This window comes from Mycobacterium sp. P2_H7 (genome assembly GCF_056403275.1).
The window spans coordinates 230,687-287,414 of record NZ_JBFUFU010000009.1; the positions used below are offsets into that span (position 1 = coordinate 230,687).

Annotated in this window: 56 protein-coding genes, 1 tRNA gene and 2 pseudogenes (1 of these 59 only partly in view); 36 read left to right on the forward strand and 23 right to left on the reverse strand. The window is 65.3% G+C overall.

What is annotated here, in order from left to right; translation table 11 throughout:
* Positions 1–54: 54 nt before the first annotated feature.
* Together AC1DY7_RS13305 and AC1DY7_RS13310 are read left to right on the forward strand one after the other, a co-directional pair.
* Positions 55–765 (forward strand): VIT1/CCC1 transporter family protein, encoded by a 711-nt coding sequence (locus AC1DY7_RS13305; protein ID WP_477494154.1) that lies wholly within the window; start codon positions 55–57, stop codon positions 763–765.
* Positions 766–784: 19 nt separating this feature from the next.
* Positions 785–1,867: an esterase-like activity of phytase family protein gene (locus AC1DY7_RS13310; RefSeq protein WP_477494155.1), complete on the forward strand. Its 1,083-nt coding sequence runs from the start codon at positions 785–787 to the stop codon at positions 1,865–1,867.
* Between the two features lie 3 nt (positions 1,868–1,870).
* On the opposite strand, the gene AC1DY7_RS13315 is transcribed toward AC1DY7_RS13310, so the two are convergent.
* Positions 1,871–2,317 carry a MarR family winged helix-turn-helix transcriptional regulator gene (locus AC1DY7_RS13315; protein WP_477494156.1) on the reverse strand — a complete coding sequence of 149 codons (447 nt, stop codon included), beginning with the start codon at positions 2,315–2,317 and terminating at the stop codon, positions 1,871–1,873.
* Between the two features lie 106 nt (positions 2,318–2,423).
* On the opposite strand from AC1DY7_RS13315, the gene AC1DY7_RS13320 reads away from it, so the two are divergent.
* Positions 2,424–4,442, forward strand: a complete 2,019-nt coding sequence (locus AC1DY7_RS13320) for a DUF2232 domain-containing protein (RefSeq protein WP_477494157.1) — start codon at positions 2,424–2,426, stop codon at positions 4,440–4,442.
* Positions 4,439–5,263 (forward strand): CbiQ family ECF transporter T component, encoded by an 825-nt coding sequence (locus AC1DY7_RS13325; protein ID WP_477494158.1) that lies wholly within the window; start codon positions 4,439–4,441, stop codon positions 5,261–5,263. Before AC1DY7_RS13320 ends, AC1DY7_RS13325 begins: the two co-directional genes overlap by 4 nt.
* Here AC1DY7_RS13325 and AC1DY7_RS13330 read toward each other — a convergent pair whose 3' ends face one another.
* The 4 genes from AC1DY7_RS13330 to AC1DY7_RS13345 are packed head-to-tail and all read right to left on the reverse strand — an operon-like array spanning position 5,264 to position 8,887.
* The gene (locus AC1DY7_RS13330; RefSeq protein WP_477494159.1) at positions 5,264–6,574 is read right to left on the reverse strand and encodes an ABC transporter substrate-binding protein; all 1,311 of its coding nucleotides are present in this window, start codon (positions 6,572–6,574) and stop codon (positions 5,264–5,266) included.
* A gap of 10 nt (positions 6,575–6,584) precedes the next feature.
* On the reverse strand, positions 6,585–7,397 hold the full coding sequence (locus AC1DY7_RS13335) for a carbohydrate ABC transporter permease (protein ID WP_477494160.1): 813 nt from the start codon (positions 7,395–7,397) through the stop codon (positions 6,585–6,587).
* Entirely contained in the window at positions 7,384–8,250 is an 867-nt protein-coding gene (locus AC1DY7_RS13340; RefSeq protein WP_477494161.1) for a carbohydrate ABC transporter permease, read from the reverse strand. The genes AC1DY7_RS13335 and AC1DY7_RS13340 overlap by 14 nt, the downstream gene beginning before the upstream one ends.
* Positions 8,251–8,287: 37 nt before the next feature.
* Positions 8,288–8,887, reverse strand: coding sequence for a TetR/AcrR family transcriptional regulator (locus tag AC1DY7_RS13345; RefSeq protein ID WP_477494162.1), 600 nt, complete (start codon positions 8,885–8,887; stop codon positions 8,288–8,290).
* Positions 8,888–8,980: 93 nt separating this feature from the next.
* On the opposite strand from AC1DY7_RS13345, the gene AC1DY7_RS13350 reads away from it, so the two are divergent.
* The 8 genes from AC1DY7_RS13350 (at position 8,981) to AC1DY7_RS13385 (ending at position 16,920) form a co-directional block, all read left to right on the forward strand.
* Positions 8,981–9,508 carry a DUF4242 domain-containing protein gene (locus AC1DY7_RS13350; protein WP_477494163.1) on the forward strand — a complete coding sequence of 176 codons (528 nt, stop codon included), beginning with the start codon at positions 8,981–8,983 and terminating at the stop codon, positions 9,506–9,508.
* Positions 9,508–10,530, forward strand: a complete 1,023-nt coding sequence (locus tag AC1DY7_RS13355) for an acyl-CoA dehydrogenase family protein (RefSeq protein ID WP_477494164.1) — start codon at positions 9,508–9,510, stop codon at positions 10,528–10,530. The genes AC1DY7_RS13350 and AC1DY7_RS13355 overlap by 1 nt, the downstream gene beginning before the upstream one ends.
* Positions 10,506–11,219, forward strand: coding sequence for an ABC transporter ATP-binding protein (locus tag AC1DY7_RS13360; RefSeq protein ID WP_477494165.1), 714 nt, complete (start codon positions 10,506–10,508; stop codon positions 11,217–11,219). The genes AC1DY7_RS13355 and AC1DY7_RS13360 overlap by 25 nt, the downstream gene beginning before the upstream one ends.
* On the forward strand, positions 11,216–12,382 hold the full coding sequence (locus AC1DY7_RS13365; protein ID WP_477494166.1) for an ABC transporter substrate-binding protein: 1,167 nt from the start codon (positions 11,216–11,218) through the stop codon (positions 12,380–12,382). Before AC1DY7_RS13360 ends, AC1DY7_RS13365 begins: the two co-directional genes overlap by 4 nt.
* Positions 12,379–13,167, forward strand: a complete 789-nt coding sequence (locus tag AC1DY7_RS13370) for an ABC transporter permease (protein ID WP_477494167.1) — start codon at positions 12,379–12,381, stop codon at positions 13,165–13,167. The genes AC1DY7_RS13365 and AC1DY7_RS13370 overlap by 4 nt, the downstream gene beginning before the upstream one ends.
* A gap of 22 nt (positions 13,168–13,189) precedes the next feature.
* Positions 13,190–14,707, forward strand: a complete 1,518-nt coding sequence (locus AC1DY7_RS13375) for a TldD/PmbA family protein (protein ID WP_477494168.1) — start codon at positions 13,190–13,192, stop codon at positions 14,705–14,707.
* Entirely contained in the window at positions 14,704–16,074 is a 1,371-nt protein-coding gene (locus tag AC1DY7_RS13380) for a metallopeptidase TldD-related protein (RefSeq protein ID WP_477494169.1), read from the forward strand. Before AC1DY7_RS13375 ends, AC1DY7_RS13380 begins: the two co-directional genes overlap by 4 nt.
* Positions 16,075–16,524: 450 nt before the next feature.
* Positions 16,525–16,920 (forward strand): transcriptional regulator, encoded by a 396-nt coding sequence (locus tag AC1DY7_RS13385; RefSeq protein ID WP_477494511.1) that lies wholly within the window; start codon positions 16,525–16,527, stop codon positions 16,918–16,920.
* A gap of 37 nt (positions 16,921–16,957) precedes the next feature.
* Here the strand turns inward: AC1DY7_RS13385 and AC1DY7_RS13390 are convergent, their stop codons facing one another.
* On the reverse strand, positions 16,958–18,604 hold the full coding sequence (locus tag AC1DY7_RS13390) for a sensor domain-containing protein (RefSeq protein WP_477494170.1): 1,647 nt from the start codon (positions 18,602–18,604) through the stop codon (positions 16,958–16,960).
* A gap of 149 nt (positions 18,605–18,753) precedes the next feature.
* Between AC1DY7_RS13390 and AC1DY7_RS13395 the strand changes: the two genes are divergently transcribed.
* The 5 genes and pseudogenes from AC1DY7_RS13395 to AC1DY7_RS13415 form a co-directional block, all read left to right on the forward strand.
* Complete coding sequence (locus AC1DY7_RS13395; protein WP_477494171.1) at positions 18,754–19,899, forward strand: beta-ketoacyl synthase N-terminal-like domain-containing protein; 1,146 nt, start codon at positions 18,754–18,756, stop codon at positions 19,897–19,899.
* 112 nt (positions 19,900–20,011) lie between these two features.
* Entirely contained in the window at positions 20,012–20,773 is a 762-nt protein-coding gene (locus tag AC1DY7_RS13400; protein ID WP_477494512.1) for a carboxymuconolactone decarboxylase family protein, read from the forward strand.
* Between the two features lie 105 nt (positions 20,774–20,878).
* Positions 20,879–21,163, forward strand: coding sequence for a hypothetical protein (locus AC1DY7_RS13405; RefSeq protein ID WP_477494172.1), 285 nt, complete (start codon positions 20,879–20,881; stop codon positions 21,161–21,163).
* 48 nt (positions 21,164–21,211) lie between these two features.
* Positions 21,212–21,285 (forward strand) — tRNA-Ile (locus AC1DY7_RS13410).
* A 123-nt stretch (positions 21,286–21,408) separates the two neighbouring features.
* Positions 21,409–21,711, forward strand: a pseudogene (locus tag AC1DY7_RS13415) (IS481 family transposase); the annotation flags it as partial.
* 24 nt (positions 21,712–21,735) lie between these two features.
* On the opposite strand, the gene AC1DY7_RS13420 reads toward AC1DY7_RS13415, so the two are convergent.
* Positions 21,736–22,968: an IS30 family transposase gene (locus tag AC1DY7_RS13420; RefSeq protein ID WP_477494173.1), complete on the reverse strand. Its 1,233-nt coding sequence runs from the start codon at positions 22,966–22,968 to the stop codon at positions 21,736–21,738.
* Between the two features lie 327 nt (positions 22,969–23,295).
* On the opposite strand from AC1DY7_RS13420, the gene AC1DY7_RS13425 reads away from it, so the two are divergent.
* Positions 23,296–24,909: a GMC family oxidoreductase gene (locus AC1DY7_RS13425; RefSeq protein ID WP_477494513.1), complete on the forward strand. Its 1,614-nt coding sequence runs from the start codon at positions 23,296–23,298 to the stop codon at positions 24,907–24,909.
* 8 nt (positions 24,910–24,917) lie between these two features.
* Here AC1DY7_RS13425 and AC1DY7_RS13430 read toward each other — a convergent pair whose 3' ends face one another.
* From AC1DY7_RS13430 to AC1DY7_RS13440, 3 genes are read right to left on the reverse strand one after another with little or no spacing between them, the layout of a single operon-like run.
* Complete coding sequence (locus AC1DY7_RS13430; protein WP_477494174.1) at positions 24,918–25,748, reverse strand: AAA family ATPase; 831 nt, start codon at positions 25,746–25,748, stop codon at positions 24,918–24,920.
* 24 nt (positions 25,749–25,772) lie between these two features.
* A complete protein-coding gene (locus AC1DY7_RS13435; protein WP_477494175.1) occupies positions 25,773–27,428 on the reverse strand; it encodes a nitric oxide reductase activation protein NorD in 1,656 nt (551 codons plus the stop codon).
* 47 nt (positions 27,429–27,475) lie between these two features.
* Positions 27,476–28,606, reverse strand: a complete 1,131-nt coding sequence (locus tag AC1DY7_RS13440; protein ID WP_477494176.1) for a spirocyclase AveC family protein — start codon at positions 28,604–28,606, stop codon at positions 27,476–27,478.
* Between the two features lie 141 nt (positions 28,607–28,747).
* Between AC1DY7_RS13440 and AC1DY7_RS13445 the strand changes: the two genes are divergently transcribed.
* Positions 28,748–29,230 (forward strand): MarR family winged helix-turn-helix transcriptional regulator, encoded by a 483-nt coding sequence (locus AC1DY7_RS13445; protein ID WP_477494177.1) that lies wholly within the window; start codon positions 28,748–28,750, stop codon positions 29,228–29,230.
* 220 nt (positions 29,231–29,450) lie between these two features.
* On the opposite strand, the gene AC1DY7_RS13450 is transcribed toward AC1DY7_RS13445, so the two are convergent.
* Positions 29,451–30,443 carry a hypothetical protein gene (locus tag AC1DY7_RS13450; RefSeq protein WP_477494178.1) on the reverse strand — a complete coding sequence of 331 codons (993 nt, stop codon included), beginning with the start codon at positions 30,441–30,443 and terminating at the stop codon, positions 29,451–29,453.
* A gap of 530 nt (positions 30,444–30,973) precedes the next feature.
* On the opposite strand from AC1DY7_RS13450, the gene AC1DY7_RS13455 reads away from it, so the two are divergent.
* The 9 genes from AC1DY7_RS13455 (at position 30,974) to AC1DY7_RS13495 (ending at position 41,535) form a co-directional block, all read left to right on the forward strand.
* Positions 30,974–31,717: a FadR/GntR family transcriptional regulator gene (locus AC1DY7_RS13455; RefSeq protein WP_477494179.1), complete on the forward strand. Its 744-nt coding sequence runs from the start codon at positions 30,974–30,976 to the stop codon at positions 31,715–31,717.
* Between the two features lie 159 nt (positions 31,718–31,876).
* Positions 31,877–33,049, forward strand: coding sequence for an ABC transporter substrate-binding protein (locus AC1DY7_RS13460; RefSeq protein ID WP_477494180.1), 1,173 nt, complete (start codon positions 31,877–31,879; stop codon positions 33,047–33,049).
* A 346-nt stretch (positions 33,050–33,395) separates the two neighbouring features.
* Positions 33,396–34,631 carry an MCE family protein gene (locus AC1DY7_RS13465; RefSeq protein WP_477494181.1) on the forward strand — a complete coding sequence of 412 codons (1,236 nt, stop codon included), beginning with the start codon at positions 33,396–33,398 and terminating at the stop codon, positions 34,629–34,631.
* Positions 34,628–35,656 carry an MCE family protein gene (locus AC1DY7_RS13470; RefSeq protein ID WP_477494182.1) on the forward strand — a complete coding sequence of 343 codons (1,029 nt, stop codon included), beginning with the start codon at positions 34,628–34,630 and terminating at the stop codon, positions 35,654–35,656. The genes AC1DY7_RS13465 and AC1DY7_RS13470 overlap by 4 nt, the downstream gene beginning before the upstream one ends.
* Complete coding sequence (locus AC1DY7_RS13475) at positions 35,656–36,753, forward strand: MCE family protein (protein WP_477494183.1); 1,098 nt, start codon at positions 35,656–35,658, stop codon at positions 36,751–36,753. The genes AC1DY7_RS13470 and AC1DY7_RS13475 overlap by 1 nt, the downstream gene beginning before the upstream one ends.
* On the forward strand, positions 36,750–38,129 hold the full coding sequence (locus tag AC1DY7_RS13480) for an MCE family protein (RefSeq protein WP_477494184.1): 1,380 nt from the start codon (positions 36,750–36,752) through the stop codon (positions 38,127–38,129). The genes AC1DY7_RS13475 and AC1DY7_RS13480 overlap by 4 nt, the downstream gene beginning before the upstream one ends.
* Positions 38,126–39,412 (forward strand): MCE family protein, encoded by a 1,287-nt coding sequence (locus AC1DY7_RS13485; protein WP_477494185.1) that lies wholly within the window; start codon positions 38,126–38,128, stop codon positions 39,410–39,412. The genes AC1DY7_RS13480 and AC1DY7_RS13485 overlap by 4 nt, the downstream gene beginning before the upstream one ends.
* Positions 39,413–41,002 (forward strand): MCE family protein, encoded by a 1,590-nt coding sequence (locus tag AC1DY7_RS13490; RefSeq protein WP_477494186.1) that lies wholly within the window; start codon positions 39,413–39,415, stop codon positions 41,000–41,002.
* Positions 40,999–41,535 (forward strand): Rv2253/PknI dimerization domain-containing protein, encoded by a 537-nt coding sequence (locus AC1DY7_RS13495; protein WP_477494187.1) that lies wholly within the window; start codon positions 40,999–41,001, stop codon positions 41,533–41,535. Before AC1DY7_RS13490 ends, AC1DY7_RS13495 begins: the two co-directional genes overlap by 4 nt.
* A gap of 91 nt (positions 41,536–41,626) precedes the next feature.
* Here the strand turns inward: AC1DY7_RS13495 and AC1DY7_RS13500 are convergent, their stop codons facing one another.
* From AC1DY7_RS13500 to AC1DY7_RS13545, 10 genes and pseudogenes are all read right to left on the reverse strand, one after another.
* Positions 41,627–42,811, reverse strand: coding sequence for an SNIPE associated domain-containing protein (locus tag AC1DY7_RS13500; RefSeq protein WP_477494188.1), 1,185 nt, complete (start codon positions 42,809–42,811; stop codon positions 41,627–41,629).
* Positions 42,808–44,076 (reverse strand): hypothetical protein, encoded by a 1,269-nt coding sequence (locus tag AC1DY7_RS13505; RefSeq protein WP_477494189.1) that lies wholly within the window; start codon positions 44,074–44,076, stop codon positions 42,808–42,810. Before AC1DY7_RS13505 ends, AC1DY7_RS13500 begins: the two co-directional genes overlap by 4 nt.
* Before the next feature lie 812 nt (positions 44,077–44,888).
* Positions 44,889–45,636, reverse strand: a pseudogene (locus AC1DY7_RS13510) (RsiV family protein).
* A 46-nt stretch (positions 45,637–45,682) separates the two neighbouring features.
* A complete protein-coding gene (locus AC1DY7_RS13515; RefSeq protein ID WP_477494190.1) occupies positions 45,683–46,108 on the reverse strand; it encodes a cupin domain-containing protein in 426 nt (141 codons plus the stop codon).
* A 180-nt stretch (positions 46,109–46,288) separates the two neighbouring features.
* Positions 46,289–46,795 carry a LysR substrate-binding domain-containing protein gene (locus tag AC1DY7_RS13520; RefSeq protein ID WP_477494191.1) on the reverse strand — a complete coding sequence of 169 codons (507 nt, stop codon included), beginning with the start codon at positions 46,793–46,795 and terminating at the stop codon, positions 46,289–46,291.
* Complete coding sequence (locus AC1DY7_RS13525; protein ID WP_477494192.1) at positions 46,796–47,167, reverse strand: LysR family transcriptional regulator; 372 nt, start codon at positions 47,165–47,167, stop codon at positions 46,796–46,798.
* Between the two features lie 4 nt (positions 47,168–47,171).
* Entirely contained in the window at positions 47,172–47,489 is a 318-nt protein-coding gene (locus AC1DY7_RS13530) for a hypothetical protein (protein ID WP_477494193.1), read from the reverse strand.
* 48 nt (positions 47,490–47,537) lie between these two features.
* Positions 47,538–48,386, reverse strand: coding sequence for an adenylate/guanylate cyclase domain-containing protein (locus tag AC1DY7_RS13535; protein WP_477494194.1), 849 nt, complete (start codon positions 48,384–48,386; stop codon positions 47,538–47,540).
* Positions 48,387–48,669: 283 nt separating this feature from the next.
* Complete coding sequence (locus AC1DY7_RS13540) at positions 48,670–49,866, reverse strand: EAL domain-containing protein (protein WP_477494195.1); 1,197 nt, start codon at positions 49,864–49,866, stop codon at positions 48,670–48,672.
* Positions 49,867–50,034: 168 nt separating this feature from the next.
* Positions 50,035–50,619: a TetR/AcrR family transcriptional regulator gene (locus AC1DY7_RS13545; protein ID WP_477494196.1), complete on the reverse strand. Its 585-nt coding sequence runs from the start codon at positions 50,617–50,619 to the stop codon at positions 50,035–50,037.
* A gap of 110 nt (positions 50,620–50,729) precedes the next feature.
* Between AC1DY7_RS13545 and AC1DY7_RS13550 the strand changes: the two genes are divergently transcribed.
* Positions 50,730–51,569 (forward strand): alpha/beta hydrolase, encoded by an 840-nt coding sequence (locus AC1DY7_RS13550; RefSeq protein WP_477494197.1) that lies wholly within the window; start codon positions 50,730–50,732, stop codon positions 51,567–51,569.
* 108 nt (positions 51,570–51,677) lie between these two features.
* Positions 51,678–52,484, forward strand: coding sequence for a hypothetical protein (locus tag AC1DY7_RS13555; RefSeq protein ID WP_477494198.1), 807 nt, complete (start codon positions 51,678–51,680; stop codon positions 52,482–52,484).
* On the opposite strand, the gene AC1DY7_RS13560 is transcribed toward AC1DY7_RS13555, so the two are convergent.
* Both AC1DY7_RS13560 and AC1DY7_RS13565 read right to left on the reverse strand, forming a co-directional pair.
* Positions 52,459–52,731, reverse strand: coding sequence for a hypothetical protein (locus AC1DY7_RS13560; protein WP_477494199.1), 273 nt, complete (start codon positions 52,729–52,731; stop codon positions 52,459–52,461). The genes AC1DY7_RS13555 and AC1DY7_RS13560 overlap by 26 nt on opposite strands.
* 99 nt (positions 52,732–52,830) lie before the next feature.
* Positions 52,831–53,427 (reverse strand): TetR family transcriptional regulator, encoded by a 597-nt coding sequence (locus AC1DY7_RS13565; protein ID WP_477494200.1) that lies wholly within the window; start codon positions 53,425–53,427, stop codon positions 52,831–52,833.
* Between the two features lie 130 nt (positions 53,428–53,557).
* Here AC1DY7_RS13565 and AC1DY7_RS13570 point away from each other — a divergent pair, with 130 nt between their 5' ends.
* From AC1DY7_RS13570 to AC1DY7_RS13595, 6 genes are all read left to right on the forward strand, one after another.
* Positions 53,558–54,304 carry a hypothetical protein gene (locus AC1DY7_RS13570; protein WP_477494201.1) on the forward strand — a complete coding sequence of 249 codons (747 nt, stop codon included), beginning with the start codon at positions 53,558–53,560 and terminating at the stop codon, positions 54,302–54,304.
* 53 nt (positions 54,305–54,357) lie between these two features.
* Positions 54,358–55,017: a hypothetical protein gene (locus tag AC1DY7_RS13575; protein WP_477494514.1), complete on the forward strand. Its 660-nt coding sequence runs from the start codon at positions 54,358–54,360 to the stop codon at positions 55,015–55,017.
* A gap of 53 nt (positions 55,018–55,070) precedes the next feature.
* Entirely contained in the window at positions 55,071–55,589 is a 519-nt protein-coding gene (locus tag AC1DY7_RS13580; protein ID WP_477494515.1) for a cytochrome c oxidase subunit 3, read from the forward strand.
* A 2-nt stretch (positions 55,590–55,591) separates the two neighbouring features.
* The gene (locus AC1DY7_RS13585; RefSeq protein ID WP_477494202.1) at positions 55,592–55,861 is read left to right on the forward strand and encodes a cytochrome C oxidase subunit IV family protein; all 270 of its coding nucleotides are present in this window, start codon (positions 55,592–55,594) and stop codon (positions 55,859–55,861) included.
* Between the two features lie 213 nt (positions 55,862–56,074).
* Positions 56,075–56,527, forward strand: coding sequence for a cupin domain-containing protein (locus AC1DY7_RS13590; protein ID WP_477494203.1), 453 nt, complete (start codon positions 56,075–56,077; stop codon positions 56,525–56,527).
* A gap of 5 nt (positions 56,528–56,532) precedes the next feature.
* Positions 56,533–56,728, forward strand: partial view of an SRPBCC family protein gene (locus AC1DY7_RS13595; RefSeq protein ID WP_477494204.1) — the beginning only. The gene runs 260 nt beyond the window's last position; the window shows 196 of its 456 coding nt (coding positions 1–196); the start codon lies at positions 56,533–56,535; the stop codon falls past the right edge of the window.

A 56,728-nucleotide genomic window follows, 5' to 3' on the forward strand; every position in this document is an offset into this window, starting at 1 on the left:
ACGCAGGTAAACCTGACTTCTCGCGGGTCACATCCGCAGCGTTCAATATCAGCCATGGCCGAGGTCGAACTGCCGCACAACAACGATCACACCCACTCCGACGTCAGTGGCGGCTGGCTACGCGCAGCAACATTCGGTGCCATGGACGGCCTGGTGAGTAACACCGCGCTGATCGCCGGTGTCGCCGCCGGCGCCAGCGCGCAGGCCGTGGTGCTCTCCGGTGTGGCCGGGCTGCTGGCCGGAGCATTCTCGATGGCGCTGGGCGAGTACACCTCGGTGACGACGGCCAACGAGCAGATCGATTCCGAGGTCAAGGTCGAGCGACGCTCCTTCCGGGCGGACCCTGGCGCGGAGAAGGCCGAACTGGTCGCGATGTTCGAGAACATGGGTCTGACCTCCGAGACGGCCACGCGCGCCACCGACGAACTGCACGGCGACGAGTCCAAGGCCATCAATTTCCACCTGGTGCAGGAGCTCGGTGTCGACCCATCGGAGAAGCCGTCACCTCGGGTGGCGGCGGTGTCGTCGTTCGTCATGTTCGCGATCGGCGCGATCGTCCCGCTCATCCCGTACCTGCTGGGATTCGAATCGCTGGCGTTGGGGCTGGCCTGTGGCGGTGTGGGACTGCTGATCGCGGGCGGGATGGCCGCCTTCGTCACCAAGCAGCCGGTGTGGTTCGGGTCGTTGCGGCAGTTGACGTTTGGGGCCATCGCCATCGGCGCCACGTATGTCGTGGGTTCGGCGATCGGCGTCGCTATCAGTTAGCTGTGGTTACCTGTGTGGCGTGAAGGTATCGGCCGTGCTGTTGACCGTGGTTTCGGTGCTGGCGGGATGCTCCGCCGCGCCGGCACCGACGTCCCAGCTGGAGTTCCTCGGCAAGGTCGAATTGGCGCACGGACTGCTGTTCGCCGACACGACGGTGGGTGGGCTGTCCGGCATCACGTACGACGCCGGCCGGGATCAGTACTACGTGATCAGCGACGACCGTTCCGAGAAGAACCCGGCCCGGTTCTACACGATGAGCATCAGCCTGTCCGACGGCAATCTGGCGCGCGTCGACCTGCGCGGGGCGACCTCGCTGCTGAACACCGACGGCAAGAAGTTCGCGCCGCTGTCGGGTACCTCCGCGCCCCCGGATCCGGAGGGCATCGCCTTCGACAGTCTGCGTCAGCAGTTGTACTGGTCCAGCGAGGGGGAGCGGATCGTCAAACCGGGCGCTGCGCCGGTGCTGCTCGATCCGTGGGTGCGCACGGCCGCCCTCGACGGCACGTTCCGGGGTCAGTTCACCTTGCCGCTGGAATTGCACATGTCCGCCGGCGACGCCGGGCCGCGCAAGAACCAGGCGCTGGAGGGACTGGCGCTGGCGCCCGACGGGACCGCGCTGTGGGCCGGTATGGAGGCACCCGGCTTCGAGGACGGACCACCGCCCACCGCCGAGGCGGGCGCGCTGACCCGGATCACCCGGCTCGACCCGGTGACGCGCCAGCCCGGCGCGCAGTACGCCTACCCGCTGGATGCGGTGAGTTCGGGTGAGGGCGGTGGTAACGGACTGTCCGACCTGGTGGCGCTGAACGCCGAGGACTTCCTGGTCATCGAGCGCGGGCACGGCACCAGGACGTCGGTACGCATCTACCGGGCGAGCATCGTCGGTGCTGACGACATCTTGGGCCGGCGGTCCTCGGCGGGCGCTGTGCCCATGCGCAAGGCGTTGGTGGCGGACCTTTCTGCGATGGTTCCCTCCGTCGACAACGTCGAGGGAATCACCTTGGGGCCCAAGCTTTCCGATGGTCGCCAGTCGGTGATCATGGTGACCGACGACAACTTCTCGTCAGATCAGGTGACGCAGGTGCTGGCGTTCGCGTGGTGAGCGTCAGCCCTCGGACCCTGCGCGGGATTGCGCGACCTCCAGCAGATCGCGTAGCACCGCGACAGCTCCGCTGAGCGTCTCGCGCTGGGTGTCGTCGAGACGCTCCAGATAGGGATCGATGGCCGCGGCCCGGTCGGCGCGGACCCCCGCCAGGGCCGTCCTGCCCTCGTCGGTGATGCTGATCAGCACGGCCCGCGCGTCGCCGGGATCGGCCACGCGGGACACCATGCCGGCGTCTTCGAGCCGGCGCACCTGAGTGGTCATCGTGGGCTGCGAGCAGTGATCCAGGGCGGCCAGGTCGGAGATGCGGGCGGTGCCCTGATCCTCGATCGTCGACAGCAGTCGGGCCTGGGCGAAGGGCAGCGGGATGCGGACCCGCTGATTGGCCAGCCGGTTCAAGCGCGCCACGACCGACAGCAGGTCGGCGCCCAGCGCGGTCGTCGTCGTCATCCCTCCATGGTTACATAGAATCACTATGTAGATGGCATCGACGGGTCGTGCGGACTGTCACAGTGCGACGACGCAGCGCATTCGTTGCGCCTGGCAGAATCGAGAAATGCCCGCTACCCACACCCGTCGGCGGGCCGGATCGTTGCAACCGAACGAGCTCGCCCAGGCCGCCGTGATGGCGGCGTTGGCCGCGGCCATCGCGATCATCGCCGTGGTCGTGCCGTTCGCCGCCGGCCTGTCCGTTCTGGGCACGGTGCCGATGGGTCTGCTCGCCTACCGGTACCGGATGAAGGTGCTCATCGCCGCGGCCATCGCCGGGGCCACCATTGCCTTCCTCATCGCCGGGATGGGCGGCATGATGACCGTGCTGAACTGCGCGTACATCGGCGGTCTGACGGGTGCGGTGAAACGCCGCGGGCGCGGCCTGCCCACCGCGCTGCTGGTGTCGGTCCTGGCCGGCGCGGTGTTCGGCGCATTCATCGTGGGTGCCCTGGCCGTCGCGTCACGGCTGCGTCAGCTGGTGTTCGACGCCATGACCGCGAACGTCGAGGGCACCGCCAAAATCCTCAGCCGTATCCCCGGGATGGAAGACATCGCGGCGCGGGTCACCGAACTCTTCGCGACGGCGCTGCGCTACTGGCCACTGCTGATCGGCTCCTACGGGGTGCTCACCATCGTCACCGTCAGCCTCATCGGTTGGTGGGCCATGTCGCGGGTGCTCGCCCGCCTCGGTGGCGTCCCCGATGTGCACAAGCTCGATGTCCCGGCCGAGAGCGGTGCCGTCGCCCCGGTGCCGCTGCAACTGCGCGATGTGGTGTTCCGCTATCCGGGCACCGACCGCGACGCCCTGGGCCCGGTGTCGCTGACCGTGCACCTGGGTGAGCATGTCGCCATCACCGGCGCCAACGGATCCGGCAAGACCACCCTCATGCTTCTGCTGGCGGGCCGAGAGCCCAGCAGCGGCACGGTCGAGCGGCCGGGTGGGGTCGGCCTCGGTGCGCCGGGCGGCACCGCGGTGATCATGCAGCACCCCGAGAGTCAGGTCCTGGGCACCCGCGTCGCCGACGACGTGGTGTGGGGCCTGCCGGTCGGCACCGAGGTCGACGTGCCGCGGCTGCTCGCCGAAGTGGGTCTGGACGGCCTGGCCGAACGCGACACCGGTGGCCTGTCCGGCGGCGAACTGCAGCGCCTCGCGGTGGCCGCCGCCCTGGCCCGCGAACCCGCCCTGATGATCGCCGACGAGATCACCAGCATGGTGGACCAGGTCGGCCGCGACGGACTGATGTCGGTGCTGGCCGGGCTGACCGGCCACCACCGGATGTCGCTGGTGCACATCACCCACTACAACGAGGAAGCCGAAGCCGCCGACCGTGCCATCAACCTGGCCGGCGGATCGGAGATGGTGCAAGCGGCGACGGTGCCCACCGGTGGTGCGGCGCCGGCCGGCAGCGACAAGCCGGTGCTCGAACTTCACGGGGTGGGGCATCGCTACGCCGCCGGAACCCCGTGGGAGAACGACGCACTGCACGACATCGACCTCGTCGTGAATGAGGGTGACGGTGTTCTGATCCACGGCCTCAACGGCTCCGGCAAGTCGACCCTGGCGTGGATCATGGCCGGGTTGACGCTGCCCACCGTCGGCAGCTGCCTGCTCGACGGGCGCCCGGTGTCCGATCAGGTCGGCGCGGTGGCCCTGTCCTTCCAGGCGGCCCGGCTGCAGCTGATCCGCGGCCGGGTCGATCGTGAGATCGCGGCCGCCGCCGGGTTCTCCCCCCGCGATCACGCCAGGGTGCTGGCGGCGCTGGCCACCGTCGGGCTGGAACCCGCACTGGCGTCCCGGCCCATCGATCAGCTCTCCGGCGGCCAGATGCGTCGTGTCGTGTTGGCCGGGCTGCTGGCCCGGTCGCCCCGCGCGATCATCCTCGACGAGCCGCTGGCCGGATTGGATGCCGCCAGTGCCCGCGGCCTGCTGCGCCTGCTGGAGCAGTTGCGCCGCGACGGCCTCACCGTCGTGGTGATCTCGCACGACTTCGACGGTCTCGAAGAGCTCTGCCCCAGAACGCTGCATCTACGCGACGGCCAACTGGTACCGGCCATCTCGAGTGCGTCGGGAGGTGTGGCATGAGCGCGCCACGCAGGCCGGTTGTGCTGCTGCGGCCGGTACCCGGGGACTCGGTCATCCATCGCCTCTGGGCCGGAACCAAACTCATCGCCGTCGCCGCACTGGGCGTCCTGTTGACCTTCTATCCGGGGTGGCTGCCGATCGGCTTCGTCGCCGTGGTGGTGCTGGTGACCGCCGCCCTGGCCAAGATTCCGCGTGGCGCGCTGCCGTCGATCCCCAGCTGGCTGTGGCTGATCCTGCTGCTGGGCGGGGTGACGGCGTCGTTCGCCGCGGGCTCGCCGTATCTGCACATCGCGGGCGCCGAGATCGGCCTCGGCGGTGCGCTGAACTTCCTGCGGATCACCGCGGTGTCGATCGTGTTGTTGGGCCTCGGTGCGCTGGTGTCGTGGACCACCAACGTCGCCGAAGTCGCCCCGGCCATCTCGGCCTTGGGCCGGCCGCTGCGGTGGCTGCGCCTGCCGATCGACGACTGGGCGGTCGCCATCGCGCTGGCGCTGCGGGCGTTCCCCATGCTGATCGACGAATTCAGCGTGCTCTACGCCGCCCGCCGGCTGCGGCCCCGCGCCCAGCGGGAGGGGCGCCGCGACCGGCGCAAGCAGTGGGCCGCCGAAGTGGTGGACCTGATGGCCGCCGCGGTGACCGTGTCATTGCGCCGGGCCGACGAGATGGGCGACGCGATCGTCGCGCGCGGTGGGGTGGGCCAGATCTCGGCGCATCCGTCGCGCCCGCACGGCGCCGACTATGTGGCGTTGGGGACCATCGCGTTGGTGTGCGGACTCGCCTGGTATCTGGAGGCTTTCACCTTCCTGGCCACCAGCCTGTAGTCAGCGCGCGGCGGCCGTGTTGGCGGCCTGCTGCGCCTGTGCCAACGCGTCCGGCACGGCCAGGCGTCCCAGGAACATCTCGTCGAAATACGGCTGCAACGCCTGGTATCCGGCCGCGAAACCGGCGCCGCCGGGGGCCGGGATCTGCGGGCCGCGCAGCACCGAGAAGAACGGGGTGACGTCCACACCCTGACGCTGCCAGTGCTCGAAGTACACCGGCTGGGCGCTGAGCACGGCCGGGATGGCCGAGCCGTCGGCACCCAGGTATTCGTTGCCGTCACGGCTGCCCATCCAGGCCAGCACCTGGCGTACCGCCTCGGGGTGGGTGGTGGCGGAGTTCGCGGCCGCCGCAATCCCATTCGTGACGCTGACCCGCCCGGCCTGGCCGATCGGCAGCAGCGCCACGCCCCACCGGAACGTCGCCTGCGTGGCGATGGCCGCCAGGTTGTAGGTGCCGGACTGGAACAACGCCATCCGCCCGGCGAGGAACTGATTGCGCGAGAAGTCACCGTTGCCGTTGGTGTCCGCGGCCGACGGCGCGACATGATCGGTGTTGATCAGGCGCACCAGGTACTCGAAGGCCTGCGCGGCCTGGTCGTTGGCGAAGGTGAACCGGTCGCCGTCGGTGAAGGTGCCCCCGGCTGATCCGATGTAGTTGAGGTAGATGCCCTGCAGATCGTTGGCGGCGTTGTAGCCCCACTGCCGGATCCGCTGAGGGTCGAAAGCCGGTGTGCCGGGGCGGTTGCCGTTCTGATCGATGGTGAGCCGGGCGAGCAGCGGCCGCAGTGTGTCGTCATCGCCGGGGGACCAACGCGCGTCGACCAACTCGGCAAGATCTACCCCCGCGGCGTGCAGCAGATCGGCGTTGAAGTAGACGGCGATCCCGGCGTCGGTGAGTTGCGGTACGGCCCAGAGTGTTCCGTTGCGGGTGAACTGCGCGACGGTCGACGGGTCCCAGTCGGCCGACGGCTCCATCGACAGCAGTCTGCCGTTGTCGGCGTAGCCCGACAGGTAGGCGTTCGACATCCAGAAGATGTCGTCGGCGCCGCCGCCGGCGATGTCGGTGCGCAGCGAGTTGAAGTAGTTCGCGTACGCGACGACGTTGACGTGCACCTCGATATCGGGATGGGTGCGACTGAACTCGGCGAACGACTGCCGGTAGGCGGCGGCCACCTGCTCGTCCCACAGTCGCAACGTGACGACAGTTCTGCCGGAATCAGTTGTGCGGCCCAGCAGCATGCCCGCGATGAGCAGCAGCACGCCGGCGACGGCGATGCCGGTGGCCAGCAGGGTGGAGAACTTGGGTCTCATCGGGCCGGCCTCATTTGAGCCCCGTCACCACGATGGAGCGGATCAGGTGCCTGCCGAGCAGGACGAAAAGTATCAACAGCGGCACGATCGCGACCGTCGTCGCGGCCATCACCACCGTCCACTGCGCGTCGAAGCGGGACTGCAGACCCGCGGTGGCCACGGTCAGCACCTGCCAGCGCGGGCCGCTGGTGATGACCAACGGCCACATGAAGTTGTTCCACTGCGACACCACGGTGATCATCGCCAGCGTCGCGAGGATGGGCCGGCTCGCCGGGAGCACCACATGCACCAGCACGTCCAGGGTGTTCGCACCGTCCAGGCGCGCGGCGTCCATCAGGTCGGCGGGGATACCCCGGAAGTGCTCGCGCAACAGGAAGATCGCATACGGGGAACCGAACAGGAACGGCAGCACCAGCGCCCAGAAGGTGTTGCGCAGTCCGGCCTCGGCCATCATCAGATACAGCGGCACCACCGTCACCGTGGCGGGCACCATGAGCGTGGCCAGATACACCCAGAACACGGCGTCCCGGCCGGGGAAGTTCAACCGGGCGAACGCATATGCCGCCAGCACCGACAACGTCAGCTGTCCCAGCAGGACGGTCGCGGTCACCAACGCGGTGACCACCAGCGCGCGGCCGAAGCCGGCATCACCCAGGGCGGCATAGTTGGACAGGGTCGGCGGGGCCGGAATGGACAGTGGGGAACCGGTATTGAACTGCTGCGGGGAAGTGAATGAGGTCATCAGACCGAGCAGGAACGGCACCAGCGTGATCAGCGCAGCCGTCAGCAGGCCCGCGTAGATGAGGGCGTTACGTGACGTCATAGCTGACCCGCTGCCGGAAGTACACGTGCTGCACCAGCGTGACGCCCACTAGCAGCACGAAGAGAATGGCGGCCATCACCGCGGCCCGACCGACGCTGGCGGCGCCGAAGGCCTCGGCGTAGATCCGGTGCGCGACAAGGTCGGTGCGACCCTGTGGACCACCGTCGGTGAGGGCGTACACGGTGTCGAACACCTGCGCGGCGCTCACCACCCCGGTCACCGAGACGAAATACATGGTGGGCCGCAGCATCGGCACGGTGATGTAGCGAAAGCGTTGCCAACTGGTGGCGCCGTCGGTGCGCGCCGCGTCGTGCACACTCCGCGGGATGGCGAGGATGCCGGCCAGGAAGAACAGCGAGACATAGCCGACGTTTGTCCACACCGTCACCGCCGAGACCACGGGCAGGGCCAGCCCGGGATCGGTCAACCATTCGATGTGCCGGCCGGTGACGGTGCTCAGGGCGCCGTCGGTGGGGGACAGGATCCAGCGCCACAGCACGCCGATCGCCAGCGGGGAGCAGATCCACGGCAGCACGTAGAGCGTGCGCAGAAATCCGGTGCCCGGTAAGCCCTGGGCGAGCATCGCGCCCGCGGCCAGGCCCAGCAGTGTCTGCGCGGGCACCACCATCGCGATGAACGCCACCGTCACCAACAACGACATCGCGAACGTCGGATCGGTCAGCACCGACTGCCAATTGTCCAGCCCGACAAACCGAATGGGGCCCAGCAGATCCCAGCGGTACAGGCTCAGCCAGGCCACCACCAGCATGGGCAGCAGCAGGAAGGTGACGACGCCGAAGAGGCTGGGCGCCACCAGCGCGTAACCCAACACGGTCGATCGGCGGCCGGACATGCTCCTCATTAAAGCCGCACTCAACCGAACCAGACGGTCAACCCACCGCTGCCAGGATCAGTTCTTGGACCAGCTCACGTGCCGCCGCGATCGGATCGATCGAACGCTCCAGCTTCGATCCCAGGAGTGCGCCGTCGTAGAGAAGCTGGATTCGGCGCGCCAGGGATTCCGATCGGTCGGCCCCGGACTGCTTCAGCAGGGCGGCGAGGGTCGCGCGTAGCCATTCGCGGTGTGCCCGCACCGGTTCGAGTTCGACGCCAGGGTATTCGGTCGCGGCGTTCGCGTAGAGGCATCCGCGGAAGTCGCGCCGGGTGGCCGCGCCTGCGGCGAGGTCGAAGAAGCTGAGGATCCGGTGAACCGGGTCGGCGACCGTGGCAGTGGCCTGGCTCCAGCGGTTGCGATCAGCGTGATCCAAATCGGCGAGATAGGCGATGACCAACGCGTCTTTGGAGCCATAGGTGCTGTAGAGGCTGGCCTTCGCAACGCCGGCCTCACGGAGGATCTGGTCGATGCCGACCGCACGTATGCCCTGGTCGGCGAACAGCGCAGCGGCGGTCGCGAGCAGCCGTTGCGCCGGCCGGACGGAGCCGGCGGTCGAGGTGCCGCGCTCGGTGAAGGCGGCCGGGGGCGTGCTCATGGGCTCAGCGTAACCCGGAAAGTGTCATAGACAGACCTGTCTGTCTATGACAGCGTCGGCGGTGTTCCCTTCCAGCGATCCGAGGACCGTGCCGTGACTCTGTACCTGTACGAAATCACCACCGAAGCAACCGACGCGATCGCAGTAGAGCAATTGATCAAGGCACTCGACGCCGAGATCGCGCGTGGCGGTGGCGAGTTGATCGAAGCTCAGGTCACCGCGCAGAGTCGCCGGGTGTTCACGATCGCGGAATTCACCGCCGAGGCGGCGGCGCTGGGGCCGGCCGAACTCGGTGCGGCAGGTGTCGACGGTCCGCACGAGGTGCGATTGGTCGGCGCGGAACTGGCCGAGCTCAAGGCGGTACGGCCGAGCGCGGGCTACCTGGTCGAGTGGGACCTTCCCGCCGAGTTGGACATGGATTCCTATCTGGCCCGCAAGAAGGCCAACGCACCGAAGTACGCCGACGTGCCGGAGGTCCACTTCCTGCGCACCTATGTGCGCGAGGACATGGACAAGTGCCTGTGCTTCTATGACGCTCCCGACGAAGCCGCCGTGCGCCGGGCCCGCGACGCGGTCAGCACCCCGGTCGACCGCCTACACGGCTTGGACGGCCGGCTCTGATGACTGCCGCGCTCACGGAATCCGCCCTGGACCGGGCGACACAAGCCGTTGCCGCCCGCGCTGCCGATCTCGACGAACAGCGCACTGACGTCCGGGTCGATCTGGCCGCACTGGGACGCGCCGGTCTGCTCGACCTCGATCTGGCCGACACGGTCCGGGTCATCGAAGAGATTGCGGCGCACAGCCTCGCCGTCGGGTTTTCGACGTGGGCGCACCACATGACCATCCGGTACCTGCGAGCCGCCCCGCAGCCGGGGTTCGACAGTGAGTTGGCGGCACTGGTGCGAGCCGATCGCATCGGTGTCACCGCGATGGCCTCCGGACTCAAACAGGTCGCCGGCCTCGGAAAGGTGCCGATCACCGCCGAAGCCGACGGCACCGACTTGCTGGTAACCGGCCCAATTCGCTGGGCCTCCAACGTGTTTCCTGGAGCCGTGATCGTGTTGCCGGTCCGGACGGGGGAGCGCACGTCCATCGTCGCCGTGGATGCCGACGCAGACGGAGTCGTGGTCGACCCTGCGCCGACACTCACGGCGCTCGGTGCGACTGCCTCCACGTCGCTGAGCCTGCACCGAGTACGTGTCGATCGACAGCACGTGCTCTCCACCGACCTCGGTACGTTTGTCAGTTCCATCCGGCCCGGATTTCTGTTGCTACAGACGGCTTTCTGCGCCGGAGTCACCGGTGCGGCACTGTCCGCGGCAACATCGCAGCACACCGGTCAGCTGGCCCGATTCGGTGCCGAACTCGCCGAGTCGGAGGCCCGCGCGGCCGATATCCGGACGCGACTACATGGTTGGGCCGCCCTCCCGGACACTGCGACCGCCGCCGAACTGATCCGGCTGCGGCTGGACGCCGCGAGCCTCGCCGTCGACGTCACCCGCCTCGAGCTTTCGCTCACCGGCGGAGCCGCTTACACCCTGGGCAGCGCCGCCAACCGGCGGTTCCGCGAGGCTGCCTTCCTGCCTGTGCAATCACCCTCGGAAGGACAACTGCGGTGGGAACTCACGCGCTACGAATAGCGAACGGTACCAAGTCGTTCGGCAGTGCCCACGCACTGAACCAGATCGATCTGCAGATCCGCACCGGTGAATTCGTCGCCGTACTGGGTCGCAGCGGAAGCGGCAAGTCCACCTTGCTGCGTATCTGTGCGGGCCTGGACACCTTGAATTCCGGCACCCTGACCTGGTCTGGGGACGGGTCCCGGCCCCGCACCGGGGTGGTGTTCCAACAACCGCTGTTGATGCCGTGGTTGACCGTCGCGGGGAATGTGGCTTTCGCCCGCCGGTTCAGTGCGCAACGTGAGGGGTTCGACGTCGGCCACGCGGCGGAGCTCCTCACCAGGTTCGGGCTCGATCACCTCGCAGCGCGCTACCCCGACGAGCTGTCAGGCGGGCAGGCGCAGCGGGTCGCGATCCTGCGCGCGGTGGCCACCCGGCCGCAGTTGCTGCTGCTCGATGAACCCTTCAGTGCACTGGATCCGGCTACCCGTACCGATCTGGTGGGTTGGCTGCGAGATCTTGGCCGAGCGTTGGACATCACCGTCGTGCTGGTCACCCACGACGTCGATGAGGCGCTCTCCCTCGCGCAACGCATCGTGCTGCTCGACGACGGGCGGATCCGCGCCGACTGGACTGTCGGCAGCGACGGAAGCCCCACGCGCGGTGAGGTTCTCGAACAGTACTCCGATACCGCGGTGGAAGTACCGTGACAGCGCTGTCGCGGCGCTCGTTGCTGGCGGGCGCTGCCGGATTGACCGCTGCTGGTGGAATTTTCGGGATCGGCGGCCTCGCCCGTAGTGCGGTGAGCGGCCCGCCCGGCACCGAGGGAGGGCTGAAAGTGGGCTATCTACCCATCACCGATGCCGCACCGCTGCTGATCGCGCACAGCGCCGGGTTGTACCCAGCGGGAGTGGTGAGCACGGCACGGCCCGTACTGTTCCGAAGTTGGGCGGCACTGGCGGAGGCCTTCATCACTCGCCAGGTCGACGTCGTGCACCTCCTGATGCCGATGGCTGTCCAATTGCGCTACACGCTGGGCGCCGGGGTTCGTGTGCTCGGCTGGAATCACACCAACGGTTCGGCGCTGACGGTTGCCCCGCACGTTCGTGAGCTGAGCGATCTGGCCGGCACTCAAGTCGCGATCCCATTCTGGTGGTCGATCCACAACATCGTGCTTCAGCAACTTCTCCGGGCACACGGACTGCGACCGGTTGTGCGGCGCAGCGCCTCCCGTGCTGATCGCACGGTCGAACTGATCGTGATGAGCCCGTCGGATATGGTGCCCGCGTTGGCCAATGGCACGTTGGGTGGATACGTGGTGGCCGATCCGTTCAACGCGGTGGCGCAGATCAAGAAAATCGGCCATATCCACACCTTCCTCGGCGATGTTTGGCGCGACCACGCTTGCTGCGCCCTGGTCACGCGGGAGGATGTCATCACGAGCCGACCAGGTGCCGTGCAGGCCGTCGCCGACGCGGTGGTGGGCGCCCAACTTCGTATCGACGCCGACCGCGCCGCCGCAGCGGCTGCGCTGACCAATGGAAAGTATCTGCCGCAACCCACACCCGCGATCACGCTGGCATTGACCTACCCGAAACCGCCCTACCCGTTGGCACATCCGGATTGGCAACCACAACGCCTGGGCTTTCAGCCGTACCCCTACCCGAGTTTCACCCACCGCCTCGCGGAAGCCATGCACGACACGATTGTCGACGGTGACCGCAGGTTTCTGGACCGTCTGGACCCGGCTTCGGTCCACACTGATCTGGTCGAGGACCGATTCATCCGGCAGTCCCTGATCTCCCACGGCGGGCCAGCAGCATTCGGTATCGCCGCCGATCTCACCCGAACCGAACAGGTGCAACCTCGATGACGCTTACGACTTCAATTCCGGCGCAACGTGTCTCGGGCTGGGGGGCGCGCCTGGTTCCGCCGGCGGTAGCCATTGCCGTCACTGTGGTGCTGTGGTGGTTCGCGACGACTGTCCTCAGTGGCCCCGAGTCGTTGCTCCGTCAGACTGCACCGCAACGGGTACTGCCTGCGCTGGCCGGGCTGGTCGAGCGCGGAGTGCTGCTCAGCGATCTCGGTGTCAGCCTGTGGCGCCTGGTCATCGGTCTGGCCGTCGCCGCGGTGATCGGGATACCGCTTGGGCTTGTGATCGGCCTGTCCCGTGTCGCCGACCGTGCCGGCGGCCCGATCATCGCCTTCCTGCGGATGATCTCGCCGCTGTCCTGGACCCCGATTGCATTGGCGCTGTTCGGTATAGGCAATCAGCCGGTCATCTTCCTCATCGCCGTCGCCGCGGTCTGGCCTGTGTTGCTGAACACCGCAGTCGGCGTCCGCGCCGTGGACGCCGGTCTGCTCAACGTGGCGCGGTCATTTCACGCCACTCGATGGGAATTGCTCACCGCGGTGATCCTGCCGGCCATCCGTACCCAGGTGCAGACCGGCATCCGGCTCGCGCTCGGCGTCGCATGGATCGTGCTGGTGCCCGCCGAAATGCTCGGCGTGCGCTCGGGGCTGGGTTATCAGATCCTCAACGCACGGGACCAGCTGGCCTATGACCAGGTGGTGGCGGTTATCGTTGTCATCGGGCTGCTCGGCTATGCGCTGGATGCGGCGGCGCGCTGGTTACTGGGGTCAGGGCGCCGCGCCTGAGCGGACGTTACGGTAGGAAACCGTGATAGCCCGAAGCGTCGACCCCGACTTCCTCGCGTTGCCCCGGCACACGCTGGCCGATGCCGCCCTGTCGGCCGCCCGTGCTGCCGGTGCCGACTACGCCGACCTGCGCATACACCGCATCACCACCGAAGAGATCGGGCTGCGCGACGGTGAGCTCGAGTCGTCGGTGGTCACCCGTGAGATCGGGCTGGCCGTGCGGGTGATCGTGGACGGCACGTGGGGTTTCGCCTCGCACGCGGAACTGGACGCGGCCATCGCGGCCGACACGGCGCGCCGAGCGGTTCGGGTCGCCACCACCCTGGCGCCGCTGAACGCCGAGCGCATCGAGCTGGCCGCCGAACCGGTGTACACGGATCTGCATTGGGTGTCCGACTACGAGGTCGACCCGTTCTCGGTCTCGGCGGCCGACAAGATCGCGCGACTGGCCGACTACTCGCAACGCCTGCTGGCCGCCGACGGGGTGGATCATGCATCGGCGCACCTGATGGCCGTCAAGGAGCAGAGCTTCTACGCCGACACTTTCGGTACCTCGACGACCCAGCAGCGGGTGCGGGTGCAGACGCAGTTGGAGGCCGTCACCGTGGACCCCGCGGCAGGCACCTTCGAGACGATGCGCACGTTGGCGCCGCCGATGGGGCGAGGCTGGGAAGCTGTCAGCGACGACCACGTCTGGGATTGGAGCGCCGAACTGGCCGAGCTGCCGGCACTTCTCGCCGAGAAGGTGAAGGCGCCCAGCGTCACCGCGGGCCTGACGGATCTGGTGATCGACCCCTCCAACTTGTGGCTGACCATCCATGAGTCCATCGGGCACGCCACCGAATATGACCGGGCCATCGGCTACGAGGCCGCCTACGCCGGCACGTCGTTCGCCACTCCTGACAAGCTGGGCGCCATGACGTACGGCTCGCCGGTGATGAACGTGACCGCCGACCGTACCGTCGAACACGGCTTGGCCAGCATCGGTTTCGACGACGAGGGGGTGCGGTCGCAGAGCTGGGATCTGGTGCGCGACGGCCTGTTCGTCGGCTACCAGCTGGACCGGGTGTTCGCGCCGCGGCTCGGGGAGGCGCGGTCCAACGGGTGCTCCTACGCCGATTCGCCACACCATGTGCCCATCCAGCGGATGGCCAATGTGTCGCTGCAGCCGGGCGCCGATGACCTGAGCACCGCGGATCTGATCGCCCGGGTTCAGAACGGCATCTACATCGTCGGCGACAAATCGTGGTCGATCGACATGCAGCGCTACAACTTCCAGTTCACCGGGCAACGGTTCTTCAAGATCACCGACGGCCGGCTGGACGGCCAGCTGCGCGACGTGGCCTACCAGGCCACCACCACCGACTTCTGGGGTTCGATGGAAGCCGTGGGCGGCGCGTCGACCTGGCGTCTGGGCGGAGCCTTCAACTGTGGCAAGGCGCAGCCCGGCCAGGTGGCCGCCGTCAGCCATGGGTGTCCGTCGGCGTTGTTCCGCGGGGTGAATGTGCTGAACACACAAGCGGAATCGGGGCGGTCATGATCAGCACGCAACACGTCGTCGACGCGGTGCTGGCCGAGGCGGCCCAGCGCGGCAAGGCCGACGAAACCACCGTCATCGTCACCGACCGGTCGGATGCGTCCCTGCGATGGGCCGGCAATTCCATGACCACCAACGGCGAAACCCGCGGCCGCACCACGACGGTCATCTCGGTGGTGCGACGCGGTGGCGACGCCCAGGTCGGGTCCGTGACGTCATCGGAGGTCGACCCGTCCGCGATCGCCGGACTGGTCGCGGCCTCCCAGGATGCCGCCGCCTCGGCGCCCTCGGCCAGCGATGCCGCGCCCGCATTGGCCGCCGACGGTGGGCCAGCGGACTGGGATGCCCCGGTGCCGGTCACCGGGGCTGACGTGTTCGCCGATGTGGCAACGAGTCTGGTGCGCGGGTTCCGTGGTGCCGACACCCTGTACGGGTACGCGCGGCACGAGTTGGAGACGACGTTCGTCGCCACCTCGGGCGGCCTGCGCCGGCGTTACACCCAGCCGACGGGCTCGGTGGAGATCAATGCCAAGCGCAACGGTGCCAGCGCGTGGGCGGGGGTCGGCACTCCCGACTACGCGGATGTGCCCACCGATGGACTGCTGGAAGAACTTTCGACCCGACTGGGTTGGGCGTCGCGTTCGGTGGAGCTGCCCGCCGGCCGGTATGAGACGGTGATGCCGCCCTCCACGGTGGCCGACATGCTGATCTATCTCGGCTGGAGCATGGACGGTCGCGGGGCGCAGGAGGGCCGCACCGCCCTGTCGGGGCCCGGCGGGACGCGGGTGGGGGAGAAGCTCACCGAGTTGCCGCTGACCTTGTACTCCGACCCGCGGGCTTCCGGCCAGGAATGTCAACCGTTCGTCGCGGTGCCGAGCTCCTCGGAGCGGGTGTCGATCTTCGACAACGGCCTGGACATCAGGCGGGTGGACTGGCTGCGTGACGGGGTGATCAACGAACTGGCCTATCCCCGTTCGGCCGCCGCGGAATTCGATGTGCCGGTGGCGGTTCCGGCGGACAACCTGCTGATGACCGGCGGGACGGCGTCACTGGCCGACATGATCGCAACCACCGAGCGCGGGTTGCTGCTGACGACGCTGTGGTACATCCGCACCGTCGATCCGGCGGTGCTGCTGCTGACCGGCCTGACCCGCGACGGTGTGTACCTCATCGAAAACGGTGAGGTGACCGGCGCGGTCAACAACTTCCGGTTCAACGAGAGCCCACTGGACCTGTTGCGCCGCGCCACCGAGGCCGGCGTCGCCGAGCCGACCCTGCCGCGGGAGTGGGGCGACTGGGCCACCCGGGCCACCATGCCGTCGCTGAGGATCCCGGACTTTCACATGTCGTCGGTCAGCCAGGCGCAGTAACGGTCGCGGGCCCATCGGGCGGCGTAAGAGGGCGCAGTTGACCATCCGCGATCAACTCTGGCAAAGACTGCGCGGAGTTGTCCGCGCCGACGCCGAGTGAGTCTGACTTCGGGGCCGGCTCCGCCGCTTCTGTATCTCAAATCCCCAGTAACTATCGCTTATGTGTGATCTGCCCCTCGGTGCGTGCGCCGTAGTCTGTTTGTAGACTGACACATCAGTCAGTTAATAATCGACCACCGGGGCAAACGCCGGGCGGTGGCGACGGCGCGTCCTCGTAGTGAATTTGCTGTGGGCCGGGTGGGTGCCGGCCGCGGTCCGCGGGTTTCGGGCAGTCGGCGCGATATGAACCGGGCGACCGCCCAGGTGTGCAAAAATGACGCGTCCGTAAATCAAAGCGGAGGGACGCCTGTGCGCACGCACTCTGCTCGTGAATTGAGCGAGGGTGGCCTTCTGAGCAGAACGTTCGCCAACAGACTCAACCGCTTGTTCGACGCAATCTATCCGCCCGGTCGGGGGCCCTACTCGGCTTCCGAGGTGGTCGCGGCCCTCAGCGCCCGCGGCATCCGGATGTCGTCGGCGTACCTTTCGCAGTTGCGGACGGGCGCTCGCACCAACCCCTCGGTGTCCACGATGGCGGCCTTTGCCGAGTTCTTCGGGGTTGAGACGGCCTATTTCACCGATGAGCGCTACTTCGAGCAGATGGACGGCGAGTTGTCATGGCTCATCACTGCCCGTGACGACAGGATCCGGCAGGTCGCCGGGCGGCTGGTCGGCTTGTCCCCGGAGGCGATCGAGGAAGTGCTGACCAAGATCGGTGAGCTACATCGTCGAGACGACGTTTCTTAGATCCAAAAATGTTGGCAGAGAAGAGGTTACGCCACATCTAGGCGTAGAAGCCCCGGCTCTGGGACTTTGCTTTGTACATCGCCGCGTCGGCGTCGCGGATGATATCGGCCGGTGACCGCGGATCATTGTCGGTGACGATGGTGACGCCGATGCTGGCAGTGATCGGCCGGTGCGTGCCGGCGATGGCCACCGGTTCGGCGAGGTGCTCGTGCATACGCGCCATGATGTGTTGCAGGGTCGCGTATTCCGTTGCCCCACAGACCAGCACGATGAACTCGTCGCCGCTGTAACGTGCGATGAATTCGTCGGGTCCCAGTGCGCTGCGCAGTCGCTGGGCGGCGGTCTTGATGATCGCGTCACCGGCATGATGGCCGAGTTCGTCGTTGACCAGTTTCAGATTGTCCAGGTCGATGAACAGCACCGCCGTCAGCGGTTGTTGGCTCGAGTCCATCGCCGCTGCGACGCGCGGTTCGATCTGGGCTCGGTTCGGCAGCCCGGTGAGCGGGTCGTGGTTGGCCTGGTAGGTGAGGTCGGCGTACGCGTCGCGTTCGGCGGTGATGTCGGTGAAAGTGACCAGGACAGCGGAGTGTTGCGGATCGGCCGGGTCGAGCAGGCACGAACTGACCGACAACCACACGCGGGCACCGTCGACGAGGTCGAGCCCGACGACCTGGTTCTCCAACGGGGCGTGGGTCAGCAACGTCTTCGCGGCGGGCTGCTGGTCGGCGCTGAGCGCGTCCCCGTTGCCGTCGAAGAACGGGAACGCCGTCGCCCAGGTTTGGTAGTCCTGTTCGAGGTCGTTGAGGTCGACCCGCAGGATGCGAAGTGCAGCCGGGTTGACGAATTTGAGCGCGCCGTGATGGTCGAGGATGACCACTCCGTCGGGCAGCGACGTCACGATCGACTCGAAGTGTTTCTCCGCGCGGCGGCGCGCGGTGTGGTCGGTGCACAGCAACACGTAGCCGTTCTCCATCGTGGCCACCGACATCCGCACGTAGACCCGGGAGCCGTCGACCGCCCGGTGTGTGGCGTGGGTGGTGCCGCCCTGCGCCACGACTGCGGCCAGATCGATCTCGGCGTCGACGGCTTCGGTCAGGGGCAGTCCGACGGCGCGCGCCGACGACCGGCGATAGATCGCTTCGGCCGCCGGGTTCCAGCTGGTCACGATGCCGTCGGTGGTGGTCGCGATGATCGCGTCGGAGACGTGACTCACCAGGGCCGCTTGGTAGCGAACCGCCGCTTCCGCGTCCTTCTGTGCCGTCAGGTCCCGGAAGATCACCTGGTTGGCGGGTTTGCCGTTCCACGTCGTCAACACCGCCACGGCCTCGACGTCGATGGGTCTGCCATCCAGGCGCAGCATCACCGCTTCGGAGGGCTCCGTGCTGTCGCCCTCGTCGCGCAGGGTGGCCACGCGCTCCAGCATCGGGAGTATCGAGTCGGGATGGAGGAAGTCGGTGATCATCCGGCCGACCAATTGCTCGGCGTTCTCGGCGCCGATGCCACGAACCCCGGCGGGGTTGACGTAGACGACCAGTCCGTCGGCGTGCACGCACATGGGGTCGGGACTGTGGTCGACCATCCGTCTAAAGCGCAGCTCCGCGGGATCCGCCGGGCGCGAGGAGTCGTCCCAGTCAGGCGACCCCTCGGTGCTGTCCAAACCGTTCCCCAACCCCCAAATTGCCACGTGACCCGCCTCCGCGCGGGGTGGCCCGGCGGCTCCAGTATGCCCGCGCAACTGGCCAAATGCTGAGCCGAGGGCGTTAATCGAGGAACGATGCCTCCCCCGGGCATCACCACATCGAAGGGAATTACACAATGCTGCAGAAACAGCAAATGGCGATCACCGGCATCGGAGCGGTCACCGGGTATGGCTGGGGCAAGGATGCGCTGTGGAACGGACTCGCCAGCGGCAAACCTGCCGCCATCTTGCACAGCGGCTTCGGCGCCGATGGCGAACAGCACGCCTGGCTGGCCCGCGTTGCCGATCACGGCGATCCCCGGGACGGGCTGAGCAGGTTCGCCCGCGCGATGCGTGCAGCCGCCCGTGAGGCGATCACCGACGCCACCGCACGCGGGTGGACACCGGGACCGCGCGTCGGGCTGCTGCATGCCGTGGTGATCTCAGAGGTGGAGGGTTGGCGCCAGTTCTACCTCGAAGACCGCGCCAACCGGCGAGTCCGTGACTACCTGACCCTGATGCCGTCGACTCCCGTCTCGATGCTGATGAAGGAGTACGGTTTTCACGGGCCGGCCATGAACGTCTCGGCGATGTGCGCCTCCGGGAGCGCGGCGTTGATCACCGCAAAGATGTGGCTGGACACCGGATTCGTCGACGACGTCGTCTTCGTGTCCACCGACCTGTCGTTGACGCCGGAGAATGTCGAGCACTTCGTCCGGCTGGGGGTCGGGGTGGTGGACACCGATCCGCTCGATGCGTGCCGCCCGTTCCAGGAAGGCAGCAGGGGGTTTCCGGCCGGCGAGGCCGCCATCGCCTTCGTGCTCTCGGCACGCGGCGACGACGCGTACGTGCGGATGCTGGGGGGAGCGATGAGCCACGATGCCTACCACCTGACATCGGTCGATCCGGCGCATCCTCAGGTCGACCAGTGCGTGCGCGACGCGTTGGCGGCCTCGGAGGTCGACGCCGCGGACATCGCGTACATCAACGCGCACGGGCCGGGTACCCAACAATGCGATGCGGTGGAAGCGGCGATCCTGGACGACCTTTTTGCCGCCGCGCCCCAGATCTATTCGATCAAGCCACTCGCCGGTCACTGCCAGGGAGCAGCCGCCGCGGTCGAAATTGCCGCGGCTGCAATGAGTTACGAGCATGGGATGATCCCGGCGCCGCCGATTGTCGCGACGGGACACCCACGGCTGCTGGACGGCCTCACCGCGATGCGTGACGGGCTGACGGTGAAGACCTCGCTGGGTATGGGCGGCCACAACGCGACGGTGGTCCTCGCGCCCGCGGCGTGACGGACCGGTCGCCGCGGATTCGGCGGTTCCCCATGCCCTCGGTGGGGCAGGCGCGATACTCGGGGGTGTGCAGGATCTACTGACACCCCTGATCGCGCTGTCTCCGCAGCCGATGTTGCGCGTCAACGCCGTGCTGCGCGATACCTGCGCGAAGCCGATGGGACTGACCCCGCTGCCGTACGAGGTGGCGGGGGAGTCGGAGTCCGATGACGAAACGCTGCTCGTCGAGTTCGCCGAGCAGTTCAGCGCCGACGTCGCCGCCATCACCGCAGACCAACGGTCCGCGTTGATGGCGGCGTTCGGGGCCGAGGTGCTGGGCGTCGTCGCGCTGATGTTCATCGCGGACTTCGGGCCCCGGGTGGCGGCCGCGTTGGCCGCGTTGGGCGTTCCGGGGGCCGACCCCGGCGGCTGGGATCACCAGACCCACCCTGCGGACGCGTTGCTCAACCGTTTCACCTCCACGGTCGGCGCGCTGCGTGGGCTGGACCCGTTGACCACCGAGATCATCCGGCTGCGCGGGGCGACGCAGCACAACTGCCGGTTGTGCAGGTCGCTGCGCGAGACCGCCGCCCTGGAGGCGGGCGGGTCCGAACCGCTGTACGCCGAGATCGCCGATTACGAACGGTCCGCGGAGTTGTCCGACGCGCACAAGGCGGCGGTGCGGCACGTCGATGCCCTCATCTGGACGCCGTCAACACTCGATGACGCGGTGCTGGCCCACTACTCGCTGGAGCAGGCCATCGAGATCACGCTCGATGCCATGCGCAACGCCACCAACAAGATCGCGGTGGCACTCGGCGGGGATGCGCCGCGGGTGAGCGACGGGGTCGAGCGGTACCGGCTCGGAGTCGACGGGATGCCGGTCTTCGGCTGACAATCTCCACCTGATCTCCACACTTCCTCCAAGTTCGGGCGGCCTTTGCCCGGCAGGCTGTGCACAACAGATCCACCGGGATCGACCAGCCAAAGGGAGAACATCATGAAGAAGATCGCCATCACCGCCGCCCTGTTCGGGGCCATCGCCGCCGGCAGCATCGGGCTGGCCGCGTCGGCCAACGCCGTCCCGATCGGTGGCTCGGCCGCCGATGACGCGGTGCGCACGCTGGAAGGCCAGGGCTTCACCGTGCGGATCAATCAGAGCGTCGACGTGCCGCTCTCGGAGTGCACCGTGACCAACGTCAGCGGCCTGCGCGGGGACGGAGCGCAGGACCCGGGCACGCTCAACGTGGCGTTCCTCGACGTCAACTGCACACCCCGCTCCTGACGCCGCGAAGCGGCGCATGGGAAGATGCCTGTCGCGCGATGCGCGGCAGGGGCGGTAGCTCAGTTGGTTAGAGCCGGGGACTCATAATCCCTTGGTCGCGGGTTCGAGCCCCGCCCGCCCCACTCAGAGCTGTATCACCTCGGTTGATGCGTGACATTTCTACGTCGGTTGATGCCTGACAGTGCCTGCCTGGCGGGTCGGCTGATGCTTTACACCTGCTTCGGTTGATCCTTGACATTCCCCAGATGAGGGCGTTCAGCGTGGCCGAGCAGAGGCATCAGGCCGTGTTGGCGGTGATCAGCGATGGGTTGTCGATCGCGCAGGTCGCATCTGTTGGAGCCGCGTTGCTCTCGCCCGTACTGGGGGCCGCGCCGGGTAGTGTTTGAACTCGATAAACGGGGTGTGCGGCCAGTGCCGTCGGAGTTGGCGGTGTATCGGGTGTTGGTGCGGGCGCAGATGATTGATCCGCATCGTGGGATCGCCGCTCGCGCAAGTGGAAGCGCTGGGAACGCGGGGCACCGATGGAGCTGTGGCAGATGGGTGTCGTGAGTTGACGACGGGGTGGGTTCTAGTCAACGTCGCAACACCAACCGACTTTCGGAGGTTAGCAGCGTCGCGAATAGGTCAGCCGGACAACGGTCTTGCAGCACTATTCGAGGCCGGTTGTTGAGCTCCTCCTCGACTGCCTTGAGGTGCTGCGGCGAATGGGTGGCCAGGGTGACTCCCTTCGGGAAATAGTCCCGAAGCAGCCCGTTGGTGTTCTCATTGGTGCCGCGTTGCCACGGTGATCGGGAGTCGCAGAAGTAGATGGGCGCGCGGAGCTTGTCGGCGGTGGCGAGGTGACGCGCCATCTCGGTGCCCTGGTCCCAGGTGATCGACCGCATCAGCGCCGGCGGCAGATCTTGCATGCGAGCCACCAGGGCGGCATGCAGCGAGTCGGAGTCAGCGCGGGGCAGATGGACCAGTCGCAGCATTCGGGTCTGACGCTCAACCAACGCGCCGATCGCCGAGTGGTGGTTGTCACCGATGAGGTCACCCTCCCAGTGCCCTGGCTCTGATCGATCGACTGGCAGGAACGGGCGGTCGTGGATGGAGAGCATCGGCTGTTGAAAGCGGCCTCGTCGGCGCTGCTGTCGCTGGTGCGCGCGACGGTGATCTCGACCAGTGCGCAGCGGTGAGCGGCGGTGCGGCGCCAACCGTGATGGTCGTAGGAATCGCGAATTCGCTTGGTAGACAGCGGCATAGATGCTCTCATGGCATAACCACATCGACCGGTCCTCGGGGAAGCGCAGACGCAGGTGCCGACTAATCTGCTGTGGGCTCCACCGCCGACCGAGCAGCTCGGCGACCACGCGGCCCAGCTGAACGTTGACATCGACACGGCGTCGATGGTGACGGCCTCGACGCGCAGCCGCGTGCCGATGAGCATCGAAGGGCCTGTACCCGCGACCGGCCGGCGCGTTGCGCCGCAGTTCCCGGGAGATGGTCGACGGCGCTCGGCCGAGTCGGCCGGCGATCGCACGCATGCTCAGCCCGCAACGATGGAGATCGGCGATCTCGATGCGCTCGTCCTGGGACAAGAATCGCGGGCTGATCTCGCGTACCTCGAGCCGATCCAACGGCGGGACGAACTTGACTTCGACACCGTTGCGGAAGACCTTGTAGCCGCGGGTCCAGTTCGTCGCCGCAGACCGGGACACACCGACTTCACGGGCCGCAGCCCGCACGCTCCACCCCCTGGCGCGCAACTCCATGAACCGCTGACGCTTGGCCGACAGCGGACGACGCCCCGGCCCCTTCTTCACCCGACGCGACGATGCCAACACAACCTCCAGAATCTAGAGAAGTGTTGCGACCGCCCCTAGAAACCACCCCGTCGCGACTGGACGGATTTTCAACCGTCGGCAACAGTCGTGAGTGGATTCCCACTGGCTGACGGCGATTCGGTCATCGGTCAGTCGTTCGGATCGTTCTGTCTGGCAAAAGCTGTAGATGTATGTCGCCTCATGCTGCGAACGTGACGGTCTGGTCTGTGTTAGCGTCTCGATAATAGTTCAGAATATGAAATTGATTGCGCGGTCGTACCGGAGGGGATGGACATGAGGCACGCACAGGTGGCGAGGAAGTCGGTGATGCCGGCTCCATCGGATTACGTGGTAGTGGGCTCGGGCAGTGCGGGCGCGATTGTGGCTCGGCGTTTGGCCGATACCGGTGCGTCAGTGACGTTGATTGAGTCCGGGCGGCAGTGGGGTGGGCCGCTGGTCACGGTTCCGGGGATGTGCGGAGCTATACATGCCGCCTCGGTTCTGCAGCGATTGGTCACATGGCCTGCCTACAGTGTTCCGCAGCCTAATATGAAGGGCCGCAGGCTTCCTCAGTCGCATGGCCGGGTCCTCGGCGGTGGCAGCGTGATCAATGGGATGGCGTTCGTGCGGGGCAATCGGCAGAATTTTGACGACTGGGCTGCGGATGGGGCCAAGGGCTGGGGGTTCTCGGAGGTGCTGCCCTCATTTCGTCGGCTGGAGAGCTTCGAGGACGGATTCAGCGATCTGCGCGGCGGCGACGGGCCGATCGCCGTGCAACGGGCGACGGGCCTGGCGCCGGTCACCAAGCGCTACATGGGAGCGCTGGCAGCCACTACCGGGGTAGGGATGAATGCAGACTACAACGGCGCAATGCAGGTCGGGGTGGCTCCGCTGCAGCAGAGTGTTGCGGCGGGCCGCAGGGTAGGTACCGATCGTGGTTACCTGTGGGATGCGCCGCCGAGCTTGCGCATCATCACCGGTGTCACCGCGACGCGGGTGATCATGGAGGGCAGCCGTGCTGTGGGCGTCGAGTTGGCCGCAGGCCGCAATCGTCGCAGGATCGGTGCTGCGCTGGCCGGCCGTGAGGTGATCGTCAGCGCCGGTGCGCTCGGGTCACCGCGTCTGCTGATGCTTTCCGGTATCGGGCACGCGAAACACTTACGGGAGCAAGGGATTCCCGTCCTCGCTGATCTTCCCGTCGGTGACAATCTGCACGATCATCTATTCGTGCCGATGTCTTACCAAGCAACGGGTGGGCGCAGCGCTTCGCCGGTGAGCTTCGCCGGAGCTGCGGTGCGTGAATGCGTACGTCCGCGGTCGACACATCTGGATCACACGTTGTTTGAGGCCGTCGGTTTCGTCGGCAGTGGAGTGCGCTCCGGCACTGCAGTGCCCGACCTGCAGATGTTCATTCTTCCGATGAGCTATCCAGAGAACCAGGACGAGCCGGGGCTACACCTGGCTGCTGAATCCGCGTCGTCTTTGACGTTGATGCCCACCATGATTTATCCCGAAAGTCGAGGAACGGTGCGTTTGGCGTCGACAGATCCGTTCACCGCGCCACTCATCGATCCGAACTATCTAGCCGAGCCGCGTGACGTGGCGACATTGGTGGCTGGGATGGAGTTGGTCCGACAGACCGTGGCCCACCCTGAAGTCGCCACGGCGATCGGTCGAGAGGTGCTGCCAGGCACTGGCAACCGTGGTGATAACCTCGCGGAGTTTGTGCGCCGCAACGCGTCTGGGGTGTACCACCCTGTCGGGACCTGCCGGATGGGTACCGACGACCGCGCAGTGGTCGATCCGTCTCTGCGAGTCCGGGGCATTGACGGTCTGCGCGTAGCTGACGCCTCGATCATGCCCAGTATCGTGGGCGGCAACACCAACGCTGCAGCGATGATGATCGGAGAGCGTGCCGCCGAGTTGATCACCGCCGGCTGAGTGCCCAGTCAGAGCTGCTGGTCAGACAGATAAACCTCGAGTAGCTGTCGCAATCCCACGGCGACGGTGTGATCGTCGGTCAGTGGGGTGACAATGGCGGCATCGGCCGCTTCCCGCAGCGGTAGCCCCGCGTGCGCGAGGCGGGCGGCGGCGACCAGTACACGTGTAGAGGCGACTTCGCGTAGGCCGGGTGTATCGAGGCGGCGAATGGCTTGCGCGAGACGAACAAGGTCCTGGGCGGTCTGTGAGGCGGCGCCGGTTTCGCGTTGCACGATGCCGATCTCGATATCCGGATGAGGATAGTCGAATTCGATAGCTACCATGCGTTGGCGTGTGGAGTCCTTGAGGTCTTTGAGCACGCTCTGATAGCCCGGGTTGTAGGACAGGACGAGGCAAAACTCCGCGGCCGCGGTGAGTGCCTCGCCGAGGCGTTCGATCGGCAGCGTTCGCCGGTGGTCGGCAAGGGGATGCAGTACCACGGTGGTGTCCTGGCGAGCCTCGACGATCTCATCCAGATAGCAGATCGCGCCGAGTCGAACCGCGCGGGTCAGGGGGCCGTCCACCCATTCGGTGTGCCCGTCGCGCAACAGGAATCGACCGACCAGATCGGCTGTGGTGAGGTCATCGTGGCACGCCACGGTGACCAGCGGCCGACCCAGGTCATGGGCCATGGCTTCGACGAATCTCGTCTTCCCGCATCCCGTCGGGCCTTTGAGCAGTACGGATAGCTGTTGGTGATAGGCGGCGTGAAAGACCCGCACTTCGTTGCCGACGGACTGATAGAACGGGCGCACCGTCGGCACCTCAGAAGTGCAAGAGTCAGTATGCGTGGTCGGCATCGGGATAGCGGTCCTCTCGGGTGACTAGTGGTGTCGGCGGACTTCGGCGGCGCGCAGCGCTGCTCGGCAGAGTTGGTTGATAACGAGAGCGAGGTTCTCGGGGCGTGCGATCGTGGCGTGTGCGGCGGTGCCGAAGACCCGTCCCAGGTCGCCAGGAGGACTGGTGGCACCGACAGACAGGCAGAGACAACCCACGCCCCGGTTGCGTGCTTCGGCCAGGGCGCGTCGAGCGTCGTGAGTGCCACGCTCTTGGTCGTAACCGTGATCGAAGGCGAGGCCGTCGGTGATCACGATCAGTAGTCGTCGGGTGGTGCCACCCTCGTTGTCGAGTAGGTGGGTGCCGTGGCGGATAGCCGCGCCCAGCCGGGAGTACCCGCGAGGTTCTAGCTGCTGCAGGCGGGTCCGCAGTGTGCGATCGGTCCTTTCGGCGAAGGTCTTGAGAGCGGTCATCTGTACGTGATGGCGACCATGGGAGGTGAAGGCGTAGACAGCGACACGATCGCCCAGCCGCTGCATGGCGCCGGTCAATCCGGCGACTGCGCTGCGTTGGTGATCGTGGATCCGAACGCCCCCGACGCCGGGTTCGGCGGCCGAGCCGGACGCATCAAGCAGGATCAGTGCCGAGAGGTCGCGCTGATCACGGACGGCGGCGAGATAGCACGCCACCCCGTCGGCGTCTTCTGAGCTGCCGGCGGTGATCTGGTGATCGATCACAGCGTCGATGTCGATATCGTCTCCCTGAGACTGACGGCGCCGGATCTGGGCGCGCGTGCCCAGGCGGGCCAGGGGGCGGCGCAGATCCGGGACGGCAACAGGATTCGAATCCGGTGTCGATCGTCCAGCGTCGGGTTCCGCGACGCGTACCGTGCACCATTCCGCGCGATATGCCCCGATGTGCGCGTGCCACTCGGGATAACGAAATCCTTTGCCTGAAGGGGAATTTGCCAATTCGTTGGCGGTTGATCGGTAAATTCTGGTGTTGGGCCCGCCACGCCCGACCGCGCCTGCGCGCGACGTCGCAGGCCCGCCAATTGGCCCGTCCGCGCTGGGGGCCGCTGTCCCGCCCAGTAAGGCGCGCAGCAGCCGCGCCGCCAAAGCCGTCGGGGTCCCTGACGAGAACAGCGGGGATTCGGCCCCGTCGCGCGCGCGCTGTGTGTCCGCAGGGCTATCGCGCGCGCGGGGCGTCTCTGCTTGCTCGGCGTTGGCGTCGGGACGGTGGGTCAATCCGGACGATGATTCGGCGGTGTGTCGATGGCGTTGGACAGCCAGGATCGTCCGAGGTCGCAGAACCCCCAACGGGAAACCGGATTCGGGCACAGCCAGATGAGTACGCGCCAAACAGAGGGAAGAGGCCGGCGAGTTGCTCAGCATCGCAATGTCGTCACGAACCATGTAGGTCAGTGACTGCGGAAGCAGATCACGCAGGTGCGCGACGGCTCGCGGACCTTCGATGCTCAGGAAGCGGCGCCGCCACCGCGCCCGTCGTATCAGTGGGCGCATGAGTTCCGCTGACAGGCTTCCGGCGCCGATCAGCGCGGCCTGAACCACGACCGCCTCCACAGCATTGCGCCGATCCAGGCTGGGATCGACATTGATGGAATACCCGTCAGACCACGTGTGTCCGCCGCGCCGGCCGGCGATGACTTGGACGGGCCGACCGGCCAGTACGCAGGCCAGCATGCCGTAAACCTGCGGTACTGCGGCCGGGAATGGTGTGCTGGGCGACTCTACGGGGTTGCGCAGCGGTCAGACTCCACGATGACGTTTGTCGGACGTCCGTGAGGTTGCCCGATTTGCCAGGTGCTGGCCGCACCGGCGGTGAAAGGCCCAGGCGCGCCTTGGGATTGGTAGTGGCCGCGCGGGTCCCAGGTCTTGGCCTGGGGATAGGGCCACGGGCATGCGACGGTGGAGGCTGCATCGGTAGTGCGCACCAGCCAGAAGGCTGAGCTGAAACTCATCATCGCGATGTTCAGGATGATCGTCATCACCACGAAAGCGGCCAACTTGGGATGTCGTGCATGTAGGGTCAGGCGTTGAGACAGTTTCTCTGCCTGCGATTTTCCCGTGTCGTCGCGGTAGAGCAGTATCGAGGCCGGGATCATGATGACCGTAATGAGGACGCTGGCCATCAGCAGTGGGAACTGGCTGTTCTTACCGGTATCCAGGGAACCGAAGTCGATGACGTGGCTGTAGGTGAGGAACTGGGTGCGGGTGAGCAGGATCTCTTGGACGGCATCCCACATCACTCCGATGACGAATGTCAGGGCACCGATGCAGACCAGCGGGTGCCGCCACACGAGGGCTTTCGGTCCGCTCCGTCGTTGCATCACTCGCAGGATGGGCATCGCCAGAAAATAGGGTAGAAGAACGTAGGGTGCGTAGATGATCGACGTCAGGGGTTCGATGATCGGAGAAATGTTGAGCCACGGCCAATCCCGTGGAAAGTGCCACATCCTGGGGTTGTAGACCAGTCCGATCATCCAGTTGTTGATTGGGTCCCACCAGAACAGTGTGCTGGAGGCGAGGACCATGAGGATCACGGGATGGCCGGGTTGACGACGCCAGACGACAAGCGACGCCGCAATGATCAGTGCCAGCAGAACAGCGCCCAGAATCTGTCCCCAGAAGACGAAGTCGATACTGGGCCACAGTGGTTGCACGGGGGGGAGCGCGCCGGAGCCGCCGGGAGCGGCGTTCTCCGGTGAAACCGGCCCGTGCTTCTGAGCGGTCACCAGGATGAACACCGCTAGAGCGGCAACGGCGATCCAACACAGGATAGCCACCCACGCTCGTGTCGTGGGTGCGTGTTCGGTGCGGCCAGCGGCGGTAGATTCCTGTTTTTCGAGGGTGGGTTTCATGGTGCTCCGTGCCTGTTGCCCGGCCGCACTGCAGTGCCGGGGGAGGTGACCCTCACTTGTGATCGGAAGGAAAGCTGTCGTTCACACGTGAAAGATCGCGAACCGGTCGACGGCTCTGCTGTTCTAGTAGGGTGTGGCGTCGTGGACACCATCGGTGCAGCCGACGATGCGGATGTCGTGGACTTCCTCGGTGCTGTGATGGATGTGCAGCGCCTGCTGTCCACGCTTACGGTGCCGGTGGCCAGCGAGTATGGGATTTCCGAACGTGCACTGGGGATCATCTTTTTGGTCCATGCCGGACTTGACCGGCCCGGACTGCTACACGAATACCTCAACGTGTTGCCCAGCACCATCACCTCCGATATCGACAAGCTGATCACTGCGGGACTTTTGCGGCGCACTCCGTCCGAAACCGACGGCAGGGTGACCCGCATCGTGGCGACGCGGCGAGGTGCTGCCGTACAACAGAAGTCGTTACGCGCACTGCATGGATTCTTCCGCGCGAAGGTGGCCGGTGTGGCGCTTGAAGAGCTGCAGGCTTGCATCACGACATTGCGTAAACTCAGTGGCGTACCGCAGTCCCCAATCCCGAATCCGCTGCGTAGCCACGCCAAGCCCGAATGAACACCACCGCTCGCCGACCTGCTCCGTGTGGGCGTATTGAACGCCGTGGTGCCGCGATCGTGTTGCCTGTCCGTGAGGATCGATCGCCGCAACCCCGGGCGTAGCCACGACGCGCGGAGCTCTAGGCGCGGCGCCGGGCTGGGTTGGTTCGGCGCCCCCGAGCTGTCTTCTCGATTGACTCGGTCAGGCAGTAACGTGCGGGAGCACATCGGACGGCCGTTCACCGTGCGCGCGCCAGATCGAACTTGGTCATCAACATGTCCAGTGTCTCTGCGGTGAGCATCGAACCGGCGTGCTCCACCCAGCACCAGCTACGGGTCGGCACCCGCCCCGACGGGTGTGCGCTGACCCGGCCGAAGACGTGGATGTAGCTGCCTGCGGTGTCGAAGGTGAATTCGTAAGTGTCCGTGCCGATCATCGCCCGCAGGGCGACAATCTGACCTGTTTCGTTGAACTGCGCTGTAGCTATGACATCGTCGTGGGCGGTCGTGACGCCATTGCTGACGTGGTAGCCGGGACCGAACGCAAGGCCGTCTCGGCCTTGCCAGAAACACCCGCCGCCCCATTGTCCGTCGCCGAATTGGTGCACCCAGGACACCCACATTCCCTGCAACTGTCTGCCGATGGGCAATTGCGGGTACACCATGCCGGGTGGGCCGTAGGCGAAGTCTTGGTGTAGATATCCTGAGACTGCGACGCCGTTGACCGTTCCGCTTGCCGCCATGAGCTCATGGCGGTAGTACGTTTGATGGGCGATATCGTCCTGTGCCGGCACGTGGACGGTGAATACATCGCTGATCTGTTGGCCGTGCAACTCCCAGCGGCCGGCCGCATCAAACCAGTGCAATCCCTCGTTGTCCCGTTCAATGCGGCCACTGTCGTAGCCCAATCTCGCCGCCGAAGAGCTGTCGCTGTAGATCAGGGGCTCGAACCAGTCGATGGTCGAGTACTCCGAAAACAGGTGTGGAGGGTCAGGATTGAGTGACCGGGGTAGCCGCTTGAATCCCGTGATTGGCGCAACCACGTGCGTCATCCCCACCAGGAAGTCATCGGTACCCCGTAGTCCGAAGTACGTCTGGCCGGCGCTGTCCTGCACCACAGCACCAATCCACATCCCGGCAAGCCCGATGTCTGGCATGGGAGTCCAGTCCCGACGGTAGTGGGCAGTGGTTGCCGGGCCAGACGAGACCGTGAAGCGAACGCTATCAGGCACGAAACACACCTACTTGCAACGGTATTGAACTACTCTGACCACTACCGAGACGTGGCCGTTCAGATGATGTTGTTCGCTTCCGTCTTTCGTGTCCTGCATGCTCGACATCGGTGACGCGCCGACGATCCCAAACCCCGCGAGTGGTCGAACCTGACGCCGTGCGGAAACGATCCGCCCCGGAACTCATCGTGGCCCACTTCGTGTGCGACCTCAGCACTTCTGGCCACCTCGGATCATCGAGCAGCTGACCGCTGCGGGATTGGTGTTGCGGACTGCGACTAGTTAAACCTCTAGAGGTATCCCTTGTAAAGGGGCTGGGATCGAACGCGTCCGCCAGGCATTTGCCCGTCGCGTTCAACGGTTGGCCCGGGCATGCCGATGTGCGGCGACCCGACCGCGTCGGCGACAATCACCGGGTTGAATGCAACGATCGTCGCCACCTACGCGGACGATGTCGGATACTTGCCTGGATACGGTGCTCGTGCGGGGCGGTAGGGAGCGAAGTGGCCAAGACCAAATCGGTGCGAGGCGTGGCGCCGACCGGCGCCCCGGGAAAACCCAAGCGGATAGCCGACGAACTGCGTGGTCTGATCATCGCCGGTGATCTTGATGAGGGCGACCTGCTCGGCACCGAGAGTGAACTGTTGGAACGGTTCGAGGTCTCCCGTCCCTCGCTGCGCGAAGCGTTACGCATCCTGGAGGCCGAGGGGCTGGTGTCGGTCGCGCGCGGAACCTTGGGTGGGGTCATCGTGCACCGTCCTGATCAGCGCACCACAGCGCGAGCTGCTGCGCTTGTGCTGCAGTCGCGCAGCGTGTCACTCACCGACGTGTTCGAAGCCAGTGCGGTCATCGAGCCGGCGGCCACGCGGATGGTGGCCATGTCGCGTGGTCACAAACGCGCCGCTGAGCAATTGCACGCGGTCGTTGTGGAGATGAAGCGCCACGTCGGGGATCCGGTCCTGTGTATCACCGCCATGGTGCGCTTCCACAGTGACATCGTGCAGCTGGCCGGCAACCAGACATTGATTCTGATCTGCGAAATGATCAACGAGGTCATTGTCCGTGCGGTGGCCGACGTGTTGACGCGCAGTCAGTCCGAGCCGATCGCGTCCCGGCGGCGGACGATTCGTTCCTTCGAGCGGCTCGTGGAGTTGATCGCTGCAGGCGACGGCGACGGCGCGCAGGCGCATTGCGCCGCCCATATGGCCCGGGTACGCCGATCGATGCTCGGAGACCACGCCGGTGCCATCGTCGATCTCAACCATCATCGTTAAGCTCTGCTGAAAGCTTTAGAGCTTTTGCTGGACGCGGAGTCCGCAGTGGGATAGTTTGATGCGGCGCAGATTGCCGGGTCTTTGCTTAACATGCACGCCAGCGTGATGACAGGTTTCCAGGAGGTGCGGTGGTGGAGACCGTTGACATCATCGTGGTGAATGTCGGTGAAGGCGTGGTCGAGCGACGACGAGTTTCCTGACAGGAGAACACCCGTGAGTGCGCATCTGACACCCGCGCGGATTGGCATCCTCATCGACTATCTCGATGGCGAGGGCGGCTTCGATCAGACTGTGATCCCGACACTGCAGCTCGTGGCAGATGACTACCGGCAGCGTGGAATCCTGGAACGCCCTGTGGAATTCGTGATCCGTGCCGTTCAGGGGCTACCCAACGGATCCTTCCGCCCGGTGTGCGACGCGTTCTGGGAGCTGGTAGACGAAGATGCCCTGGTCATCTTCGGCCCGTGGGTCTCGGAGAACGGTGTCGCGCTGCGCCCCTTTGTTGAGCAGTTGGCGCAGGTACCGATCATCACCATGGCGGCCTCGGAAACCATGCTGGGGGAGTGGGTCTTTGGACTTCCGGCAGGATCGATGGAGGAAGAACCGATCATCATGGCCACCGTCGCGGCACTGGACGGGTGCCGCACGATAGGCCTCGCCTACGAAGACAGTCTGATCGGGCGCGAGTATCTACGCACCACCCGGGCGGCCTGTCGCGCCGCCGGGCTCACGATCACCGCCGAAGTGCCCATCGCGCAGATTGAAGCCGAACAGTTCGCGGCTATGTCGCAACTCGCGGCCGGCAAGCCCGATGCGATCATGCATGTCGGGTTCGGCCTGGGCGTCATCGGGATGAACGAAGCATTAGAGGCCATCGGCTGGATGCCGCTGCGCTACACCACCACCGCCTTCGAGTTCGCGGCCACCAGCACGTGGTGGCGGGAGCAGTTCGCCGGCTGGATCGGGCTCGACCAGTACGACGAACGCAACCGCACCGGCCAAGAATTCCTCGACCGGTTCGAGCGCAGATATGGGCACAGGCCCGAGTATTTCTTCCCCCTCTACGCCTACGACGTGGGACGGCTGATGATGACGGCGCTGGCCACTGCGCGGCCGCTGACCGGGCCCGCGGTCAAGGAGGCACTCGAACGGATCAAAATGCTGCCTGCCGCCAGTGGGGCACCGGGCACCCGACTGCGCTTCGGCAAGTACATCCGGCACGGCTGGATGGGCAGTGAATTCTTGGTGGCACGCAAAGTCGTTCCCGACGCCAGCGAGATCGTCCTGCACGCCACCATCGAAGGCCACGTTCGCCCCTCCGCCGAACGGTGACCGTAGCCGTAGCCGTAGCCGGCGCCTCCGGCGAAACCTTGCCGGTTCGCTTCGCGGCAGGCGTCCGACCTGCCCGCCGAAGTCATAGGTACCAGCCCTAACTCCTTATAGCTATATAGCTATATGTCCAGATTCCTGTATCGAACCGGGTGTCGATCGTGCGTCAACCCGAGATTCTTGGACGATGAAATAATGTAATTGACTTGCGGGAAGGACTTTTAGCCAAGTCATAGCAACCTTCCCCACGCCCCTAAGCGTGGTGTATACATCTATAGGTATTGAGTTACGGTGACGGCGCAACCGGAAGGGTGACGGTGGGGGACACCGAAAGGCAACGGCGGACGCAATGGGACACCGAGGGCGCGGTGCCGCAGTGACACAGCGCATCGGATCGAAGTCACGATGGCGCTCGCCTGCAGCCGGCGCGGCTACCATCGCTGCGCTCGGGCTGATCGTTGCTCTGGTCGTGGTGTTGTTCCGCGGTGATCTGCGACCGTCGGTACCGGTGACGGTCCTCTCGGCGCGCGCCGGGTTGGTGATGAACCCGGACGCAAAGGTCAAGTTACGCGGAGTGCAGGTCGGGACGGTCACATCGTTGGAGGTGTTGCCCAACGGATCGGCCGTGCTGCACCTGTCGATGGACCCCGCCAAGCTGCACTACATCCCGGCCAACGTCCGTGCCGACATCGCGTCGACCACCGTGTTCGGCGCGAAGTTCGTGCAGTTGAGCGCGCCTGACAATCCGTCAGAACGGCGAATGTATGCCGGTCAAGTGCTCGACGGACAGCAGGTGACCGTCGAGATCAACACCATCTTTGAGCAACTCACCGCTGTTCTGGCCAAGATTGACCCCGTCAAACTCAACGCCACCCTGAGCGCCATCGCGCACGCAGTCAGCGGGCGGGGCCATCAACTCGGCCGCATGCTCACCGACCTTGACTCCTACCTGGCCACCTTGGAGCCCGCGCTACCGGCGCTGAGCCATGAATTGGCCATCGCACCAACAGTTCTCAACGGCTACTCCGATGCCGCGCCAGACCTGCTGACCGTGACAGCCAATGCGGGCAAGATCAGTCAGACGCTGGTAGAGGAACAGCACAATCTCGACGCGTTCCTGGTCAGCGTGATTGGGCTGGCGGACGCCGGCCAAGACGTGCTGTCTGTCAACCGTCAGCCACTGGCTGACGTCGTGCACCTTCTCGTGCCCACCACCGATTTGACCAACAAGTACAACGAGGCCCTGTACTGCTTGATGGGCGGCCTGGTTCGCGGCGCCTACGTCAAGCAACCTCAAGTGCCCGGTGCCACCGTCAACGCCGGATTCGTCCTAGGTAAAGAGCGTTATCGCTATCCCACCGATCTGCCCAAAGTTGCCGCGACCGGCGGCCCGCAATGTGTGGCGGGCCTGCCCAACGTGCCGTATCAAGCCCGGCCGCCGTTCGTCGTCGCCGACACCGGCGTCAATCCCACTCGCTACGGCAATGAGGGCATCCTGCTCAACTCCGACGGGCTCAAACAATTCCTGTTTGGGCCCATCGCCGGCCCGCCGCGCAACTCCGCACAGATCGGTCAACCGGGGTGAGGGATACACCACGCGGCAACCTGATCAAGTTCGGGGTATTTGGCCTGGTGATGGTCACTCTGACCGGGTTCCTGTTCCTCATCTTCGGGCAATACCGGATGGGCCCTACCAGCAGCTACACCGCGATTTTCGCCGACGCCTCTCAGCTGAAGGCAGGTGACTCCGTCCGTGTGGCGGGAATCCGGGTGGGCACGATCGCCGCAGTCTCCCTGCTCGCTGACAAGTCTGTCCGCGTCAGCTTCGACGCCGACCGCGGTACACGATTCAGCACCGCGACGCGGGCATCGGTGCGTTATCTGAACCTGGTCGGCGACCGCTACCTTCAACTCGCCGACCCCCCAGGCGGGTCCGTACCGCTGCCCGCGGGCAGCCAGATCCCGATCGAACAAACATCGCCTGCACTGGATCTCGACCTTCTGCTCGGTGGTCTACGTCCGGTCACCCAGGGTCTCAACCCGCGTGACGTCAACGCCTTGACCCAGGCACTGCTGCACATGCTGCAAGGGCAAGGCGGCACGCTGCAGTCCCTGTTCTCCGAAACTTCCTCGTTCAGTGCGGATCTGGCAGGCAACGACGAACTAGTGACTCAACTCATCGACAATCTGAACGCTGCGGTGGCAGCATTAGCCGACAACGGCGACCGGTTCGCCACCACGGTCGATAAATTGCAGCAGTTCGTCGGCCGGCTCGCCGATGACCGTGACTCGATCGGCGCCGCGGTCACCGCACTGGACAAGGGCACTGCATCACTGGCCGATCTCTTGACCCAGGCCCGTCCAGCTCTGGCAGGCACGGTCAACCAACTGAGCCGACTGGCACCCAATCTCGAAGCTCTCAAAGACCACCTCGACGTCGGTCTGCAGAAAGCGCCGGAGAACTACCGAAAACTTGCGCGCCTGGGTGCCTACGGCAGCTTTTTCAACTACTACCTGTGCGGGGTGACAGTCCGGGTCAGCGACCTTCAAGGCCGCACCGCGGTGTTCCCGTGGTTCAAGCAGGAGACCGGAAGGTGCTCGGATAACTGATGCTCAAATATCTTGGACCACAACTGATCCGGCGAGGATTCATCGGAGTTGCGCTCGTCGTCCTCGTCATCGCCATCGGCCTGCAGCCCCAACAGCTGACGTCATGGGCCACCGAGATCCGCTACCAGGCGCTCTTCACCCAAGCCGGCGGGCTGGCGCCAGGCAACGATGTCACGGTCTCGGGCATCAGGATAGGGTCGGTATCGGCGGTCGACCTGCGCGATGGACGTGCCGCGGTGACCTTCACGGTGCCCGGAGCAGTCCTGCTGGGAAGTCAAACCACTGCCCACATCCGCACCGGATCCCTTCTGGGACAACGGATTCTCACCCTGGACTCGCAAGGAGCGGGACGACTGCGCTCCGCTGACATCATCCCGGTCACGCGAACCTCGTCCCCGTACTCACTGACCGAGGCCGTGGGAGACCTCACCACCGACATCGCCGGCACCGACACCGGCACCCTCAACCAGTCCTTGGAAGCACTCTCGACTGCCATCGATTCCGTTGCACCAGAGCTGGGAAGCACCTTCGACGGTCTCACCCGTCTGTCGCGGGCTCTGAACACGCGCAACCAGACTCTGGGGGAGCTGTTCAAAAACGTCGCTGTCACCAGCGACATCCTCGCAACACACAGTCAACAAGTGAACACCCTCATACTCAACGCCAATGATCTGCTCGACGTGCTTGTCCAGGTGCGTCATGCGATCGCCGACCTGCTGGCGAACACAGCCGCTGTAGCCCAACAACTGTCAGCGATGGTGCACGAGAACCAGGCGAAACTGGCGCCTACCCTCGACAAACTCAATGCGGTCACCGCAGTGCTGCAAAAGAACCGCGACAACATCGCCAAAGCGCTACCCGGACTGGCCAAATACGAACTCACGACCGGCGAACTCGTGGCCAGCGGTCCCTACTACCAAGCCATGATCGTCAATCTCAGTATGCCCAAACTGCTTCAGCCCTTCCTGGACTACGCCTTCGGATTCCGGCGGGGCGACAACAACGGGCAGCCACTCGACAACGCCGGTCCCCGAGCAGAATTCCCGATACCGCGCAACGGCATTCCCCAGAACCCCGGCCCAGGAGGACCACGATGACTCGCCGGCGCCTCAGAACGTCAGCGACGATCGTGCTCTGTATCTTCGCTCTCGCCGCAACCGCCGTAGTCCTGAGTGATCGATTCTTCGCACCGAAGACGATCACGGCATACTTCGTTTCGGCCACCGCTGTGTATCCCAACGATGAGGTACGCGTTGCCGGAGTCAAAGTCGGCAGCATCACCGCCATCGATCCCGCCGGTGAATACGTCAAGGTGACACTCAGCGTGGACCACCGGGTACCGCTACCCGCGGACGCGAAGGCCGTCATCGTCGCCGCCAACCTGCTCGCGGCCCGCTACGTCGAACTCACTCCCGCCTACGAATCGCACACCGGTGGCCCCCAGATGACTGATCACGCTGTCATCCCGATAGACCGTACGGCGGTTCCCGTGGAGTGGGATGAAGTAAAAACCCAACTGATGCGCATGGCCACCGAACTGGGACCCAACAGCCAAGTGTCAGAACCGGCCATCGCCCGTTTCATCGACAGCACCTCCAACGCCCTCAACGGCAACGGTGACAAATTGCGCCAGACGCTGACCCAACTCGCCGGAGTCGGCAGAATCCTCGCCGACGGAAGCGGAAACATCGCCGGCACCATTAAAAGTCTCCAGACACTGGTGAGCACCCTGCGTGACACCAACCCTCAAATCGTGCAATTCCAAGGGCGATTCGCCACTCTGACCAGCGTTCTCGACGACAACAGATCCGACCTGGACGCGGCCCTGAAGAATCTGTCCTCTGCGATCGGTGACGTCCGCGGGTTTCTCACCGACACGCGCGACAAGACCAGCGAACAGGTGCAACGGCTGGCCGATGTCACGTCGAATCTCGTTGCCCACCGCGACGACCTCGAGCAACTTCTGCACGTGACACCCAACGCAATCGCCAACGGATACGCGGACTACAACGCCGACACCGGCACCATCTTGGGCTCAGTGTCGTTCAACAACTTCTCCAACCCCATGCAGTTCGTGTGCGCGGCCATAGGGGCGGTGAAAAACACGACCTCGGCCGAGACCGCCAAACTGTGCGCCGACTATCTAGGACCGGCCCTCAATACCCTGAACTTCAACAACCTCCCATTCCCCATCAACCCTGTGCTGGTGCCTACCACCCGCAACGTGATCTACACCGACCCCGCGCTCGCTCCCGGCGCCGCCGGATCATCACCAGCAGTGACCGAACAGCCACCCTCCATCTCGGCCTATACCGGGCTGGGCGGGGACTCAGCACCGGCCGGCGGGCAACAGATCCCCGGTGCAGTCGGCCCCACCACCGTGGACGGCATGTTGCTCCCTGAGCAGTCCACGGCCCCGTTGCCTGTACCCCCGGGCCCGCCCACCGACCAGGACGGGACACCGCCGGCATGAAGACCACAGCCAACCTGGTCAGGCGCACCGCCGTCACCGCGATCGTGGCCTCAACTCTGACCGGATGCGCCTTCGGCGGCATCAACTCGCTGCCCTTACCCGGCACCCTGGGACACAGCCGCGATGCCATCCACTATCACATCGAACTGGCCAATGTGGCAACGCTGGAATCGAATTCGCCGGTCATGGTCAACGACGTCGTCGTCGGCAGCGTGGGCGCGATGACCCTGCGTGGCCAGCACGCCGATGTCGAGATCCGGGTCGAGCCTGGCACGGTCCTGCCCGCCAACGCCATAGCCCGCGTAGGCCAAACCAGCCTGCTGGGATCGATGCATCTGGCGCTTGATCCACCACCGGGCCAACCTCCCACCGGTCACATCCCACCAGGGGCAACCGTCCCCATCAACCAGTCATCGACCTACCCCTCAACCGAAGCGACGCTGTCGTCATTGGCGGCCGTCGTGAGCGCCGGAGGACTGGGCCAGATCAGCGACATCGTGCACAATTTCACCGCCGCCCTATCAGAAAATCATGACGCTGCCCGCGACCTCATCAGCCGGCTGAACACCTTTGTCGGCGTGCTCGACCACCAACGCGGCGACATGATCGCCTCCATGCGGGCGCTGGACCGACTAGCCAGCACCCTGGCGGGCCGACGCGCGGTCATCGACGAAACCTTACGCAGACTCCCAGCCGCACTTGATGTCCTGCTCGCGCAGAAGCCGCAGATCATGACCGCTCTGAACAAACTGAGAGTCTTCGCCCAGACCGCCACCGCCGTCGTCGACGATACCCAGGCAGATCTCGTCAGGAATCTGAAGAATCTCGAACCCACCGTCGGTGCGTTGGCCGACGTCGGACCCGGTCTCATTGATGGCCTCATATTCGCCACCGTCTTTCCCTACGGCCAAAACATCATCGACCGAGGGCTCAAAGGCGACTACATGAACCTGTTCGCCGTCGCCGACCTCACCGTTCCCCGCCTCAAACGCGGCATGTTCCTCGGCACCCGCTGGGGACTGGACGGCGCGGAACTCGTCCCGGCACCCGGAGACCCCGGATACGACTGGTACTACACAAAAAACCCACTCGGAGCCATCACCGGCATCCCGCCCAGCGGCAGCGAAGTTCCTTCGCCCCCGCCACCGATCGGACCGGCGACGATTCTGCCCGGCGTATCCAACACGCGTGCACCGTCAGCTCCTCAACCCCCCGCGCCACCGCCACCACCATCAACGGGAGCCACGCCGGCCCCACTTCCCGCCGAGCAGGGAGACCGGTAAATGCTGACCCGGTTCGTTCGCGCCCAACTGGTGATCTTCGCGATTGCCTCCGTCGTCGGGCTCACGGTCATGGTGGTGGTATACCTGCAGGCACCTACGCTTCTCGGCATCGGCCGCATCACCGTCACCGCGAACTTGCCCGCAACCGGCGGACTCTACCGATTCTCCAACGTCACCTATCGTGGCGTGCAGATCGGCAAGGTCACCGCAATCGACCTCACCGACGACGGCGCCAAAGCCACACTGTCACTCGATGATTCACCCCGCATACCCGCTAACGTCAAGGCCGAAGTACGCAGCATCTCCGCAGTCGGAGAACAGTACGTCGATCTGCAACCGCACGACGATGACCCACCGTACCTTCGCGACGGGGCATCGATCACGCTGGCCGCCAACGCACTTCCCCAACAAGTGGGCCCACTGCTCGACCAAACAAGCGCACTGCTGAACAGCATTCCCAAGGATCAACTCGGAAGTCTGCTCGATGAATCGTTCAAAGCCTTCAACGGAGCTGGCTACGACCTGCAATCACTTGTCGACTCCTCGGCCAAACTCACCAGCGACCTGGGTCCCGTCAGAGATCAGATAAAAACCCTCGTCGACGACAGCGCACCACTCCTAGACGGACAGGCCGCTTCAGCAGATGACCTTCGATCCTGGGCACGTCACCTCGCCGGCCTCACGGACCAAGCCGTCACCGACGACCAGCAATTCCGCACCATCCTCAACGAGGGACCCAGCGCCGCAACGGAGGCGACGAAACTCCTCGACCAGATAAAGCCCACGCTGCCCGTCCTGCTGGCGAACATGACCTCAATCGGACAAATACTGGTCACCTACAACCCCGGGCTAGAACAACTGCTCGTGCTCTTTCCACCCTTCATCGCCAACATCCTCTCCGAAGCCCCCGACCACAACCCCACAGGACTCGGACAAGGAGACTTCGCACTCACCGAAGGAGACCCACCGTCCTGCACCGTCGGATTCCTCCCACCCAACATGTGGCGCTCACCGGAGGACACCAGCCTGGTCGACACCCCTGATGGCCTCTACTGCAAACTGCCCCAGGATTCACCACTCGCCGTACGCGGTGCGCGCAACTACCCCTGCCTCAACCAACCCGGCAAGCGGGCACCCACGGCGGAAATCTGCAAGAGCACTCAGCCTTTCCAACCGCTGGCCATGCGTGAACACATGCTGGGGCCCTACCCCTTCGACCCGAACTTGGTAGCTCAGGGCATTCCCCTCGACGGAAGAGTCACCGCGCCCGAGAACCTCTACGCTCCGACCGAGGGCACCCCCATGCCGCCGCCCGACGGACTCCCTTCAGCACCGCCGGCAGGAAATCCGCCGCCCGCCGGTGCGCCACCCTCACCACCGGAGAACAGCGAACCTGAGGGGGTGCCCGCCGCGCCCAGCGGCTACACCAGCAATACGGGATCCGGCCGGCACGCGATGGTATTCGCCAAATACGACCCGAACACCGGACGATACGTGACCTCCGATGGACGCACCCACCAACAGAGCGACCTGCGAGTCGGGGGAGCGCCACACACCTGGAAAGACCTGATCTTGGCGGAACCACAGTGACATTCACACGACACCAAGCGGTCCGCGCAGCAACCGCAACCATCTTCCTCGCCAGCGCAGCAGCGGTCGCCGCGATCGGTGGTGCGCCCGTCGCCACCGCCGGTTTCTGCGACCCGCTGCTCAACGGAAATTTCTCCGCCACCTCCGACGGGGTATGGGCCAAGACCAACGACATCTATCACGATGAGAAGACCGTGACAGATACCTGGGCAATCGAGACAGCATGCACTCCCGCAGGCGACTGCGCCGGAACGATCGCGAGCAGTCAGGGTTGGAAGGCGCCGATTGTCTGTGAGTCCGCCGGGCTCTGGCACATCCGACGTCACCTCGACCAGTGGGAACCTTGCAGCGGTGGCACTCCCGCGCCGGGAGATCAGCTCCTGTACTTCTCTCCAGATCTCTCGGGGTCTCCGAGTTTCGATGCAGTGAAGACTTTTTCGGGATGGAACCGAACCGTCGGCACGAGCGGCAACTGCGGAATCAACGAGCCGCTCGTCATCGAAATGCCGCTGCAGGTCACTCTGATTCAATAGATGCGTGACTGTAGCGTTCACATCTCAGGGACGTTGAGGTAGTCGGGAGTTATCGGCGCCTTGGATGTTGGTGGTACTTGCGGGCCGGTCATCAGTCGGCATATGCATTCTCGACGTCAGACGCTGTGGTTTGCCCCAGGTGATCATGTTCGTGTTCCTGAGAGCGAATGACCTCGCTGGCGTGGAACTGCTCGGCGTCGGGGTTCTCAGTGAATTCCAAAAGGTTTCCAGCGATTTCGGTGAGTGCGGTCCGGACCTGCTGGGGTGTGGCGTAGAAGAACTCTCGGCGTAGGTTGACTCGGTTGACGCGGGTAGGGGCGAAGTGTCGATGGAGGTGGGCTTCGACGCCGACGGCGTCGTCGGAGAAGAACAGAGCGTGGACGTCGAAGGCGAAAGGGACTGAGGCGTCGCCGAGTTCGCGGACCCGATCGAGAGGTTCGAGGCGCCGGGTCATCCCGATCTTGACGATGCCCCGTCCGAAGGATCCGATATTGCTGATGACGTAGACGTATCCAGCGCGGATGTTGGCGATTCGGTAGTCGTTCCGCGCGATGCTTTGGTCGATGTCGGCAAGTCTGGCGGCGAGCTCTTCGCGCTCGTCATCCCGACCAGAGCCACCAAGGGCATCGAGCACGGACGCGTAGTGCGAGCGTTCCTTCTCCAGTCTGGCGCGTTCGGCCTGGAGTTCGCGTTCGGCTTGCTGTTCCTCCCGCAGCCGTGCGCGTTCCTCTCTGGCGGCCTCGCGTTCTTCTTGGACTTTCATCTGGTAGTCCGCGGTGAGTTCGAGTTCGCGTACCCGCAGGGCGTGGTAATCGGGGTTGATATGCATCTCCATCATGGAGGCGTATCGGGCGATCGATGTCGCCGCACCGGACAGGCGCTTCTCGGCGGCGGGAAGGTTGCCCGCCTTTACATAGCGCACGCAGTTCTCGGCCTCGGCGTTGTAGGCGCGCAGCATCAGCTTGGCCAGATCGCCAGTCATTTTACGACCCTTGGCTAGAGAGTTGTCGAAGGTGAAGCGGGTCGATGCTTCGATGGCTCGGCCTTGGGAGATGAAGGCTTTGATGTCGTCGCGGATGGCTGACAGGGCATCCTGGTAGGCGACTGCATCGTCGAGGGGATGGCGGTAGGTATAGATCCCGACGTCGTGCAGGGCCTCGGCGTCGCGCCGCCACCGGTCGACTTCGTCTAGGGCATCTTCGTACTGCTGTTGCAGCCGTTGATTCTCGCGGCGTAGATCGTCGACAGTCGAGGCCGCCGGCTGCGGTGCGCTCACGATCGGACGCCGCGAGCGGAGCTAATGGGTTTGAGAGCGAAGGGATTCTTGGACACGAGAGCATGCATGTAGGCGAGCGTCTGGGTGGGGTCGACATTGTGCAGGTCGTACTGGCCGAAGTCGTGGCGGTCGGCGGCTGCCGCGACGAAAGGGAATGCCTCCGGCAGGCCGGTTGCCGGATGGATCGTCTCGGTTTGAACTGTGAGAGAGATGGTTTGGATACGGCCATCGCGGTCGCTTTCGAAGACCTCGTGAAATGTTCGGACCGCTACCGCAGCGACGGCACTGTTGTAGCGCTCGCGCTGCTCTTTCTGCGTGCAGGGCGTTTCACGGGTTTCGCCGGTTTTCTGGATGTATTTGTACAGCCTGACCGCCGGCAGTTCCGAGGGTGGCGGGATGATCACCGTTACGGTGAGTTCGCCGAGCTCTGGGTCGAATTGGAACTCGTGGTCGACGGGGAAGGCCTCGGGATACACGGAGTTGCCGAGCACAATGCCCACGTACTCGTGGATGGCGTCGAGTTCGCCGGCTTCGAGGGCGCGGGCGAACGCGTCCAGCTTGGTGTTGGCTTCAGCGACGGCGCGTTCCCGATCGGCACAGGCTTGGTCGTAAGCCGCTTGCGCAGCGGCGAGACGTTCGGCGCGCTGCCGTTCCGCGGCAGCGTGCGCTTCGAGAAGCGATGCGTTCTTGGACGGCAGTATTCGCTCAACGTTGTCTTTCCATGCCTGATGCTGCTGAGCCCACGCGGCGTGGGCCTGTTCGGTGGCCTCGGCATGCTTCTGTTTGCCGAACAGTTTGGATAATCCAGTCGGCGCTGGAGGTTGGGTGAACTGTGGTTCTGGCGGGGGATTGTGCAGTTTCGGCTTGGACGTGGGTCTATCAAGGCCGGCGGGATCGAACGGCGGATGGTCGGCCGCTTGTTTCAACGCGGCAATGTCGACGTAGTCATCGACGTCGAGGGTGGCTGCGAGGATGGTGTCGATCTGCTTGAACGCGCTGATGGCGCGCTGGGTGTTCGCTTCGGCAGCAGCGAGTAGTGCTCGTTCATGCGCTCTGCGGGCCTCGGCTTCGGCCTCCCAACGTCGCCGCTCCGCCGCGTGCGCGGCTGCGGTCACCGCGCGTTCGTACTCGCGTTGCGCGCGTTCGGCCTCTAGGGTCGCGGCGGTGTGTGCCGCGTACGCTGCCACGTACGCGGCGCGTTGGCGCTGTTCTGCCAGCCGCTGCTGGTGCTGTAGTTCTGCCCAGAATCCCCGCTTCCTGCCCATATCGCGGATGATACGAGGCGGGGCCGATAAGGAATGTGCGAATTCGTCAATACCCGGTATTTGATTGTGCACGAATCAATGTCGCGGTGTTTCCGGGCTGCGCGTTGATGACGATAATGAATTGGGTGGACAGTCCTTCGCGCGTTACCCCCTCCGCTAATGTCCTGTACCTGCATGCCCCGATCCGGCCGCCCCTTACGGGCAGGGGATGGGGGATTGTGACAGGCGTTCCCCACCGGATTCGTTCCTCCGGTGTCGGCATGGGACTGCGGGCCGTGACATGGTCGACATCGTCGGTCTCGCACAGAGATGTCTCGCCGATCGGCTGGCCGAGGTGTCGCCGACTACGTTGACCGCACGGGAGCACTGGGAGGTCGAGGCGCCGCCCGGCTGCTGGGCCCACGACTAGCCGCGGGCCGTCGAGGTGGCCCACGCGTTGCTTAGTTCAGCTGGACACTGGTCGGCGGTTTACAAGCTACACGGGGTAGTTGGGCTGCGGAACTGCCATGCTCACACGCCAGTTCTGGAGGCTAGGTCGCGGGGATGTCCGGGTACATTTCGTCATCGAATATTCACCGACAATGATCGAGATTCGACCGGAATCGATGAAAACAGCAGGGATCTCAGAAGTAGTCAAACCCGTTGTTCCGCTGAGACTTAACCGGTATTCGAAGTAAGAGCCGAGAATCGCCAAAACCAAATCCCTTGGTCGCGGGTTCGAGCCCCGCCCGCCCCACTTCACTTGTGCCCGCCGATTGCAGAACGTCTGGCCAGAGCGCATCACCGATCGTCCTGACTGCGAACCCGTTGCGCTACGCGATCATCGGGTCGATCGCCGACCGGGGCACCAGCACGTGCAGCGCGCCGGCGGAGGCGGGCAGCATTACGCCCTGGTCGAAGAAGAAGATGACCCCGTCGTTGACGATCGCGAAATTCTGGTAATTGGCGGGGTTGTAGAGAGCGGCCTGCGCGAACGGCAACGGCGCCGGCGCCGGGGGGGGCGGGGGGGGGGGGGGGGGGGGGGGGGGGGTGGGGGGGGGGGGGGAGTTCAGATTGGACGATCGGTGCGACGGTCTTCAGCGGATCGTCGACCCGCCACAAGGGCGCATGTTCCTTATCGTCCGGCGTCGCCGTGTAGGTGATCGCCTTGCGGTAACTCTGGTCCCAGTTGAACGCCTTGTACGTGGTCTGTGCCTGCGACCCACCGACGTTCTGAGACACCGTGAACACGACAGCCTGGGTACCGCGCGGGGGAACCGACGAGCTGTAGTTCGATGGCTTGATGCTCAACTCGGAGGGGGCGGTGCCGGACTTGGCTGAGGCGACGAATGCGTCGCGCGTCTGGGTGATGTAGTCGGAGACCGATTTCAGGTCGGGGTAGTCCAGCGGGATGCTGATGTCGACGCTGTATGAGGGGTCGGACAGCTGGATCTCGCACGAGCTGCCGGTGTTGCCGCCTTTGAGGTCAGCGCAGTAATCCTTCGGGGCCGCCACCGCCACACCGGTGGAGCCGAACAGGGCGGCAACCGTGGCGACCAGTGCCACGCTCAGGGAACGCATGGGGCAATACCTCCAACCAAATGCGGCAACGTGCCGAGACTACAGATTAACGGGCACGCCGCCAGCAAAGCTGGCAGGGCGCAATTACCGCTTTTCTCGGTGGTCGCGGGCGCTCACAGGTCCAGCGCGCGGCCGCGTGCGGGCGGCGGACCGGCGATGACGACGTCGAGGTCGAGGTCGGGGCGCTGGCGATCAACCGTTCGCGGAACCGCTCGGGCTGGATCAGACCTTCGGTGTAGATGACGTCGTCGGTGGGTTCACCGGTGACGTCGAAGAAGGGCTCGAAGATATCGGAGGTGAGGATGCCCAGCAGTTTGGTGTCATGCCGTTCGATGGCGAACGTGTGGATGGTGCCCGCCGGTGCGTGTACGAAATCTCCCGGCGTGAGCAGCACCTCGGAGCCGTTGGCGTACAACCAGACCCGTCCCGACAGGCAGAAGAAGTTCTCGGTGTGGTGCCAGCGTGCGGTCACCGGTGAACGATCCGCCCCCGTGCAACCAGAGCACCACGGGCATGGGACCGGTGACCGCGTCGGGCAGATGAAGATCGCACAGAAGCGGTTCGCCGGCGCGCTGCGCGTAGGTGATCGTGTGGTGTCGCATAGATCGATCCTCGGCCTTGCGCGGGCCGCACACCAGCAGGAAGTCGCGAACTATTGTTCGGTGAATCCGGATGATGCGGACACTGCGAGTTTGGCGAAGCGGCGCAGCGCCACGCTTGACCTGCCTTTGGCCACGCACAGATAGGTGGGTCGTTCGTCGAGGTCGGAGATCGGGACGAACCGCACGCCGGGGCGTCGATAGATGTGCGAGCCTGCGGCGCCCGCCACGTTGACGCCGATCCCCGCCGCGCACAGTTCGAGGATTTCGTCGAAGCTGCGAGCGATCGGCAGGGTCCGGGGCGCGTCGCGCAGGGCTTCGCCCAGCCAATAGTCGGAGGTGGACGCATCGCCGACGGTCACGAAGGTCTGGTCGGTCAGATCGGCCACGGACACGGAGTCGCGGTCGGCCAGTGGATGGCTGTCGGCGGCGATCAGCACGCAGGAATCTGACCACAGGGCGGTCGCGTGCACCCGGCGTGGTGGCGACGCCAGCATCGGGATCAACGCGCAGTCGACGTCCCCGTCGAACAGTGCCCGAAAGGGATCACCGAAGCCCAACTAGACGACATGCCAATCGATTTCGGGCATCGTCTGCTGCGCCGCGGCGTAGATGGTGCGGAACTGTGGGCTGAACACCTCCAGCCCGATCCGGATGGTCGTCCGTTCGGTGGTCTTCGACGCCCAGCGCACCACGTCGTCCATCGACCGCACGGCCCGCTCGGCCAGAGGGAGCAGACGCCGACCGTCGTCGGTGAGGGCGACGCTGCGGGAGGTTCGGTTGAACAGCGTCCGGCCCATCCGCTGTTCCAGCGTGGCGACGTGCTCACTGAGCGCGGACGGGCTGACGTGCAGTGCGTCGGCCGCACGCCCGAAGTGCAGTTCGTGCGCGACCGCGAGAAAGCTCCGCAGGTGCGCGGCGGTCACGTCCATTGAGTCAGGATAGGTCTCGCGCGGCGGGCCGGACGGCGTGCCGCGGGCACCACAGCGTCATCGTCACGGCGGACTGCCCGTCGTGGGAGCGACCCTCCACGTTCACCACCGCCAGCCACGTCCCGGACGTGCGCCGCACCCAGGCGACCAGGGTTCCGTGAGCGATGGATGGAACCGCCAACCCGTGAGCACGGACCGGCGCGGGGGACAGGTACATGGGGCGGTCGGCCTCCGGCCAGAGCAGGTGCGTCAGCACCTCGACCGGTTGATCCCGGACGACGAGAATTTTGACCCCGGGCGGGTCCCGCCATCTGTCGAACATGTGTTCGAATAGTAGTCGACGCCGAGCCCTGCGGACGGGCTTCGAGGGTTACTCTTGCTCGGTCTGATCCCCGACAGCCTCCAGCGCCGGAGTATCGGCCCCGGCCACCGCATACACCGTGTGCTTGCCCTGTAAGCCTTTCAATTCGACATCGCGGGGTAGCCCGAACTCGGCGCCCGGCAACTTACCGACCGCTTGGCGTACCGGTTCGCTGATCAGCACCTCACCACCCTCGGCCAGGCCGGCCACCCGGGCGGCCATGGCGACGTTGCGCCCGAAGAGGTCGTCACCCCGCCGGACCGATGTGCCCATGTGCACGCCGATGCGCACCCGGATGTCGTCCCAACGTTCCGGGTCTTCGGTGAGGGCCTGTTGCACGCCGAGGCTGCAGCGGACGGCCTGCCGGGGGTCGGCGAAGGCGATCATGAACCCGTCGCCCTGCGTCTTCACGACATGCCCGCTGTGCTTCTCGACGTGCTTGTAGAAGAGTTTGTTGTGCCGCTCAAGCACTTTCACCCATTCGCGATCGCCGAGGGCGTCGTTGAGCTCGGTGGAGCCCTCGATATCGGAGAAGACGATCACCGCTTGCCCGTCGGCTGTCAGCCTGGCCAGATCGGGACGCTCCACGCGGGCCCAGCCCGCCAGGTCCTCGATCGAGTTGCGCACGGTGGCCCGCACGCCTTTGTTGATCAGCGAGTCAGCGGCTTGCCAGACGGTTTTGATGGCGACCGGTGCCAGCCCGCGCGGTCGCCGTCGGCGCGGGCTGTCCCGCCGCAGGCGCTCGATTTCCTGGCGTGCGCCATTGAGCTTGCCGCGCGTCACGATCAGCAGGACGGTCAGGGTGATCAGGCCGGCCACGGCCAGGACGATGACGATCCAGCCGATGACGGGGTTCACTCAGCCAGTATGGCCGATGGCCGCGTCAGGAAAGGATGACCAGCCCCAGGGCCACGACCGTTACGGCAGTCACCGCGAGCGCCAGCCACAACCTGCCCGGCCAGGCGTTGAGCTCGTGCATGTTCATGCGATTACCCGGAGGCACGCGACGTGGTGCCGTCGGTCGCAGGTCATCGGGAGAGAACGGGTAACTCATGTGAACACTCACTCACGTTGTGGCAGTGGACAAAGACGTTATACCCGAATCGTCGGTATCTACACTCCGGTGTGACAGGCGTAGCGGTCAGACGCCAGATGTGACGGGCTGCGGGGGCCCGAGGAAGAAGCCTTGGCCGTAGTGGATGCCGAGGTCGCGCAACACGCGGTGCTGCTCCTCGTTCTCGATTCCTTCGGCGACTGTCAACGCGCCGATCTCACGGGCGAAATACACCAGCGCGGTCGCCAGAGCTTGACGTGCTGGGTCGTGGTGTATATCGACGGTCAACTCCCGGTCGAATTTGATGACCTCGGGTCGCAGGCGCAGGATTCGGTTCAGGTTCGAGAAACCCGCGCCGGTGTCGTCGACGGCCAGGCGGATCCCTTCGCGGCGCAGCGCCTCCAGTTCGGGATACATCGGATCGGTCACCTGCTCGTACTCGGTCAGCTCGAGGGTGATCCTGCGGCCCGCGGATCTCAGGAGTTGTTGCGCCGCAGGCTGTATAGCGGTGGTTGGGCTGAGATTGACCGAGATCTCGAACTGTCGTGGGATATCGCGGGCAGCGGCCAGGACCACTCGGAGCGCCTGTATCTCGAGGTCGGTGCCGCGCCCGACCAGATGGGCCTTGGCGAACCACTGATCCGGAGATGTCTTGTGGCCGTCGGCAAATCGGCACAGTCCCTCGTAACCGATGATCTGCATGTCGCGCAGATTTCGGACCGGCTGGAAGACTGCGCGCAACTGTTCGGCCTCCGAGATGTCCTCGATCTCGGCGCGCAATTGCCGGCGTGCCGCCGCTCGCGGGGCCACCAGTGCCGCGAGGAAGCGTGCTGCGGGTTCGACGACGTCCGGGGTGTTGCCCAGCAACTCGTCCAACTGAGTCGCAAGGGCGCTGTCTGCGGTGAGGATGGTGGAGATGAATCGGCCTGCGGCGGTCATGATCTTCGCGTGATCGCCGTCGAGGGCGCCACGCTCGGCCGACACGATCGACACCCACCCGAATACGACGGCATTGCGTAGCAGTGGCGTGCTCAGCACGGAACCCGCATCGTGTTGATCCGCCACCTCGTCGCCGCCCGCCAGGGTCAGATGCGCCGGCGGCGTCGTGCCGAGGAGCGGTGTCAACCCGCCGTGCGCAGAGACCACCTCCGGCCCGTCGTCCCGCAACACCACCACGACCGCGCCGTCGACGTCGGGGAGGAGCAGACATGCCTGCTCGGCGACTCGCAGTGCCAGCGCCAGCGGATCGATCGAACCGACGAGATCCGCGACGAGTTCCTTCACGGCCGTGGCCCTCGGAAAGCGGGTCGGGAATCCACCTCATTGCCTTTCGCGACTGAACAGACCATCTCGAGCGACATTTCGTCGAATGGCGAACCCCGTCGAAATTAGCTGGTATGCGCGTCCTGCATCACTTGTACATCGCCCGCCCGCATTTGGTGTGGTTACGGGTCATTTGCTGTCGCTTTTCGACACCGATTCCAGCCCTGCCGCCTGCCGGGCCGCGCGCACGAAGGCCGGCTTCGCGTGCTCGACGCCGTCGAGATACCCGCCGACCAGCGCGGCGTCGCGCAGCAGCGCGAGGGACGCGGCGATCTCGGCCGGATGGTCGCGCTCGGCGGCCGCGTGCTCGAGTGCGGCGCGGAACCAGTTCCGGTGCTCGGTGATCAGCTGGCGGATACGGCTGTCGGGGTCGGGATACTCGGCGGCGGCGTTGATGAAGGGGCATCCGCGCGTGTGGTAGCGCGTGATGTCTTCGGCGATCCCGTCGATGACGAGCTCCAGCATGTCGGAGTCCGAACCTGCGTCGGCGGCGGCGGCGAAGTAACCGCGAATGGTCTGGTCCTCCGCTGCCAGATACGCCTCGACAAGGTCCTCTTTGCCTTTGAAGTGCCGATACATGGTGGCACGGGTGACGCCCGCCTCGGCGAGGATGCGGTCGACGCCGACCGAGTGGATGCCCTCCCGGTAGAACAGCTCGGTCGCGGTACGCAGGAGCCGCTCGCGGGGCTCCGAGACCGATGCGACGGTGTCCATGACCCCACGGTACGCCGTGCCAGAACGTTCTTTCTGCTTGCGGGAACAGATGGGAGTCCGTCGTGGTTACAGAGAAAGAACGACCGTTCTTTCTACTAGAGGAGAAGTCGATGACCACCATCAGCGAACGCGAGCAGAACGAGATCGACCGCGCCAACCGTTCAGGATCGCAACCCGTTGTCTTCGTGCACGGCCTGTGGCTGCTGCCCGACAGCTGGGACAACTGGCGGGAGTTGTTCGAAGAGCAGGGCTTCGTCACCTTGGCCCCCGGGTGGCCTGATGACCCCGCCAGCACCGCCGACGCACGTCGCGACCCCTCGGTGTTCGCAGGCAAGGGCATCGGCGAGATCACCGATCACTACGTCGACGTCGTCCGCGCGCTGGACCGCAAGCCGATCATCATCGGACACTCCTTCGGCGGCCTGATCACCCAGCAACTGGCCGGCCTCGGCCTGGCCCAGGTCGCGGTCGCCATCGACCCGGCCCCGTTCCGCGGAGTACTGCCGCTGCCCCTGGCGACGCTGCGGTCGTCGTTCCCGGTGCTCGGCAATCCGCTGAACTACAAACGATCGGTGGCGTTGACGCCCAAGCAGTTCCGGTATGCCTTCGGCAACGCGGTATCGCAGGAGGAATCGGATCGGCTTTATGACCGGTACTCCGTGGCCGGCCCGGGGCGCCCGCTGTTCCAGGCGGCGGTCGCCAACTTCAATCCGGCATCGTCGGCGACGGTGAACACCAAGAATCCCCAACGTGGCCCGCTGCTGGTGATATCCGGCGAGAAGGACCACACAGTGCCGCCGGCCGTCGCCAAGGCGTCCTACAAGCAGTACAAGAAGAACCCCAATGAGACCGAATTCGTCGAAATCGCCGGACGCGGACACTCATTGACCATCGACAATGGTTGGCGCGACGTGGCCGACGCGGCATTGAAGTTCATCGCCCGGTTCTGAATCCGGTCGTGAGGCCGGCGCGCATCACGCGACGAGCTCGATCTCGCCGACTCCCTCTACGGGCGGCGCGGTCGGGCGCTGCTCGGCGAGTGGTTTGCCCATCAGCTGGTGCGCACCGAAGATCTCGCGTTCGCGCGGGAGTTCTCCGATCACGTCGATCTGCCCGGAGTTCTACCGTCCGACTACCTGCACCGCCGCGTCACCAGTTCCGCCGGAACGTTGTTGGGCGGAATCCGCTTCTACGGACGCGACATCGGTCGCCCGTTCATCGAGATCATTGCGCACAGCTTCACCGACCTGAATCGGATGCGCGCATGCGTCAGCCAGGAGTGGGCGGTGTTCGCACCGCGATTCCTGCGGGTTCGGGTGTTGCCGGGGCGTTTGACTGGCGCCGGCGTTCTTCTCGACGAAAGCGTGTATGCGGCAACATATTGCGATATGCGCGGCGCCGGACCGGACGTCTGGCTGACACCCTTCGACAGGGTGGAGACCGCAGACGCGATCGTGACCGACGTGTATCGCCGGCTGGCTCCCGATCTGGCGCGCAACATCACCGCCGCGACCGCCGCGGAACTCGATGAGTGGCATCGGCATGACCAGTTGCGCGCCATCCGCACGTGCGAGGGGGTCGTCGGACTACTCGCGGTGGTGCCGGGCGCGATCGACTGGCTCGACGGCGACGTCATCAACGAAGAGGTGATCGCCGTCGAACATCGCGGCCATGGCTACGCCGCCGCGGGCCTGGCGGCGTGGGCGGCCGAGCCCGGCCGCGACCGGCGTCGGCTGCTGATCGGCACCATCGACCGGCTGAACATCGCGTCGCGCAAGACAGCCGAGGCCGTTGGCCGGAAGCGGGTGCTCGATGGGGTGTTCGTGTCCCTGCCTCGGCTCAGCAGGGATACCCGGGGGGCGTGAAGTACGGGACGCCTTCGACGGTGTAGCAGGGCACCTCGCCGGCCACGTAGGGGACGTGCGCCGCCGCGATGGCCGCACCGGCCATGGCATCGCCGGCGATATTGGTGCAGCCGCCGGCGGCGAAGTGCCTGCCGTCGGCCCCGGCGCACACATCGGCACCGGCGATGGGCGCACTGACCAGCGGCATCAGTGCCGCAGCCGTGGCGAATCCCACCGCGAACAACACTGAGGTGGTACGTCCGTTCATGACGTTCTCCTTATATCCGCGCAGCCCTGCCTGCGTGTGGTGTCGGCAGTGCTCATTGTGCGGCCAACCGGGACTTGGCGCGCGACTTTGACGACAACGTCAATCGCGGAATTCGGGCAACACGCGCAGCCCGTACATATAGGTGGTCAGATACTCGTCGATCACCGGTCTTCGGATCTCGGCCGCCTCGGGAATGGTGATCCACAATGCGTAGAGGCCCACCAGGAACGACACGCCGTTGTGCATGACGTCGACGTCGGCGGGTATCTCCGCGCGGGCGCGTGCCCGTGCGAGTTCTTCGACGACGGCGACGATGACGGGGTAGTTGCTCCACTCTTCCGACGGCGGCCGGGTGGTGGAGAAATGCAGGGCGAGAAAGTCTTTGAAGAGCCTGCGGCCGAGGCGGCGCTCCAGCTTCTCCAGCACCCGGACCGACTCGGCGAGGGTGCCGCGCACGCTGTGCGGCGTGCCGAAGAAACGGGTCAGTTCGGCGGCCATCCGGCCCTGCTCGCGCTTCTCCAGTTCGATCAGCACGTGTTCCTTGGTGGGGAAGTGGAAGAAGAAGGTGCCGTGTGCGACACCGGCGGCGGCCACGATCGCCGTCGTATCCGCTCCGGCCAACCCGGCCCGTTTGAACTCGGCGAGTGCGGCACCGAGCAGCCGCTCGCGGGTTTGCAGCCCCTTCTGCTTCAGCATGAAACTGACTCTACTCAGAAAGTTCTTCCCAATCCGCCGATCGCCGGATAGCGTGCATAGGAACATGACTCGGGGCCCAGATGGCCGGACGGCCTCGCCCCAATACCTGAGTCAAGTCAGTGGAGGTGGGATGCAGATCCTCGAGCAGGCGCAAGACCTGCCGAAAGCCGGGAACATCAAGGCGCAATGGGTAAGCCTGTGGACGGGGCCGGCAGTGGGTGCGGTGCTGCTGATCGCGGCGCTGGCGTTCCCCGGATTCTGGCCGCCGATGTCGCCGACGATGACCGCCGGTGAGGTCGCCTCCTTCTACGCCGATCACACCGCGCTGATCCGGTTCAGCCAGGCCACTTTCAACCTGTGCGGCATCATGGTGCTGCCGTTCTTCATGGTGATCGTGGCGCAGATGAAACGGATGACAGGGCAGAGCCACGTCTTCGCGTACTGCTATCTGACCGCAGTCGTCAGCGGTGCCACCATCTTTGCGCTGTCCAACATCTTCTTCCTGGTGGCAGCCTTTCGGCCGGAACGCAATCCGGAGTTGATCATGCTGCTCAACGATCTGGCGTGGATCGTCCTCGTCGCCCCCGTCGGCATGGTGGTCAGTCAATTCGTGCTGCTGGCACTCGCGGTCTACTTCGACGACCGCACCGATCCGGTGTTCCCGCGCTGGGTCGGTCACTACGCGCTGGCCACCGGAATCGCGATGGTGCCCGCCGCGGGCGCGGCGGTCTTCCAGACCGGACCGCTCGCCTGGGATGGGTTGTTGTCGTTCTGGTTACGCAACGGCGCGTTCGTCGCGTTCATCCTCGTCATGTTCGTCGTGCTGCGCACCGCACTTCGCAAGCAGGCCGTGCTCGACGGTGTGATCGCGCCGTGAGTGTCCTGACCGCACCGGTGCGCACCGGTGGCGGCAAGCGCGATGTCCGGCTGATGACCTGGTTTTTCCCGGTCTGGTACGCGGTGTTCGGGGTCATCATCTGCGTGCTGACCCGGGTCACGCCGCCGCCGCGGCCCGATGTCACCGCCGCCGACAAGGTCGCCTTCTTCGCCCAGCACCACCTGACCATCCAGATCGGGTTCACCGTACTGCTGATCCTGCTCGGCGGTGCCGCGATGACCAACGGTCTGGTGGTCTATCAGATGAAGCGGATGTCGGTGGGGTCGGTCTTCGCGTACGGGTATCTCGGCGGCATGAGCGTCGGCGCGCTTCCCGGTTTCCTGCTGGTGACGGTGTGCTTCCTGACCGCCGCGTTCCGTCCCGACCGTGACCCCGAGCTGATCAGCCTGCTGTACGACCTCGGAATGCTCTCCTACAACGGGTCTTTGGGTTGCTTCTCGGTGGCGTATCTGGTGCTGGCGATCGCCATTCTGTACGACCACAACGGCATCTTCCCGAAATGGTTTGCCTACGTGTGCATCTGGCAGATCATCACCGAGGTGATCGCCACCCAGATGTTCGTCTTCCGATCCGGTCCTTTCGCCTGGAACGGGTCGATCGCCTTCTGGTTGGCGGTGGTGGTCTTCTCGGTGTGGCTGGTGGCGCTCATCGTGTTGCTGCGCCGCGCCGCGGACCGGGAGGAGCAGGCGTGACCCAGACCGAGTCGGCTCCCGTGCTGCGGCGCCGTCTTCCCGGTGACGGGGACATGTGGGTGATGGTGCTCGGCGACATGGTCATCTTCGCCGGCTACTTCGTCGTCTTCCTGATCTACCGGACCATGAACCACGCCGAATTCCTGGCGGCCCAGCAGCACCTCGATATCACTATCGGCGTGCTCAACACCGTGATCCTGCTGACCAGTTCGTGGTTGGTGGCCCGCGCGGTGCTCGCCACCCGGGCCGGCAGGCACGATTTGGCGATCCGGCTGATCTACGCCGGCGGTGCCGGCGGGATGCTCTTCATGGTGTTGAAGGGCTACGAGTGGTTCCGAAAACTCACTGCCGGACAGACCAATTCGGAGATGTTCTACTCGTTCTACTACGTGATCACCGGTGTGCACCTGGTGCACGTGCTGATCGGGCTCATCGTACTGGGTGTCCTGGTGCGCGAACTGCGGAATCCGAGCCGGCGCCGGGCCTCGATGGTCGAGTCGGGGGCCATTTACTGGCACATGGTCGATCTGCTGTGGGTCATCATCTTCGCCCTGTTCTACGTGATGAGGTGATGATGACCGAAACCGCACGGACGATCACATGGACGTGGGTGGTCCTGGTGGCCATCACCATCGGGTCGTGGTGGCTGGCCCCCGCGCACTCCGGTACGCCCGAGGCCAGCGTGCCGATCACCGCGGTGGTCCTGGTGCTTGCACTGATCAAGTCCCGCTTGATCATCCGGCACTTCATGGAGGTGCGGACCGCCCCGCGGTGGTTGAGGCTTGCAACGGACGGCTGGCTGGTCGTGTTGTTCGGTGCGGTGTTCGTCATCTACCTGGTGTAGATCCGGTTGACGACGGGTGAACCGGACAAGCACCGCGGACATGGCCGTCGAGAGCACCAGAAGACCGGCAAGCAGGAGCATCACCTGCGTTGCGTCCATGTCCCACGAGCGTATTCACGCCGACGGCACGCGCACACGTAGCGCACTACTCGACTTTCGCCGAAAACCTGTCGATCACTGGCGGATCGGGGTCGAATGACTCACAGTGAACAGATGAACATGCGCACTCTCATGGCGGTTGTCGCTGCTGGTTGCGTGCCGCTGCTCGGGGCGACCACCGCCCATGCGACCCCGGCCGAAGGCGACGTTGTCCGCACCGATCTGGCCAAGGGCACCACGTACACGCCGGTGTCGATCGTCACCAACGGAGCCGAATCCGCTCTGCTGGTGCAGAGCCTGCTGCTCAAGCCCGGAGCGAGCAGTGGCTGGCACACCCACCCCGGCACCGAGTTCTCGGCCATCAAGGCGGGCACCGTGGCGGTGCAGTTGGCGCCTGGTTGCGAGATCACCGAATACACCGCGGGGCAAGCCGTGTTCATCCCGGCAGGGGTGGCGCACCGCGTCGACAACGACACCGCGCATGATGCCGAGGTGATCGTCACTTACACCGTGGCTGCTGACGCGCCCGTCCGCGGCGACGCACCCGATGGGTGCGCACCGTCGTGACCGATATGACCTTCTCTGACTCGATCCATATCGCTGTCGCGCCCGACGAGCTCTACGCACTGGTGTCCGACGTGACCCGCACCGGGGAGTGGAGCCCCGTCTGCCGCGGGTGCTGGTGGGATGAGGGTGCAGGCCCCCAGGTCGGTGCGTGGTTCACCGGGCGCAACGAGATACCGGGCCGGGCCTGGGAAACCAGGAGCC

Excerpts from the sequence above, each read along its gene's own strand:
- AC1DY7_RS13460 (WP_477494180.1), top strand. The coding sequence starts at position 31,877 with ATGTCGGTGAAGGCGTGGTCGAGCGACGACGAGTTTCCTGACAGGAGA.
- AC1DY7_RS13395 (WP_477494171.1), top strand. The coding sequence starts at position 18,754 with ATGGCGATCACCGGCATCGGAGCGGTCACCGGGTATGGCTGGGGCAAG.
- AC1DY7_RS13485 (WP_477494185.1), top strand. The coding sequence starts at position 38,126 with ATGAAGACCACAGCCAACCTGGTCAGGCGCACCGCCGTCACCGCGATC.
- AC1DY7_RS13545 (WP_477494196.1), bottom strand. The coding sequence starts at position 50,619 with ATGGACACCGTCGCATCGGTCTCGGAGCCCCGCGAGCGGCTCCTGCGT.
- AC1DY7_RS13400 (WP_477494512.1), top strand. The coding sequence starts at position 20,012 with ATGTTGCGCGTCAACGCCGTGCTGCGCGATACCTGCGCGAAGCCGATG.
- AC1DY7_RS13575 (WP_477494514.1), top strand. The coding sequence starts at position 54,358 with ATGACCTGGTTTTTCCCGGTCTGGTACGCGGTGTTCGGGGTCATCATC.
- AC1DY7_RS13345 (WP_477494162.1), bottom strand. The coding sequence starts at position 8,887 with ATGAGCACGCCCCCGGCCGCCTTCACCGAGCGCGGCACCTCGACCGCC.
- AC1DY7_RS13505 (WP_477494189.1), bottom strand. The coding sequence starts at position 44,076 with ATGGGCAGGAAGCGGGGATTCTGGGCAGAACTACAGCACCAGCAGCGG.
- AC1DY7_RS13565 (WP_477494200.1), bottom strand. The coding sequence starts at position 53,427 with ATGCTGAAGCAGAAGGGGCTGCAAACCCGCGAGCGGCTGCTCGGTGCC.
- AC1DY7_RS13320 (WP_477494157.1), top strand. The coding sequence starts at position 2,424 with ATGCCCGCTACCCACACCCGTCGGCGGGCCGGATCGTTGCAACCGAAC.
- AC1DY7_RS13315 (WP_477494156.1), bottom strand. The coding sequence starts at position 2,317 with ATGACGACGACGACCGCGCTGGGCGCCGACCTGCTGTCGGTCGTGGCG.
- AC1DY7_RS13425 (WP_477494513.1), top strand. The coding sequence starts at position 23,296 with ATGCCGGCTCCATCGGATTACGTGGTAGTGGGCTCGGGCAGTGCGGGC.
- AC1DY7_RS13550 (WP_477494197.1), top strand. The coding sequence starts at position 50,730 with ATGACCACCATCAGCGAACGCGAGCAGAACGAGATCGACCGCGCCAAC.
- AC1DY7_RS13525 (WP_477494192.1), bottom strand. The coding sequence starts at position 47,167 with ATGGACGTGACCGCCGCGCACCTGCGGAGCTTTCTCGCGGTCGCGCAC.
- AC1DY7_RS13325 (WP_477494158.1), top strand. The coding sequence starts at position 4,439 with ATGAGCGCGCCACGCAGGCCGGTTGTGCTGCTGCGGCCGGTACCCGGG.
- AC1DY7_RS13405 (WP_477494172.1), top strand. The coding sequence starts at position 20,879 with ATGAAGAAGATCGCCATCACCGCCGCCCTGTTCGGGGCCATCGCCGCC.
- AC1DY7_RS13305 (WP_477494154.1), top strand. The coding sequence starts at position 55 with ATGGCCGAGGTCGAACTGCCGCACAACAACGATCACACCCACTCCGAC.
- AC1DY7_RS13570 (WP_477494201.1), top strand. The coding sequence starts at position 53,558 with ATGCAGATCCTCGAGCAGGCGCAAGACCTGCCGAAAGCCGGGAACATC.
- AC1DY7_RS13355 (WP_477494164.1), top strand. The coding sequence starts at position 9,508 with ATGACTGCCGCGCTCACGGAATCCGCCCTGGACCGGGCGACACAAGCC.
- AC1DY7_RS13330 (WP_477494159.1), bottom strand. The coding sequence starts at position 6,574 with ATGAGACCCAAGTTCTCCACCCTGCTGGCCACCGGCATCGCCGTCGCC.
- AC1DY7_RS13370 (WP_477494167.1), top strand. The coding sequence starts at position 12,379 with ATGACGCTTACGACTTCAATTCCGGCGCAACGTGTCTCGGGCTGGGGG.
- AC1DY7_RS13560 (WP_477494199.1), bottom strand. The coding sequence starts at position 52,731 with ATGAACGGACGTACCACCTCAGTGTTGTTCGCGGTGGGATTCGCCACG.
- AC1DY7_RS13475 (WP_477494183.1), top strand. The coding sequence starts at position 35,656 with ATGCTCAAATATCTTGGACCACAACTGATCCGGCGAGGATTCATCGGA.
- AC1DY7_RS13585 (WP_477494202.1), top strand. The coding sequence starts at position 55,592 with ATGACCGAAACCGCACGGACGATCACATGGACGTGGGTGGTCCTGGTG.
- AC1DY7_RS13490 (WP_477494186.1), top strand. The coding sequence starts at position 39,413 with ATGCTGACCCGGTTCGTTCGCGCCCAACTGGTGATCTTCGCGATTGCC.
- AC1DY7_RS13380 (WP_477494169.1), top strand. The coding sequence starts at position 14,704 with ATGATCAGCACGCAACACGTCGTCGACGCGGTGCTGGCCGAGGCGGCC.
- AC1DY7_RS13580 (WP_477494515.1), top strand. The coding sequence starts at position 55,071 with ATGTGGGTGATGGTGCTCGGCGACATGGTCATCTTCGCCGGCTACTTC.
- AC1DY7_RS13480 (WP_477494184.1), top strand. The coding sequence starts at position 36,750 with ATGACTCGCCGGCGCCTCAGAACGTCAGCGACGATCGTGCTCTGTATC.
- AC1DY7_RS13530 (WP_477494193.1), bottom strand. The coding sequence starts at position 47,489 with ATGTTCGACAGATGGCGGGACCCGCCCGGGGTCAAAATTCTCGTCGTC.
- AC1DY7_RS13435 (WP_477494175.1), bottom strand. The coding sequence starts at position 27,428 with ATGCTGGCCTGCGTACTGGCCGGTCGGCCCGTCCAAGTCATCGCCGGC.
- AC1DY7_RS13430 (WP_477494174.1), bottom strand. The coding sequence starts at position 25,748 with ATGCCGACCACGCATACTGACTCTTGCACTTCTGAGGTGCCGACGGTG.
- AC1DY7_RS13335 (WP_477494160.1), bottom strand. The coding sequence starts at position 7,397 with ATGACGTCACGTAACGCCCTCATCTACGCGGGCCTGCTGACGGCTGCG.
- AC1DY7_RS13340 (WP_477494161.1), bottom strand. The coding sequence starts at position 8,250 with ATGTCCGGCCGCCGATCGACCGTGTTGGGTTACGCGCTGGTGGCGCCC.
- AC1DY7_RS13590 (WP_477494203.1), top strand. The coding sequence starts at position 56,075 with ATGAACATGCGCACTCTCATGGCGGTTGTCGCTGCTGGTTGCGTGCCG.
- AC1DY7_RS13465 (WP_477494181.1), top strand. The coding sequence starts at position 33,396 with ATGGGACACCGAGGGCGCGGTGCCGCAGTGACACAGCGCATCGGATCG.
- AC1DY7_RS13440 (WP_477494176.1), bottom strand. The coding sequence starts at position 28,606 with ATGAAACCCACCCTCGAAAAACAGGAATCTACCGCCGCTGGCCGCACC.